64 protein-coding genes and 1 pseudogene (1 of these 65 running past the window's edge) are annotated in these 57,671 nt (G+C 39.7%); 13 read left to right on the top strand and 52 right to left on the bottom strand.

Going from position 1 to position 57,671, the window contains the following annotated elements; translation table 11 throughout:
• Positions 1-284: 284 nt before the first annotated feature.
• The 9 genes from AB5062_RS14405 to AB5062_RS14445 all read right to left on the bottom strand — a co-directional run bounded on the left by AB5062_RS14405 (position 285) and on the right by AB5062_RS14445 (position 17,368).
• Positions 285-1,829: a DUF4091 domain-containing protein gene (locus AB5062_RS14405; RefSeq protein ID WP_032952815.1), complete on the bottom strand. Its 1,545-nt coding sequence runs from the start codon at positions 1,827-1,829 to the stop codon at positions 285-287.
• Between the two features lie 2 nt (positions 1,830-1,831).
• Entirely contained in the window at positions 1,832-3,250 is a 1,419-nt protein-coding gene (locus tag AB5062_RS14410; RefSeq protein ID WP_005844963.1) for an endonuclease/exonuclease/phosphatase family protein, read from the bottom strand.
• A gap of 31 nt (positions 3,251-3,281) precedes the next feature.
• Positions 3,282-4,907 (bottom strand): beta-N-acetylhexosaminidase, encoded by a 1,626-nt coding sequence (locus AB5062_RS14415; protein WP_050484649.1) that lies wholly within the window; start codon positions 4,905-4,907, stop codon positions 3,282-3,284.
• A gap of 7 nt (positions 4,908-4,914) precedes the next feature.
• Positions 4,915-7,233, bottom strand: coding sequence for an alpha-L-rhamnosidase C-terminal domain-containing protein (locus AB5062_RS14420; protein WP_368326908.1), 2,319 nt, complete (start codon positions 7,231-7,233; stop codon positions 4,915-4,917).
• 113 nt (positions 7,234-7,346) lie between these two features.
• The gene (locus AB5062_RS14425; protein WP_050505370.1) at positions 7,347-9,137 is read right to left on the bottom strand and encodes a RagB/SusD family nutrient uptake outer membrane protein; all 1,791 of its coding nucleotides are present in this window, start codon (positions 9,135-9,137) and stop codon (positions 7,347-7,349) included.
• 11 nt (positions 9,138-9,148) lie between these two features.
• Complete coding sequence (locus AB5062_RS14430) at positions 9,149-12,520, bottom strand: TonB-dependent receptor (protein WP_162093996.1); 3,372 nt, start codon at positions 12,518-12,520, stop codon at positions 9,149-9,151.
• Between the two features lie 207 nt (positions 12,521-12,727).
• Positions 12,728-13,657 carry a FecR family protein gene (locus AB5062_RS14435; RefSeq protein WP_008781416.1) on the bottom strand — a complete coding sequence of 310 codons (930 nt, stop codon included), beginning with the start codon at positions 13,655-13,657 and terminating at the stop codon, positions 12,728-12,730.
• A 106-nt stretch (positions 13,658-13,763) separates the two neighbouring features.
• Complete coding sequence (locus AB5062_RS14440; RefSeq protein WP_005844952.1) at positions 13,764-14,327, bottom strand: RNA polymerase sigma-70 factor; 564 nt, start codon at positions 14,325-14,327, stop codon at positions 13,764-13,766.
• 884 nt (positions 14,328-15,211) lie between these two features.
• Positions 15,212-17,368 (bottom strand): alpha-galactosidase, encoded by a 2,157-nt coding sequence (locus tag AB5062_RS14445; protein WP_032946255.1) that lies wholly within the window; start codon positions 17,366-17,368, stop codon positions 15,212-15,214.
• Between the two features lie 251 nt (positions 17,369-17,619).
• Here AB5062_RS14445 and AB5062_RS14450 point away from each other — a divergent pair, with 251 nt between their 5' ends.
• Complete coding sequence (locus tag AB5062_RS14450; protein ID WP_032946156.1) at positions 17,620-21,087, top strand: AAA domain-containing protein; 3,468 nt, start codon at positions 17,620-17,622, stop codon at positions 21,085-21,087.
• Between the two features lie 148 nt (positions 21,088-21,235).
• Here AB5062_RS14450 and AB5062_RS14455 read toward each other — a convergent pair whose 3' ends face one another.
• The 4 genes and pseudogenes from AB5062_RS14455 to AB5062_RS14470 all read right to left on the bottom strand — a co-directional run bounded on the left by AB5062_RS14455 (position 21,236) and on the right by AB5062_RS14470 (position 23,601).
• Complete coding sequence (locus AB5062_RS14455; protein WP_005850669.1) at positions 21,236-22,417, bottom strand: DUF418 domain-containing protein; 1,182 nt, start codon at positions 22,415-22,417, stop codon at positions 21,236-21,238.
• Positions 22,418-22,427: 10 nt separating this feature from the next.
• Positions 22,428-22,598, bottom strand: a pseudogene (locus AB5062_RS14460) (acyltransferase); the annotation flags it as partial.
• Positions 22,599-22,741: 143 nt separating this feature from the next.
• Entirely contained in the window at positions 22,742-23,119 is a 378-nt protein-coding gene (locus tag AB5062_RS14465; RefSeq protein WP_050505371.1) for an ATP-binding protein, read from the bottom strand.
• Between the two features lie 62 nt (positions 23,120-23,181).
• Positions 23,182-23,601, bottom strand: a complete 420-nt coding sequence (locus AB5062_RS14470; protein WP_228680507.1) for a hypothetical protein — start codon at positions 23,599-23,601, stop codon at positions 23,182-23,184.
• A 226-nt stretch (positions 23,602-23,827) separates the two neighbouring features.
• Here AB5062_RS14470 and AB5062_RS14475 point away from each other — a divergent pair, with 226 nt between their 5' ends.
• The 5 genes from AB5062_RS14475 to AB5062_RS14495 all read left to right on the top strand — a co-directional run bounded on the left by AB5062_RS14475 (position 23,828) and on the right by AB5062_RS14495 (position 28,225).
• The gene (locus tag AB5062_RS14475; protein ID WP_005844938.1) at positions 23,828-25,000 is read left to right on the top strand and encodes an iron-containing alcohol dehydrogenase; all 1,173 of its coding nucleotides are present in this window, start codon (positions 23,828-23,830) and stop codon (positions 24,998-25,000) included.
• Positions 25,000-25,755: a creatininase family protein gene (locus AB5062_RS14480; RefSeq protein WP_005850667.1), complete on the top strand. Its 756-nt coding sequence runs from the start codon at positions 25,000-25,002 to the stop codon at positions 25,753-25,755. The genes AB5062_RS14475 and AB5062_RS14480 overlap by 1 nt, the downstream gene beginning before the upstream one ends.
• Positions 25,756-25,963: 208 nt before the next feature.
• Positions 25,964-26,230, top strand: a complete 267-nt coding sequence (locus AB5062_RS14485; protein ID WP_007838891.1) for a hypothetical protein — start codon at positions 25,964-25,966, stop codon at positions 26,228-26,230.
• A 115-nt stretch (positions 26,231-26,345) separates the two neighbouring features.
• Positions 26,346-27,500, top strand: coding sequence for a DUF4221 domain-containing protein (locus tag AB5062_RS14490; RefSeq protein ID WP_007838893.1), 1,155 nt, complete (start codon positions 26,346-26,348; stop codon positions 27,498-27,500).
• On the top strand, positions 27,497-28,225 hold the full coding sequence (locus tag AB5062_RS14495) for a DUF1573 domain-containing protein (protein WP_368326907.1): 729 nt from the start codon (positions 27,497-27,499) through the stop codon (positions 28,223-28,225). Before AB5062_RS14490 ends, AB5062_RS14495 begins: the two co-directional genes overlap by 4 nt.
• A 64-nt stretch (positions 28,226-28,289) precedes the next feature.
• Here the strand turns inward: AB5062_RS14495 and AB5062_RS14500 are convergent, their stop codons facing one another.
• Positions 28,290-28,733, bottom strand: coding sequence for a thioesterase family protein (locus AB5062_RS14500; RefSeq protein WP_032952818.1), 444 nt, complete (start codon positions 28,731-28,733; stop codon positions 28,290-28,292).
• Positions 28,734-28,855: 122 nt separating this feature from the next.
• On the opposite strand from AB5062_RS14500, the gene AB5062_RS14505 reads away from it, so the two are divergent.
• The 6 genes from AB5062_RS14505 (at position 28,856) to AB5062_RS14530 (ending at position 33,165) form a co-directional block, all read left to right on the top strand.
• On the top strand, positions 28,856-30,133 hold the full coding sequence (locus tag AB5062_RS14505; RefSeq protein WP_032946159.1) for an O-acetylhomoserine aminocarboxypropyltransferase/cysteine synthase family protein: 1,278 nt from the start codon (positions 28,856-28,858) through the stop codon (positions 30,131-30,133).
• Positions 30,134-30,143: 10 nt separating this feature from the next.
• A complete protein-coding gene (locus AB5062_RS14510) occupies positions 30,144-30,872 on the top strand; it encodes an SDR family NAD(P)-dependent oxidoreductase (protein ID WP_032946160.1) in 729 nt (242 codons plus the stop codon).
• A 336-nt stretch (positions 30,873-31,208) separates the two neighbouring features.
• Positions 31,209-31,694 (top strand): DUF4252 domain-containing protein, encoded by a 486-nt coding sequence (locus tag AB5062_RS14515; protein WP_032946162.1) that lies wholly within the window; start codon positions 31,209-31,211, stop codon positions 31,692-31,694.
• Positions 31,681-32,193: an RNA polymerase sigma factor gene (locus tag AB5062_RS14520; RefSeq protein WP_032952819.1), complete on the top strand. Its 513-nt coding sequence runs from the start codon at positions 31,681-31,683 to the stop codon at positions 32,191-32,193. Before AB5062_RS14515 ends, AB5062_RS14520 begins: the two co-directional genes overlap by 14 nt.
• Positions 32,180-32,710 carry a hypothetical protein gene (locus AB5062_RS14525; RefSeq protein ID WP_016271688.1) on the top strand — a complete coding sequence of 177 codons (531 nt, stop codon included), beginning with the start codon at positions 32,180-32,182 and terminating at the stop codon, positions 32,708-32,710. The genes AB5062_RS14520 and AB5062_RS14525 overlap by 14 nt, the downstream gene beginning before the upstream one ends.
• Positions 32,707-33,165, top strand: a complete 459-nt coding sequence (locus tag AB5062_RS14530; RefSeq protein ID WP_005844914.1) for a DUF4252 domain-containing protein — start codon at positions 32,707-32,709, stop codon at positions 33,163-33,165. Before AB5062_RS14525 ends, AB5062_RS14530 begins: the two co-directional genes overlap by 4 nt.
• A 254-nt stretch (positions 33,166-33,419) precedes the next feature.
• On the opposite strand, the gene AB5062_RS14535 is transcribed toward AB5062_RS14530, so the two are convergent.
• Positions 33,420-34,091, bottom strand: coding sequence for a hypothetical protein (locus tag AB5062_RS14535; RefSeq protein WP_005844912.1), 672 nt, complete (start codon positions 34,089-34,091; stop codon positions 33,420-33,422).
• Between the two features lie 329 nt (positions 34,092-34,420).
• Between AB5062_RS14535 and AB5062_RS14540 the strand changes: the two genes are divergently transcribed.
• Complete coding sequence (locus tag AB5062_RS14540) at positions 34,421-36,220, top strand: MutS family DNA mismatch repair protein (RefSeq protein WP_016271690.1); 1,800 nt, start codon at positions 34,421-34,423, stop codon at positions 36,218-36,220.
• 94 nt (positions 36,221-36,314) lie between these two features.
• On the opposite strand, the gene AB5062_RS14545 is transcribed toward AB5062_RS14540, so the two are convergent.
• The 37 genes from AB5062_RS14545 to rpoC form a co-directional block, all read right to left on the bottom strand.
• A complete protein-coding gene (locus AB5062_RS14545) occupies positions 36,315-36,854 on the bottom strand; it encodes a hypothetical protein (RefSeq protein ID WP_032952821.1) in 540 nt (179 codons plus the stop codon).
• A 118-nt stretch (positions 36,855-36,972) separates the two neighbouring features.
• Entirely contained in the window at positions 36,973-37,398 is a 426-nt protein-coding gene (locus tag AB5062_RS14550) for a hypothetical protein (protein ID WP_005844906.1), read from the bottom strand.
• A gap of 410 nt (positions 37,399-37,808) precedes the next feature.
• Entirely contained in the window at positions 37,809-38,297 is a 489-nt protein-coding gene (rplQ, locus tag AB5062_RS14555; RefSeq protein ID WP_005844904.1) for a 50S ribosomal protein L17, read from the bottom strand.
• 3 nt (positions 38,298-38,300) lie between these two features.
• Positions 38,301-39,293 carry a DNA-directed RNA polymerase subunit alpha gene (locus tag AB5062_RS14560; RefSeq protein WP_005844902.1) on the bottom strand — a complete coding sequence of 331 codons (993 nt, stop codon included), beginning with the start codon at positions 39,291-39,293 and terminating at the stop codon, positions 38,301-38,303.
• 11 nt (positions 39,294-39,304) lie between these two features.
• Positions 39,305-39,910: a 30S ribosomal protein S4 gene (gene rpsD / locus AB5062_RS14565; RefSeq protein WP_005844899.1), complete on the bottom strand. Its 606-nt coding sequence runs from the start codon at positions 39,908-39,910 to the stop codon at positions 39,305-39,307.
• A gap of 116 nt (positions 39,911-40,026) precedes the next feature.
• Positions 40,027-40,416 carry a 30S ribosomal protein S11 gene (gene rpsK / locus AB5062_RS14570; RefSeq protein WP_005844897.1) on the bottom strand — a complete coding sequence of 130 codons (390 nt, stop codon included), beginning with the start codon at positions 40,414-40,416 and terminating at the stop codon, positions 40,027-40,029.
• 11 nt (positions 40,417-40,427) lie between these two features.
• The gene (gene rpsM, locus AB5062_RS14575; RefSeq protein WP_005844895.1) at positions 40,428-40,808 is read right to left on the bottom strand and encodes a 30S ribosomal protein S13; all 381 of its coding nucleotides are present in this window, start codon (positions 40,806-40,808) and stop codon (positions 40,428-40,430) included.
• A gap of 33 nt (positions 40,809-40,841) precedes the next feature.
• Positions 40,842-40,958, bottom strand: a complete 117-nt coding sequence (ykgO, locus tag AB5062_RS14580) for a type B 50S ribosomal protein L36 (protein WP_002558051.1) — start codon at positions 40,956-40,958, stop codon at positions 40,842-40,844.
• A 14-nt stretch (positions 40,959-40,972) separates the two neighbouring features.
• Positions 40,973-41,191, bottom strand: coding sequence for a translation initiation factor IF-1 (gene infA, locus AB5062_RS14585; protein ID WP_002558052.1), 219 nt, complete (start codon positions 41,189-41,191; stop codon positions 40,973-40,975).
• A gap of 1 nt (position 41,192) precedes the next feature.
• Complete coding sequence (map, locus tag AB5062_RS14590; protein WP_005844893.1) at positions 41,193-41,990, bottom strand: type I methionyl aminopeptidase; 798 nt, start codon at positions 41,988-41,990, stop codon at positions 41,193-41,195.
• A 10-nt stretch (positions 41,991-42,000) separates the two neighbouring features.
• On the bottom strand, positions 42,001-43,347 hold the full coding sequence (gene secY, locus AB5062_RS14595; RefSeq protein ID WP_005844891.1) for a preprotein translocase subunit SecY: 1,347 nt from the start codon (positions 43,345-43,347) through the stop codon (positions 42,001-42,003).
• Positions 43,348-43,351: 4 nt separating this feature from the next.
• On the bottom strand, positions 43,352-43,798 hold the full coding sequence (gene rplO / locus AB5062_RS14600; protein ID WP_005844889.1) for a 50S ribosomal protein L15: 447 nt from the start codon (positions 43,796-43,798) through the stop codon (positions 43,352-43,354).
• Positions 43,799-43,828: 30 nt separating this feature from the next.
• Positions 43,829-44,005, bottom strand: coding sequence for a 50S ribosomal protein L30 (rpmD, locus tag AB5062_RS14605; protein ID WP_005844887.1), 177 nt, complete (start codon positions 44,003-44,005; stop codon positions 43,829-43,831).
• Positions 44,006-44,014: 9 nt separating this feature from the next.
• Positions 44,015-44,530, bottom strand: a complete 516-nt coding sequence (gene rpsE / locus AB5062_RS14610) for a 30S ribosomal protein S5 (RefSeq protein ID WP_005844884.1) — start codon at positions 44,528-44,530, stop codon at positions 44,015-44,017.
• A 6-nt stretch (positions 44,531-44,536) separates the two neighbouring features.
• Positions 44,537-44,878: a 50S ribosomal protein L18 gene (gene rplR / locus AB5062_RS14615; protein WP_005844882.1), complete on the bottom strand. Its 342-nt coding sequence runs from the start codon at positions 44,876-44,878 to the stop codon at positions 44,537-44,539.
• Positions 44,879-44,899: 21 nt separating this feature from the next.
• Complete coding sequence (rplF, locus tag AB5062_RS14620) at positions 44,900-45,469, bottom strand: 50S ribosomal protein L6 (protein WP_005844876.1); 570 nt, start codon at positions 45,467-45,469, stop codon at positions 44,900-44,902.
• 14 nt (positions 45,470-45,483) lie between these two features.
• The gene (gene rpsH, locus AB5062_RS14625; protein ID WP_005844874.1) at positions 45,484-45,879 is read right to left on the bottom strand and encodes a 30S ribosomal protein S8; all 396 of its coding nucleotides are present in this window, start codon (positions 45,877-45,879) and stop codon (positions 45,484-45,486) included.
• Between the two features lie 57 nt (positions 45,880-45,936).
• On the bottom strand, positions 45,937-46,236 hold the full coding sequence (gene rpsN, locus AB5062_RS14630) for a 30S ribosomal protein S14 (protein ID WP_005844872.1): 300 nt from the start codon (positions 46,234-46,236) through the stop codon (positions 45,937-45,939).
• A 6-nt stretch (positions 46,237-46,242) separates the two neighbouring features.
• Entirely contained in the window at positions 46,243-46,800 is a 558-nt protein-coding gene (rplE, locus tag AB5062_RS14635; protein WP_005844870.1) for a 50S ribosomal protein L5, read from the bottom strand.
• Positions 46,800-47,123, bottom strand: coding sequence for a 50S ribosomal protein L24 (gene rplX, locus AB5062_RS14640; protein WP_005844868.1), 324 nt, complete (start codon positions 47,121-47,123; stop codon positions 46,800-46,802). The genes rplE and rplX overlap by 1 nt, the downstream gene beginning before the upstream one ends.
• A 20-nt stretch (positions 47,124-47,143) precedes the next feature.
• On the bottom strand, positions 47,144-47,509 hold the full coding sequence (rplN, locus tag AB5062_RS14645; protein ID WP_005844866.1) for a 50S ribosomal protein L14: 366 nt from the start codon (positions 47,507-47,509) through the stop codon (positions 47,144-47,146).
• Between the two features lie 2 nt (positions 47,510-47,511).
• Positions 47,512-47,769: a 30S ribosomal protein S17 gene (rpsQ, locus tag AB5062_RS14650; RefSeq protein WP_005844864.1), complete on the bottom strand. Its 258-nt coding sequence runs from the start codon at positions 47,767-47,769 to the stop codon at positions 47,512-47,514.
• Positions 47,770-47,780: 11 nt separating this feature from the next.
• The gene (gene rpmC, locus AB5062_RS14655) at positions 47,781-47,975 is read right to left on the bottom strand and encodes a 50S ribosomal protein L29 (RefSeq protein ID WP_005844862.1); all 195 of its coding nucleotides are present in this window, start codon (positions 47,973-47,975) and stop codon (positions 47,781-47,783) included.
• Between the two features lie 6 nt (positions 47,976-47,981).
• The gene (gene rplP / locus AB5062_RS14660) at positions 47,982-48,416 is read right to left on the bottom strand and encodes a 50S ribosomal protein L16 (protein ID WP_005844860.1); all 435 of its coding nucleotides are present in this window, start codon (positions 48,414-48,416) and stop codon (positions 47,982-47,984) included.
• Positions 48,417-48,437: 21 nt separating this feature from the next.
• Positions 48,438-49,169: a 30S ribosomal protein S3 gene (rpsC, locus tag AB5062_RS14665; RefSeq protein WP_005844858.1), complete on the bottom strand. Its 732-nt coding sequence runs from the start codon at positions 49,167-49,169 to the stop codon at positions 48,438-48,440.
• Positions 49,170-49,175: 6 nt separating this feature from the next.
• On the bottom strand, positions 49,176-49,586 hold the full coding sequence (gene rplV, locus AB5062_RS14670; protein ID WP_005844856.1) for a 50S ribosomal protein L22: 411 nt from the start codon (positions 49,584-49,586) through the stop codon (positions 49,176-49,178).
• Positions 49,587-49,622: 36 nt separating this feature from the next.
• Positions 49,623-49,892 carry a 30S ribosomal protein S19 gene (gene rpsS / locus AB5062_RS14675; RefSeq protein WP_002558070.1) on the bottom strand — a complete coding sequence of 90 codons (270 nt, stop codon included), beginning with the start codon at positions 49,890-49,892 and terminating at the stop codon, positions 49,623-49,625.
• A 22-nt stretch (positions 49,893-49,914) separates the two neighbouring features.
• Complete coding sequence (gene rplB, locus AB5062_RS14680) at positions 49,915-50,736, bottom strand: 50S ribosomal protein L2 (protein ID WP_005850640.1); 822 nt, start codon at positions 50,734-50,736, stop codon at positions 49,915-49,917.
• 5 nt (positions 50,737-50,741) lie between these two features.
• Positions 50,742-51,032, bottom strand: a complete 291-nt coding sequence (gene rplW / locus AB5062_RS14685; RefSeq protein WP_005844851.1) for a 50S ribosomal protein L23 — start codon at positions 51,030-51,032, stop codon at positions 50,742-50,744.
• Between the two features lie 21 nt (positions 51,033-51,053).
• Positions 51,054-51,680: a 50S ribosomal protein L4 gene (rplD, locus tag AB5062_RS14690; RefSeq protein ID WP_005844849.1), complete on the bottom strand. Its 627-nt coding sequence runs from the start codon at positions 51,678-51,680 to the stop codon at positions 51,054-51,056.
• Positions 51,680-52,297, bottom strand: coding sequence for a 50S ribosomal protein L3 (gene rplC, locus AB5062_RS14695; RefSeq protein ID WP_005844847.1), 618 nt, complete (start codon positions 52,295-52,297; stop codon positions 51,680-51,682). The genes rplD and rplC overlap by 1 nt, the downstream gene beginning before the upstream one ends.
• Positions 52,298-52,318: 21 nt before the next feature.
• Positions 52,319-52,624, bottom strand: coding sequence for a 30S ribosomal protein S10 (rpsJ, locus tag AB5062_RS14700; RefSeq protein WP_002558075.1), 306 nt, complete (start codon positions 52,622-52,624; stop codon positions 52,319-52,321).
• Positions 52,625-52,708: 84 nt separating this feature from the next.
• Complete coding sequence (gene fusA, locus AB5062_RS14705; protein WP_005844844.1) at positions 52,709-54,826, bottom strand: elongation factor G; 2,118 nt, start codon at positions 54,824-54,826, stop codon at positions 52,709-52,711.
• A gap of 31 nt (positions 54,827-54,857) precedes the next feature.
• Positions 54,858-55,334, bottom strand: a complete 477-nt coding sequence (gene rpsG / locus AB5062_RS14710) for a 30S ribosomal protein S7 (RefSeq protein ID WP_005844842.1) — start codon at positions 55,332-55,334, stop codon at positions 54,858-54,860.
• A 148-nt stretch (positions 55,335-55,482) separates the two neighbouring features.
• Positions 55,483-55,896 (bottom strand): 30S ribosomal protein S12, encoded by a 414-nt coding sequence (gene rpsL / locus AB5062_RS14715; RefSeq protein WP_005844840.1) that lies wholly within the window; start codon positions 55,894-55,896, stop codon positions 55,483-55,485.
• A gap of 188 nt (positions 55,897-56,084) precedes the next feature.
• Positions 56,085-56,426: a DUF3467 domain-containing protein gene (locus AB5062_RS14720; RefSeq protein WP_005844838.1), complete on the bottom strand. Its 342-nt coding sequence runs from the start codon at positions 56,424-56,426 to the stop codon at positions 56,085-56,087.
• Between the two features lie 208 nt (positions 56,427-56,634).
• Positions 56,635-57,671, bottom strand: partial view of a DNA-directed RNA polymerase subunit beta' gene (gene rpoC, locus AB5062_RS14725; RefSeq protein ID WP_005844836.1) — the 3' end only. The gene runs 3,250 nt beyond the window's last position; 1,037 of the gene's 4,287 nt are visible here — the last part of the coding sequence; its start codon lies beyond the right edge, outside the window; the stop codon is at positions 56,635-56,637.

Raw genomic sequence — 57,671 nt, forward strand, 5'->3', positions numbered from 1 at the left:
TCATCAGACTTCTTCCGGAACGTCATGTCCTGTCGGATAGAAGTATGTGAGAAAGCACGGAAAAATGACAATAAGAAGGGCATATGAAATGGTCATGCCCTATCATCTTCATATGCCATCTTATTTTTTAGAGACATTTACTGAATATCCCTAAAAAATATCTCTTCCTTCTCACTATAAGAAGAGAGTGAATCATAAATATTACATTATGACGCATCCTCAAAATCGTTCATCTACCCAATCCCATAAATTAACGATTCTATTTCACATATATAGAGTAAAAGTCAGATAAAATCTGTGATTCTTAATTTATAATCAATGGGAATTGTTTTATCTAGTTGGTCCAACAATTCTTTTCTAAAGAAAGGAATATTATGAGCTTTTTCTATAAATGACAAAGGTGAACTATAAACTATGTTTAATAAGGTATCTGCCTTTTCTTTTGAATAGTTTTTCTCCACCAATCGCAATAATTCCATTTCTTCGGCTCCATCACGCCAACGCTCTAATCTGGCAGAGGCTATAGGACCTTTACATCCCAAGATATCACCAGGATAAATGAGTATACCATCACCATGTGGCATATCAGTGATATAAGTAAATGGATTTCGTTTGTGATAAATATTACAGTTCCAATAGAGAAAACCTTGGCTACCGTTTTTCCAAGTACGCCACATGACAGCTCTTTGCTGTATCCCCTTCATCTGTAATAAAAAGTTTGGTTCATTTCCACCTGGTTGCCAACAAACATAACTCCACCAGTCTATACCTTCAGGCACTTTATAGCGTATATGTTGCACTTCTTCTTCATTGCCTTTACAAGGAGCTAAACTTATAGTAGCAACATGAATATGATGTTTCAAATAGTCGAACACTGCATACAAATCTCCTTTACGTGGACCGTTTCGGGGACCACAAAAGAATGTGGTTAAAATCCGAGCATCTGAAGCATATTTCCGAATAATATTGACTTTTCGTTTGATTTGCTCATAATCCTCCATATAGGCAGGTTCATCCCAAATATAGAAAAGTGATTCTTTTAATTTTCCTTTCTTTTGGATATTACATAATAAAGACGCAAGTTCATTCTCCGACAATGTAAAAAACGGAAGCATGTAACAACTATATCTTCTATCGTTTAATAATCGGATGCTTCGTTTGTCATTCCATGCCCAAGGTGAGAACGAATGTTCGTATTGCCAACGTTCCGGAGTAATCTGTGTACCAAATACAGGAGTCATTCTATAGCTTAATACAAAGTCTACCCATCGTTGCCGTTCTTTATCGGCTTCTTTATCATTAAGACCTTCAGTCATACAACGATTCTCAACTCCAACAGTGATAGGGATAGATGACTTTAAAGGAATGGTAGTATGATGTACGTTATAATCCAGCTGTATCGTAAAATGTTTACTTCCTTCTATCTTTATCGTCTGATGATACTTTCCGACTGGAACCCTTGACGGACACTGTACAGTAATCCATACAGCAGTCAATGTATCCGTACATTTCAACTGATTTTTAAAAGGGACTAACGCGTCATAATAACCATTCATTTTTTTAAGTTCTCTAGCCGATATTTGAATACCTTTCAAATATCGGTCGAAAGTGAAACGATATTCCTCATTAACTTTGCTAGGAAAGACTAATTGAATATGTTCTACTTCACCTCTAGCCATTTCCAAGTGAACCTTTGAGGTTTGAGCGTAATTTCTGTATACTTGTGGGGATTCTACAGAAGGAATTATCCAAATATTTGCTTTTGGATAACTGGCACATATAGACAGGAATCCAACCCATAGTTGAATAAGCGTTAAAAAATACTTCATATTTATTTCAGATTAAATGTAGTCACTACAGCCGCATGGTCAGAGGGGTAGCGAACAGGATGTTTGTCTATCATCTCCGATTGGATAGCTTTGATATCCTTCCCTTTATAATAAATAAAATCTATACGGTATTGCAATTCATTCTTCGCCATAGTAGACCATGTAAGACATGGATATTTTTTCACGTCAGGATGAATCTCACGATAAGAGTCAATAAAATGAGCTTTTTCCATCAACTTGCTGGTGGGCCATTCTATAACATACCCGTTGTGTCCATTCATGTTTTTTGTATCATCTTTCCAATCCAGATGCGAATCACTGTTAAAATCACCGGAAACTATGAGAGGTGTTTCCATGGTATTCCATTGGGATGGAAAAGCTTTCAAGATACTTTGCAATTGTGCAGCTCTCCTACTCCACTCCCCCGCTATGATATTTTCTATGGATTCACAGGCGTTTATTTGGTCATTAGTGATAGGACGATAATCCAGCCAAAGGTTAATGTAATTTATTTGTTGTGACGGACTAATTTGCAATGTCGCCGCACTGCAATTGAAGGAATCATACAAATCATAGGTATCTGTGATAGGATACCGGCTCATGATGGATAAATTGGAACTACGTAAATAGAAATAGTAGCCTAATGCATCTGCAATAATAGCACCTGAACCGTAGGTTTCTACCATACCGATCACATCTGGATTTTCTGCTTTTATAACCTCTACGACCCTATTCACTCCTACCTCTTGCCCCAATTCATGACCACCATGAAAGATATTGAAAGCCATCACCTTCAGTTGTGACAAACGTTGGGTGTCCGTAACTGAAATTTTGGGTAGTTCCACATGGCTTATAAATGTAAATTCTTTGATATAACCATTGAATGCATTCCACTGACCATCATCTACAGAGCCTATTCTAAGTGTATTGTTGGTGGCTAAATTGACATTTCCGTTGGTACAGTAAATAGCCACATTCAACTGATCGTAATACATGCGCATCTCCTGTTTACCGGCATCATGTGTCACTGTCAAGGTATGCCACTTATCATCATTTATGGGTTGGCGCAAGGCAGTAGGTCTATATTCCCATGGAGTGTTTTTCCCATCGCAAAAGTGCACTATCCATGATCCGTTGTCTTGGGTGCCTATCCAAATGCCTGCTTCGTTTGGTATATTGTTCTTTTTATTGGTAATCAAGGCTTTTTCACCTAATTCACGGGCATGACTACGCACCTTTATAGAAAAGGTAAAAGAACCGCTCATGCTTACGGAATCTATTTCAGATACTTTTATTCCATGGCGCTCAAAGGCATTTTCACTTAAATCAAGTATTTCTCCGGGTTGTACAAAATATCTTATCTCTTTGGCCGTCAAAAAAGCAGGCAGGAAGAGCAGTATAAATAATAGTTGCTTTTTCATACTGAATTTATTGTTTATTCAAAATATTGTTTTATTGATGTTGCTTTATCCCAATATTATGGCTGTTGATATAATTTTTATCTATCCAACGAGTAAGAAAATAATCCATAGACCGAACAAAACGATTGTAGTTTTTACGCTTGTTGTCTGTCCATCCTGTTTCGGCATGGGCCGCCCAATATGGATATATCATTCTATACATATCCTCCACTTGTGGTATCCATTCTCCCCACATCTGACACCCTATACCTATAATCTGTTTTTGTTCCTGCATGGTAAGCCCTTCGGGTATTGGATTGAACGCATATGCTTTTTCCAAAGGGATAGGTTCGAAATCATATTCCAACCCAGGCGTTATACGGTCATGGTTAAAGTTCAGATAAGTATATTTAAAATAACTGTTAACTATCTTATAACCTCGTTTGGCTGCCTTCCGTAAAAGGTCATGATTGCCAGTCCAGAACTGTACCACCGCGTCCTCTGAAAGCTGGTTTCCTGCTTCAATTGTAACTTCACTTTGGTATCCATGCAATTTGTCACCAGTTATATCATTCCAACCCATCATTATTCTTCCTTTCGATTTCAGATAAGAGGCTATATGGTTAGTGAACCACATCTGAAGTTCGGCAGCTGAGTTTATCCCTTTTTCTTTCATGAATGTTCGTACCTCGGATGAGTTATTCCATTGCTCTTGTCGCACTTCATCGCCACCAATGTGAATGATTCTCGAAGGAAACAGTTCCATCACTTCATCGAGTACATCCTTCAAAAAAGTACGTGTGCGTGGATCGGCTACATTGAAGGCACTGTTTTTGACTCCAAAGGTACAAGGCACTTTGATTTTTTCATCTGTACTGCCTAACCAAGGATACGCGGCAATGGCGGCTGAAGCATGTCCCGGCATCTCTATTTCAGGAACAACTGTAATGTGAAGATTCCGGGCATAGGAAACAATTTCTTTTATTTCACGCTGTGTATAGTATCCATCGAACGGCTTACCATCGAACACTTTGCTTTCATACCAGTTGAGCTGAGTAGAATCTCTATGCGCGCCTATTTCTGTGAGCAGCGGATATTTCTTTATTTCTATACGCCATCCCTGGTCTTCGGTAAGATGCCAATGGAAAGTGTTCATTTTTAAAATAGCCATTTCATCCAACAATTGTTTTACCTCTTTCATGCCCTTAAAGGCTCTTCCATCATCAAGCATGAATGAGCGCCATTTAAAAGCCGGAGCATCATCAATGACTACATAAGGTATTCTTATTTGTCCTTGATGAGTGGTAATAAGCTGACGGAAAGTCTGCAGACCATAAAACACACCTTGAGGTGTGGAACCTTCAATACGGATACCTTGTTCGTTTACAGTAAGACGATATCCTTCAGGATGGGGAATCCACTTAGATAAAGTCAATTGCATATTTCCCTGCTTGGTGTGTTGTACGATGAGTCCATGTTCCTCTAACAACAGTTGTTTTAAGTAATCGGCTTCATTTTTCAAGGCATTGGGATAAACAAGCTGACAGGACATAAAAGGATAATGTCCCGGATGAACCTTTACCTCATTGGGATAAGGAAGTATTTCTAAAGGTGCAGTTTGCGCTACAAGCATACCTGCCAAGTATAAATATATTATTGATAATAAAAATCGTTTCATATTCGAACTATTTGTTTATATTGAATGTCCAATTTCCACCTTCTTTCATAGTGATAAAGATACTTTCATCCTTATCTTGATGAATGCATTTGACTATGCTGCTTTTATGTGATATGTCTTTCCCGTTTTTCCAAATTAGCTTGTTATTCAACGTGATGCTTTTGCATTGGAAAGGCAGGCAGATGGTAGCACGTGGACCTTGTGGTGAATTTACCTGAAGTTGAAACGTCCTTTCATCATCTTTAAAGGAAACTTTAATGTTTCCTTTAACTGTGGGAACTAAAGTTTCAGCCTCTTTCACTCCTGTAGGTTGCGGAGCTATACGATAAGCCTTATATCCGGCTTCCGTAGGAGTTATACCGCACACATATTGCGACAGGATAGTAAGACCTCCGCCACTCCAGGCATGATTGGTAGTACCACCGGGGAATCCATTAGGACCAATCCCCCATCCTTCATAAAGGGTCGTGTGTTCAGAATCGTTCACCATTTCAGCAAAACGCCGTTTCATACGCTCCATCCCATAATAATTTTCCCCCATTCTAAAAAGAGCTTCTATGACATACTTTTCCATATAAGGACTGGCATGTTCATTCTGCTTCAATACTTTAATCAATGCAGGATATTTTTCTTTATCTGCTAAGCCAGACACGATGGCTAAAGCTTGTACCCGGTCATCTGTCTTTAGCCTATAATCAGGATGACGGTAAGCTTTTCCATTCCAAAATGCGGCGTTAAATGCCTTTTTCAGTGCTTTCATCTCTTGGAGTATAGCATCTGCTTCTGCATTCATTCCCAAAGCGGTAGCCATGTGTTGCTGCCCTTTTAGAGCAATATAGTACCAAGCATTAAAGAGCGCTTTGATATCAATATTTTTTCCCCAATCACCCCAAGTCCATTCTCCGGCTCTGAAGGTGATGGTACCATCGTTATTCTTCTGCCAAATATCCAAGTATTTTTGTATTTTGGGATATAGATCTCTAATGGTTTTAAGGTCTCCTGTATTCAAATAATAATTCCAAAAACCAAAGTAACCGATAGACGCCAACATTTGACCGGGAAGTTCAGTGTGATAGTTGGACGAAGGGATAGGAGCGAAGATTTCTCCTGTAGGACGCTGCCACCCCATGAGTTCATACATCCCTTTTTTCATGAGCAGATGGCTGCTCACCGACAATGCATAGAAGGCTTCTCCTGATTCGTTCACTTCATCACCCCACCATTGAGCCCGCTCTCTGTCAGGACAATCCATATAAGTATCACGCATGGTAATATAAAGTGTGCGTTGTGATTTCTCCCACATTTTATTCAAGAAAGGATCGTTACAGCGAAAGTATCCTTCGAATTCTGTGTTATATCCTGTCTCTCTGAACTGTACTTTGGTAAGGTTTATTCCTTTGGGATAAATGTAATATACTTTCTCACCGTTCATCCAACCTTTATTTTCATACGACTGCTTTCCTTTTTTGGTCAGATATTCTGCTCTGACATCATATGCGCTTCCTCCTTGATAGTGGCTTGTAAATATAGTAACGACTGAATGGGCTTTCTCTGCTTCCAACTCCATGTAAGGCATAATTTGAGCATTGTAAGGAAGCTGACAAACTAAAGTATCATTTATTGTACCGCTGTGAACAGTTTGTGAGACGTAATTCTTCAAACCAAAATCTTTCCAAAGCGGAATGATACGATGATGCAGTTTATTCCATGGTGCATCGCCTTCCTTTCCAACCACACGTGCTTTGGCCCAATATTGGCATGCTGCGTTTTCACCTTTTTCCCAATTGTCCATAGCGAGTTCTGCATTAAATCCGATACTTGATTCAGGTAAACGGAAATTAGGATACGGCGCCAATGGGGTATAATAAGCAGGGTGCATGGCGGCTTTCCACGAGTCATCACTCTGCAAGGTGAGCTCAGCAGTTTGGCAATCGAACAAGAAAGCGCCTTGACCACTGGGATTATATGAAAATCCTTCTTTGCCAAAATACCATACTAACGCAGATATAAGATTATGTCCTTGCTTGAGGTGTGGGGCTATATCCACTTCATCATAATAGGTGTCATTGGGATTAGGACCACGTTTTACGGCACCTTCCAAGACAACTAGTTTGCCGTTAATCCAAAGCCAATATTTGCTGTCTGCTGCAATACGAGTTAAAGCTTTGGCAGGAACAGCATTTATATTAAATTCCTTTTGAAAGCATATCCAAGAATTTGTCGCATTTTGATTCTCAAAAGCAGTAATCCATTGTGGAACAGACACCGCAGACAACTGTAGGGAAACAACACATAGGATGACTAGAGTTAAGAAATATTTTTTCATGATATAGAAATGAGCTATACGGTTTATAGAAGACATGAACTATCTATCTTCTATTTATTATTCTATTTTTTATTATAGGGCTAGGGAGCTATCCCCAGCCTATAATTGTGTAATTACCAAAATTTAGTTTGGCTAAGGTTTTCATTTAGTATAAGCTGTTGCTTTGGTATCGGAAAATAATAATATTTAGGTTCTTCAAATTTACGTGTGTTCGAATTTACTTCAGTAGACGACATGATGTAACCATGATCTTTTTCTGACAGACAAATCGCAGTTTGGGCTCCTGAACTTTCTTTCATATAATAGAATACATAATTGTTTCGTTCCGATTCAGGTATTGTATTAGCTGCTTCACTTTCAAAAATACCTACATCAGGAATTCCGTCACCTGTAAAGTCGTGTAGTCCAAATTGGTCAATATATACACCTTGCTGAATCTCTTCAAATAATCTCCCTGATTTCCATCGAAGCAAATCATCATATCTAAAGCATTCGCAAGCAAATTCAATTCTTCGCTCACGACGAATTTCGAGAATAACTTCCTTTTGGGAACCTGTTACATTAGGATATTGTTTTTCCAAATTTGCATTCAAGCTCAAAGAAGCTAATAATATGGCAGGCATACCCACTCTATCTCTTACTACATTGATGGTTGCATCCAAATCCGCCTGCTTCAAAATACCCAACTCCGCTTTAGCTTCAGCGTAAATATATAAAATTTCAGCATAACGCATTACCGGGATGTCATTGTAAGAACGAAACCAATCCATTTGGTCAGCTGTTTGAGCTACAAATTTAGTTTGAGGATATCCTCCTAAGTATAAGTTAGGAACAAAAGGCCTGTTTTCTCCCGGACGAATATATCCTGGATACATAAAAGTTTGTTTATAACGGGGATCCCGATTCTTGAACGTCTCGGGCATAGACATCTTATCATAATCAGGAACTGAGGTGAATGGAATAGCTTTACCATTTTTGATGTATTCATAATTTTCCATTAAGCTACGGCTTAAACTGCTCACATAACTGAAAACTCTTCTTGCTGCATCATGTTTAATGTTTTGCTTGTCATCAAAATCCTTAAACAAGAGAATTTCCGGACTATCTCCTAAATTATTACTTATGAACAGATTTTCATAAGCATTATCTATTCCTCCTCTTTTATCAATAGAAAACAAATGGGTTTCCATTATTTTTTCACAAGCGTTTATAGCTATCTTATAGAAATGTTCGGCACTGACCTGTAACCCCAATTCATCATGATATTTACGGAAAGAGGCTTCATGCAGCGCTATACGAGCCATCATGCCATAAGCATACCATTTATTGATGACACTTCTATTCTTCATATCTGCCGAGATATGGTTGACCGCAAATTCCAAATCTTTAAAGATAGAATCGACAACTAACTCACGACTGTCTTTCCCTTTGTAAAGAAGATCTGTACTCGTATCTTTAAGTGAAGTGGAATACCAGGGTACTTCATTGAAACGTTTTATCATCTCATAATACCACTGAGCACGCATCAAACGTGTAATTCCAATATAGTGATTGATGACCGTAGGTGATCCTTTTGTCTTATGGACATTCTCCAGAAGAATATTATACTTTCTCAAAGTACCCCAATTATCCCAACCTCCTACTGACTGTTCGGTGATTCCTCCATGCATCATGTTGACTATTTCTGTAGGTTCAGAATAGATAGAAGCATTGTCTGTCGCGTAATCGTGATAATAATAGATTAACTCATTATAGAAAGTATTAGTATAAAGTTCCAAATCTTTTTCGGAAGTAAAGTATGTTTTATCCGACAAATCGGTATCAGGATACCTTTCCAGAAAGGAATCATTACAACTGACCAGTAATAGTCCACATAAAATATATGCTATTTTTTTTATTTTCATAATTAGTATTTTTAGAATGATAAGTTTAATCCAAAGGTGAACAATCGTTGCATAGGATGGCTGGTTCCTAATATTTCAGGGTCATAATTCTTTGAAAGCTTGGTAAACTCAAAAATATTATCGCCTGTAAGATATAATCTTACTCGTTCTAATTTAGCTTTCATCGTAAACTTTTTAGGTAATGTATAACCGATAGTGATATTCTTTATGCGGAGATAGGCTGCATTTTGCAAATATCGCGTCTGATTAATTGCCAAGTCCTTTCCACCTTCTGCAATATAAGATTTTAATCTTGGGAAATAAGCATCAGTATTTTCTGGAGTCCAATGGTCTAAATTATTTTCAAGCACATTTCCCCAAGGAGCTCTATATATGCCAAAGAAATAATGACTTTCCGGATACCAATCCTTTTTGCCTACTCCTTGCAACAGAACACGGAAATCAAGTCCATTCCATTCGGCTGTAAAATCAGCACCATAATTATATCGTGACGCATTGTTACCAATTACTTTATAGTCACCAGGATCATTTACAGTCCAAGAACCATTGTTAATCTTTCCATTGTTATCCAAGTCCTTATATTTCAAATCTCCCGGTTCAATAGGACGGTCACCAGGATAGGAAGTTACATCCCATTGATCAGCATGGTTATCAATATCTGCTTGATCTTTGAAAAATCCTTCTGTCACTAATCCCCATATTTCTCCTATCTCACAGCCTTCATACCAATCGTCCAAATTACCAGTAGGATTATCAAACCGAGTAATAAAAGAACGATTGTCTGACAGGATAAATTTGACATTATAGCTAAAAGGCTTATTCCCCAAATTAAACAAGTCTCTCCATCCCAAGGATATTTCCCAACCTTCAGTTTTCATATCTGCCGCATTAATGCGTGGCTCTAAAGCTCCCAACACACTAGGAAGAGTCTTACCTTTCGTAAGCATATCTTTCGTATCTCTGCGATATATATCTCCCGAAAAGGTAAGCCGGTTATTAAAGAAATTCAAATCCAATCCTATGTTTTTGGTATATACTTTTTCCCAAGTCAACGAATTTGAAACTAGGCCACTGGGGGTAACGCCCATAGGTTTTATACCATTAATCAACAATTGTTGTTCGCTAGATCCCATACTTGCAATATATTCATAGTAGCTTACATCCTGATTGCCTAGAGCTCCATACGAAATTCTCAATTTCGCGTAATTCAACCAATTTTGGGTGGCATGCATAAATTTCTCTTGTGAAATAATCCAAGCAGCTGATATAGAAGGAAAGAAACCGAAACGATCATTTTTGGGGAAGCGAGAAGACCCATCATAACGTCCATTTGCTTCAAAAATATATTTATTGTTATAAATATAATTCAGACGGAAAAAACCACCACGCGTGGCCCATTCATAATTATCCTCGCGCACACGTGCACTTCCGGTAGCTAATTCTACGCTGGGTAATGATGAACTAATTAATTCTTCACGCTCACCTCGCATATATCGGTGTGAGTTATATTCTTGATTAAATCCAGCCAATGCACTTACCTGGTGTTTACCAAATGACTTAGTAAAGTCTATATAAGCATTTACACTAGTATAGTAATCTCTTTCCTTGGCAAGTTGAGCCATATCTACCCAACCTAAATATTCATCGGCAAGATTAGGCCCCTGTTTATAAGGTATGTTCATATCACTATCCCATTGTTCTGTTTCTCTATTTCCCAATCGGGCCGTTGCATCGGCTTTGATAGATAATACATTCTTAATCAAAGCCAGTGTCATAGTAAATTGCGATTGCAGACTGAGTTCCGTCGTTTGGGCTTCTCCTTCAGAAAGTGATCCAATCAATTCTGCTCCTTCTTTTGTCCATGACCCATCAGGATTCTTCACGGTCATTAAAGTATTGGTATCATTAATCCTATTAAATAACCATGAATAGAAGGAACTAGGTCGCTTGTATGTATAGTACAGAGCAGACGTATTATTGCCAAAAGTCAACCAATCGGCTACTTTGAAATCTACTTTTGAGCGGAAATTATAACGATCCATAATGTCCTTATTAATTTTTAAGAGCCCTCTTTCCTGCATATATTCCATACCTATATAATAAGAAGCCTTTTCGGAAGCGCCTGACAAACTTAAATTATGAGAGTGAGTTATACCTGTGTTATCATATATTTCCGAAAACCAGTCTGTATTCCCTAAATAGGTATAATATTCTGGATTACTGAAACTTGGAATCACATTAGGTAAGGTTGGGTCTTCTTTCATCTTTTCAATGTATTTTAAATCCTCGTCTGAATAAAGATCGTACCAAGGCTTACCCATAATTTTTTTATAGCTAGCCTGTATATAAGGATCTTTTACGATTTTAGGCATGCGCCCCAATTTACGCACTGTAATGGAGTTGTCAAAATCAACATTGATCTTTTCCCCTTTTTCTCCTTTTTTAGTAGTTACTAAAATAACCCCATAAGCGGCTTTTGCACCATAGATAGCCGCTGATGATGCATCCTTAAGAACAGATATACTTTCTATATCCGAGCTGTTCATTCGGCTAAAGAATGCAGTTTCGGTTGGAATACCATCAATCACAATTAAAGGAGAACCACCATTAATAGAAGTCTCACCTCGAATATTGAAGGTTGGAACAGAATTAGCTTGGCCATCACCAATACTTATATTAAGGTTAGGTACGATACCCTGTAACATCGTTCCTATGCTATTGGTTGCTCTATTGGCTAAAGTTTTTCCTCCTACACTTTCTACAGCACCACTCAAATTAACTTTTTTTTGTGTACCGTATCCCACGACTATCACTTCATCCAGCATCTCATTATCTGAAGTCATGGTGATATTGATGCGTGTACGGTTTCCCACAGTTATTTCTTGTTTTTTCATTCCGATATAAGTTACTTCCAGCACTGATTTATCGGTAATATCACCACTTAACGTATAATCACCGTCTATATTGGTGATAGTACCGTTTGAAGTACCTTTAAGCATGACGCTTACACCTATTAAAGGTTCACCATTCTCATCTAAGATACGTCCCGTTATTTTACGTGTTTGTTGCAAAATGGCAGGTTGGGGCTTGTTTGAAAGGACTATATGACTTCCTTCCATAGTATAATGTATTTCAGTATCATGAAAAAGTTCGTCCAAAACTTTAGATACAGGAGTGTCATCTGCTCTTACCGACACTTTTTGATGAGTATCGATATTCGAATTGATAATAAACAAGTAATCTGTTTGGTTTTCAATTTCATTTAAAACAGACTCAAGAGTAGCATTGTTCTTGGTGAATGTAATGCGTGCGTTTTGCGAGTGTATATTACCCGCAAACATACTGAAAATTGACACAAATACCAGAGTCAGGGTAATTTTCATAATCTTATAAATTCGATTTGTCCGTAATTTTTGGGGGTATAAAATTTCCCACAAAGAAATATTATTCATATCTTTGTTACACTTTAATGATTAATACAGTTATTAGAATTGTGTTAATAGTGAGTGCTGACATGCGGCCAAACTTGTCGGCACTCTTTTTTTCAATTGAAAGGAATGTGTTTTCTTAGTATTGTTTCATAGGCAAATTTATTTTATGTAAATAATATGGTTTTCTTCATCGCGTACAAACTGAAAATCCACATCTTTTTGTAGCACTCGTAAAGCATATCGCACACCATCAGAATGACGGAACTTACCTGTACAACGATAATTCATCACAGCTTTATTTTCTATACGGATTTCCACACCGTAGTATTTTTCAAATTTATGAATGATATAAGGGAAAGTTGCATCCTTGAAACTGATAATCCCCTCTCGCCAACGATAAGGATTATAATCTTCAATAGGAGCCACTTTTATTTCTCCATCTTTAAGATAAGCCATCTGGTTAGGTTTGAGTTGGCACTGATAATTGCCTGCGGTTATCTTTACAGCCCCTTCCATCAACGCTGTCGCAAAGGTACTGTCATCCGAATAAGATTCCACATTAAATTGGGTACCAAGCACTTCTACATTTCCTTTTGGAGTTTGTACAATAAAAGGTTTATGAATATTTTGAGCAACCTGAAAGTAGGCTTCACCGTCAAGTTTAATCCGGCGTTCTTTATCTGCGAAAACTGCAGGATATTCAATTTTAGTACGAGAATTCAGCCAAACTTTGGTTCCATCAGACAATTCCAAATTGATACGTTGACCAGCTGGAACACTGATTTTTTGAGCAGTGAGCCAATATTCTTGTCGCTCTTGGTTCTTGTAAAATAGTGTGATGACCAGAGTAATCGCTGCAACTGCTGCAATTTCTATAAATTTCCTAAATTTAAACTTCTTTTTTGAAGACTGTGAAACAGTTTCTTTTTTCGTGTCTTTACTCAGAAGCAATGTCATATCATACATCTTTCTTTCTTTAAAATAAGTACGACGGTTTTCAGTTGATGCTTCCATCCACTTACGAACTTTCATCTCTTCGTCCGTAGTAGCCTGACCTTCAAAAAAACGTATTAACAAATTTTTATCCATACTCTGTTATATTGTATAATAAAAGATAATATAAATTTATTTATCTTCTTACTATACATATAAGCAAGTGATGCTTTCATATCCCTAATGAAAAAAGGTGTTTTTTTTATTTTAAAAGGAAATAAATAAAAAAAGGTAGATAATCTTTTAGTTGTATCCGTAGTTCTCTTAAAGCTTTTGTGATATGAAATTCTACCGATTTATAGCTGATATTCAGCTTTTCGGCAATTTCTTTATGCGGAAGGTTCTGAATACGGCTCATTATAAAAATTTCTCGGGTACGTTCTGGCAGAAGATCCAAAGTGTCATTGACTATTTTTTGTGCTTCAGCCGCAAAAATTTCATAAGGTTCACAAGCTTCCAAGGTGGCAATACGGGTATTCAGTTCCCATTGGGCATGTTCGTACAATTGTTCAGATACTTCTTTAATAACTGTTTTGTGTTGAAGATAATTCAAACATTTATGTTTGATAACCGTAAGCACATATGCAGGTATATTAGACTCTTTATTAAGTTCGGTTCTATGTTCCCAATAGTAAATAAGGGAATCTATCACAATGTCTTCAGCTATAGTAGCATCACGGGTAAAGGTTTGTGCGAACCGGACGAAACGACCTTTGTATATTGTAAAAAGTTCATTGAATAATGATAAATCTGAAACTTGTTCCATTATATTATACTAGCCTGTTGGTGTGATAAAAAATATTTTATAAATTATACATAATATATGCAATATTCGCAAAAGTCCTTGACTTTTGCAAGTAAATAGAAACTAAATTACACGGTGATTTCTAAAATATATCACACATAAAGACATCAATTCAACATCTATAAACAAAGTATATACAAAGAATATCATTACCATGATGGAACGCAATCGTGACCAGCCTTTGATTTCGTCGAAAGAAACAAACCCATCTCATATGCTTTGGTTTCCGTCCTATTTACGAGGAATTCTTTATCGGTACGGCTACATTCGTTAATCATCGTCCAATAACGGTAAAAAGCGGGCTACCATGATCCAGAGTTAAAACTTCAGTATTTTCCTTTTTCATTTTATTTATGAACACGAAGATACGACAGACTGTTCAAGAAAAAGTTGATTATTGTAGATGTGCGCAGGTTAATGTGATTCAGAAGGTCAGATCTGTCTTCAGAGTAAAAAATATTCTGGTACGGAAGGGAAATTGGATGTGAAGGAGCCTATATATAAATATACACTTCCCCCAAGATATAAAACCCGCCCCCCTGCAACAGCCCTACTTGAACAAACTTGTTAGTCCCCTGTTCCAACCTCCGGAGGCTATGAATGTTTTTTCTTAACAAGTAACAGTCCGCTCTGATATAGAACCTAAACCCGAAAGATTATATATCTTACAAGTGTAACATATATAACGATGACACCTGAAGATCTATCATGTGTCACGGCATCTTCTATGATTCATAATCAAACCGATCAAGTATCATTCATCTATAGAAAAGAAAATTGCCTTCATCATTCATAAAAACAAATAATGAAGGCAATACACTAAATTATATACAATCAATCCCTAATCATTCAGCTACTACTTCAACTACACGACTGTTGAGTTGCTGTGTAGTAAATAGATTCAATCCTACATTCATCAAGAATTCTCCAGAGAAAACCTCACCATTGCCTGATAAAGAAGAATTGGCTCCGGGCATCAAGTTGATTTCTTTCACACGATACATTTTGTCTGCATCAAGCCCCTGCAAACGCACCGGCAATGTTTTTTCCGCATAACGGGGATGAATATCGAAAGCAAATACAACTGCTTTATCCTTATCTTTGCCCACATACATAGTAGAGGTATGATTACTGCCATAAGGAGATACCAAACGGTACATATCGCCTTCCAGAACGACCGGTTTCAAACGGTTATAATTCTGTACAGCAGTACGGCAATAAGTTTCATCATCCTTACTCATATCCGCTAATTTTATATCAAAACCGAGTTTGCACATCATAGCCACATCCGTACGGAATTTCACACTGCTATTCTTATTCCATGTGGTAACATGAGCGCACATTGTCTTGGCTGGGAACACCTGTGAAAATCCCCACTGAATAAATAAACGTTCAATAGGATCGGTATTATCACTAGGCCAGAATTCTGTAAAATAGCTCAAAGCCTCATAATCCGAACGCCCACCGCCACCGGAACAAAGCATCATCGGCAGATCAGGATATTTTGCTTTCACACGTTCCAATACATTATATAAGCCACGCACATAATCAATATATAAATGTGACTGCTTGTCTTTCAAATAAACAGAGTAAATATTTGTAATAGGGCTATTGCAATCCCATTTGAAGAAAGCGATATCAGGATATTTCGTCATCAAATTGTCCACAACTCCGAACACATAATCCTGTACTTTCGGATTACTCAAATCCAGAACCAACTGGTTACGGAAATAATACTCGTCACGGTTCGGAAGATGAATCACCCAGTCTTTATGCTTTTCATACAACTCACTCTTAGGATTCACCATTTCCGGTTCAATCCAGATACCGAACTTTATACCTTTTTTCTTAGCGGCTTCCGTCAGATAACCAATGCCATGAGGAAGCTTGTCAGCCGTTTCATCCCAGTCACCTAACCCTTGATGATCACCACTGCGCGGATACTTGTTGGCAAACCAACCATCATCCAACAAAAACATATCCACACCCAGTTCTACTGCATCATCCATCAACTTCACCAATTTCGCTTCATCAAAATCAAAATAGGTGGCTTCCCAATTATTCAACAAAGTCATACGAGTCTGGTTCCCATCCTTTACCTGATACTTACGGGCCCAATCATGGAAATTACGGCTAGCCTGTCCTTTACCTGTAAAACTGTAAGTAAAATAAAAATCGGGAGTACGGAAGATTTCATTCGGTTTCAGACTATATTCCGAAGCATACGGATTAATACCCGAAATAACACGCAGTTCGTTCTTATTATCTACTTCGAATACAAAACTGAAATTACCTGTCCATCCTAATGTTCCGACCAACACTTCACCTTGGTTCTCTTCTGACTTTCCGTCCAATGCAAGTTGGAAGAAAGGAGAGCAGAACATATTGGCACGTGCTCCCAACTTGGTATCAATCGTTTTTTTACCAAATTCCAAAGGCTGTTCCTTCACATGCGCCTCACTGGCCCAGTCTCCCGAGAATTCAGTCAGGAAATAGTTGGCACGATTCAAGTGCAACATGGAAGACGCATACTTATGAAGCTGCACAGGTTTCTTTTCCCGATGACTGATTTCAGTGAAAGTCTTTATTAGATTTTCTTTCTGGTAAGCCACATAATGAAGTTTTACAGTTACAGGATATTTATCATCCTGCATAGTAATCACTACTTCATCTACCCCCGGCGACACTTGATTCCGAGTATGAGATACATATTTTAACAAAGTAGAAGGATTGCCGTCATTATGCACTATATGAATAGCCGGTTCAAAATAATCTTCCATGCCATGAGTCAGATATGCTTCGCTGCCCTGCGGCAAGTGGGCAATATCTGTAGCATGATTCAACCTCTTTCCCAAATAACTTTGATATAGACGTCCATTATTACCAACCCGGTAAATAAGGTCTACATTTTCTGTACTAATTTTAATTACTGGCTTATCCGCCGCCTTTAACATAAATGATATGCATAAAAAACATATCAAGAAGAGCAATCTTTCTTTCATGGTATTATTCATCGATTAAAATTATAGTGCAAAAAGCCCAATTTTAAAATTCACTCTTCAAATATACCATAAAAACACTAATACTCAATTTCTTTTTTAAATGAATTTTTATCCTTATGATTATCCCGACATCTCCAATCCCTCTTAATGTAAAAAAATCATAAATTCAGGAATGTTACTCCAATTACCGTATTCTTTTCACCTATTTTCTTATATTTGTAAATTATTCCATCACACAAACGTAAAAACAAATGGACCAGACCTTACTAAAATACTGGAAAACTTGTCTTCAAGATGCAGAGCGCAAAGCTATTGCTCTCAAAGGACCACGAATCACCCTAAACATTGGTGACAAGATACTTAAATTCATTCCTCTCAAAAGTATTCCTGTTATTTTCCCTGATTGGAAAGCAGAAGACAGCAATGAAAAACAAAAAGTGATGATTGCTCCTTGTATTCTTTTGCCCGAATTTGAAAACGGCTGGACTTCCCAATCAGAAAGACCGGAATATCCCTTCTTGATTACTGCCACCATGTTGCCTGACGGCAAACTAACCGTATGCGAGAACGAATCAGACAGAATCCCAATATTTATTCGTAAATTTTTGGAGCCTAATGCAGCCAATGACCGCACTATAGCTTCTCTTTCAAAAGTAGATCAACTACTATCCAATTTTAACACTGAAGAAACAAAATGGGAGGCCTATTGGCAAGCATGCGAGCAGCTTTTCAAGAAAGCAACCGGCAAAACTTTCAGCACAATGAATTACTATGATAATCCAGAAATCATTATCATAAAAGCCTCCGAGCGCAATATGGCACAGCCCATAATCACACTATATGACAAACTCTTAAAAGATGACAATACCACTCCACATCCCCTGTTGAATTTATTAATACAAACAAAATCTGCTAACGCTCTTCCTATTCCAACTAACCGGAAAGTATATTGCAACCAAGAACACTGGGCACAAATGAGCAGCGACTTTCCTTTGTCCATATCTCAACGCGAAACACTAGCAATGTACACAACACCGGAATGTGCTGATATTTTTGTCGTCAACGGTCCTCCGGGAACAGGAAAAACCACTTTTCTGCAAACTGTCATCGCAAACAGACTTGCTCATAATATTCTAAACAATCCGGAAGAGCCGGAAATTATAGTTGCAAGTTCAGCTAATAATCAGGCAATCACCAATATCCTGAAGGATTTCAAAGCGGAAACAACCAATGACACAACACATCCCCGGTTGTCCAACCGCTGGCTACCCGAACTGGATACATTAGGCTTATATCTGTCAGGGAAAAAAGAGCTGCAACAACAGTACAAAATGATGTTCAATCCCAAAGGGGATGGATTTCCGGCAGCATACGATACACCTGAACGTCAAGAAGAGTACAAACAATTCTATCTGCAATGCTTCAATCACTTTTTCAAGAAAAACTATCAAGACGAAACAAAATGCCGGCAATTTCTCCGTAAAGAAATGCAAGCCCTCCAAAAAAAGATTATTCTCTGTATCCAAGCTGCCGAAACAACAGAATATGGAAACCGGAAGGAAAACAATATATTACAGAAGTTTATCCGCAAATTCCATGAGCCATTACCCTCCTACGACAAAGTAATAGAACAGTGGACTTTGACAGAAGAATTCAAAGAACGTTACGAAAAAATAAGTTCCAACCCTGAGTATGGCAACTTACCTTATACAGAAGACATGGCAGTAAGGCTGGATATCAGCTATCGGTATCAAATGTTCTGGTATGCCATACATTATCGGGAAGCCGAGTTTATTCACCGGTTAAGCAGGTGCGATGAAGGCAAACAGCGCACACAAGAAGCCTATACCCAAAGATTAAAACGTTTGGCTTGCGTAATGCCTGTTTTCATCTCTACTTTCCATTCTCTACCCAAGTATATGACCTATGCGGAGAACGGAAAATGGGATATTCCTTTATACAATGGAATAGATCTGTTGATTGTAGATGAATCCGGACAAGTTTCACCCGAACTTGCCGTTCCCTCCTTCAGTTTGGCCAAGCAAGCGATTTTAGTAGGTGATATTCAACAAATAGAGCCTGTATGGTCCATTTCTGATGAATATTCATTCATTAATTTAAAGAATCTGGGCATTGTTTCCAACCAGTCCTCGGAAAAATACCGTTTTTTAGAAAACAATGGTTTCCTTTCTTCTTCCGGAAGTATAATGAAACTGGCACGTAAAAGCTGTAATTTTACAGTAAAAGGTGAAAAAGGAGCTTTTCTGACCGAACACAGACGATGCGTAGATTCCATTATTGCCTATTGCAATGATTATGTTTACCACGGCAGGTTACTTCCTAAAAAAGGTAACGAAGTAAAATACAAGTCCCTCCCTTCCAAAGGATATGTACACATCAACAGTTACAGCAGCCCTGGAAAAACAGGAAGTCGCCTCAACCGGGCTGAAGCGGAAGCCATTGTCTGTTGGCTGGAACTGGAAAAAGATAATCTGGAAAAGACCTATAAAAAGCCTATTCATGAAATTGTAGCCGTAGTAACTCCTTTTAAAGCCCAAGAAGCCGAAATACGGCATCAAATACAAAAAATATCAGGAAATGAGAAATATAAAGATATGATCATCGGCACAGTACATTCCCTGCAAGGTGCCCAATGTCCGATTGTTCTTTTTTCAACAGTCAACTCTCCCGAAGACCATTCTCTTTTTATGGAGCGTGATGGAAAATACAATATGCTCAATGTAGCGATATCGCGCGCTCAGCATCATTTCATTGTTTTTGGCAACATGAATATTTTCCATCCGGAAGAAAACACCCCGGTAGGAAATATGGCTAAATGGCTTTTCGATGATCCATCCAACGAGATTTCCAACAACTTTATTTACCAACAGGAAGTTCCGCTGTGCACCTACCACCCCACCCTTCGTCTGTCCACCACAGAAGAGCATATCCAGGTTCTGCACCAAGCTTTTGAAAAAGCAAGACACCGCCTGCTGATTGTATCTCCATTCATATCTATCCACGCCATAGAAAACGACCAGTTGGTTCCGCTGATACGCCACACGGTACAACGAGGAGTGGATGTCACAGTCTACACCGATTCGTCTCTAGATTATGATACGAAAACCAATCAGTTGCTCAGCCGTGCCGAAGAGGGACGGAACATATTAATAGAAAATGGCGCAACCCTCATTGAAGTAAAAGGTATCCACAATAAATCATTGGCCATTGATAACCATACACTTATAGAGGGTTCTTTCAACTGGTTATCCGCCAACCGCCATAAAGAATACTCCCGCCACGAATGTTCCATAGTTGTATCATCTGTTCAAGCCGATGAGTACATCAACAATCTGATAAAGGAACTAGAAAGCAGAGAAAAAACCTTTCAATCCCTATCTAAGCCTACAATCAATCTTGACATTGACCAAAAATATCCGGGGTTCTTTACAAAAGAATCTTTTAATGATTGTACAGAAGAAGATATTTGCCGTATAAAACAAAAAGTCCAAGAGTTAGGCATTCAGAAAACAGTCCTTCCACCTTATATCCATAAACAACGTGAAACTTTCCCACGTGCTTATGAACCTTGGTGCACAGAAGAAAAGGAAATTATATGTGAGTTGATGCAAAAGACCAATCATCTTTCTATTTTTATAGAATGTCTGCAACGTACAGGACAAGCAATTCAAATTCAGATAGAAGGCAAAAACAATTGATTATAATCCTGAACTGATATCCTTTTTATGATATTCGGGAAACTTGGGAAACAAGAATCAGTCCCTATACGGAAGAGAGGAAAAGACAAATTACTTTTTGCCTTTTCCTCTCTTCCGTATAGCATATGCAACTCCTGCCCAGAGTTCCTTATTTTTTGGAATACATCCAGGTCCATTTATGCCAAAGACTCTCTAACGGTCCCTGCTTATGTCCTTTCAACCACCACTTGCAGAACTGTACTTGCAACAAAAAGAGTACAAAACCAACCAACAAACTCAACGTATATCCACAGTACGGAGCCAGATAAAGTCCGAAAGGGAAATAAATAATAGCTCCGGCAATAGATTGGGTGATATAATTAGTCAGACTCATCCTACCATAATAACGAAGATTTGATACAAAATTCTTGAACCTATCCCGTTGATAAAGCAATACAAAAGAAGCAACCAGTACAAATGTAAAAGCGAACTTTTGCCACATATCAAAAGCAGTTCCGGCAGTCTGGCGAATGAGTTCACTGTCACTAGCCATAATCAACTCTTTCAGTTGGAAAAGCGGAGCAAAAGAGATAGCGGAAATGATAAGAGCCTTCACCCAAAAACGAGTATGTTTTTCGGAAGTAACAAACAATTGTTTGCGTCCGATATATAATCCCATCAAAAACAAGCCGGCAGTCTGCCAAAAACGCCCTGCTCCCAGAGCCCAATATAGACTGGCTTTCTGACCAAAGGTCATATTCTTACCCAAAAACTCCCACAAATTCCCCTCTTTGGTATATTCCGCCACTTCTTTATACATCGCGCCCACTCCCCAATCGGGCAAAGTATGAGAAGGATCAAACAGACCTACTATATAATGATACCACTCAACGGGCTGCAATAAAAACAAAATAGCCGTAACTAGTATGGCACAGTCACTCCACTTGCGCACCACGAACAATACGATTCCCACTACCGAGAACAGCAACAACACATCTCCTGCCGGAAAAAAAGCTGCATTCAGCGTAGCAAAAGCTACCAATAACAGCAAACGCCACAGAAAACGATAACCAAAATCTTTTCCTTTACGCTGTTGGTTAGCCGACTGAATATAAAATGTAAATCCAAACAGCAAAGCAAAAATGGCATACGATTTTCCAGCCAATAAAGTAAATGTAACATTGAATACCCCGTCATTCAGTATATTCAACCATGCAGGCTGGTCTACCGGATAAACCGGAAAGATGAAATGCTCCAAACTATGCACTAAAAGAATTGCCATGACTGCAAATCCCCGTAAAGCATCCACCACCTCAACGCGTGGCAGTTTTTCTGATAATTGTTTTTCCATGAACTAGTTATTATTGTTTATTTAAAATTCGTTTTACCCAGCGGTTGGCCGGTTTCTCAAAATAATAATAAGAAAGCAGACTCAGCCCGATAGCGACTGCAAAGATAAGCGGAATACTGATATACAGACTGATATGCCAATCGTATGTTTGCGCCAACTGCACATAAGCAAATAATATCCACTATACTCTCCTCTTCGGTGCTATTCCTGCTCTACATATCCGGGGGAGCGGTGAGCAACATTGGATAATAGACTACAGACAATATCATCAGAGTTTTGACAACTCTTACCAAAAACTGTATATTAAAAAGAGAAACTGATTTCCTACAATATTTCCTTTAAATTCCAAGCCTGTATATGCCTGACCCCTTCATTGGAAGGGAATTGTACCTCATCCATGGAAACGACATATTTTTCATAATTATCACCTATCGTCAGCAAAGGAGCATATTCCCGTTCCATGGTTTGTGCCGTTTCCAACATGTAAGTTGCTTGAAGATAAATCACTCTATCGTCCTTCATAGCAACAAAATCAACTTCTTTATCCCGAAAAGAACCTGTATATACAATATAGCCTAAACGACGAAGTTCCAAATATACTGCATTCTCCAACAAATACCCGACTCCATAAGCAAAGCCCGGATAAAGAAAATTCTTAAAGGACAAGTCATTCAGATAATACTTGCAATTACCTGCCACCACATCCTTTCCTTTTATATTGTAACGTTCTGTTTTATAAGCAAGAAAAGCTTCTTCTATATAACCTAAATAATTAGATAAGGTATCATACTCACCTTCCGGTTCTTGGATTTAAAGAAATTAACAATATGCTGAACGGAAAACAGATTGGACGCATTATTCACCAAATAAATAAAAATATCATCCAATAACCTTACATCACGAACGGGTTTACGCTTCACTATATCACGCAACAAAATCGTATCTTTCACAGAAGCGACGTACTGTTTTTCTGACTCGACAGTGGGCAGGTTGTACAATTCGGGCAAACCGCCTTTCTGTAAATAGGCCAAATAAGAAGCCCGACCGGCAGGTTGCTGCATCAACTGTAAATATTCAGCATAACTATAGGGGAATATATGAAATTCTACATAACGACCCCACAAAATTGCCAATCTTGTCGGTATAAGATTTCCGTTCCAGTCCCAATTGATACGTATTTCCACCCCAAAGGTTATACTTTTCTAAAGCTTTCCATTTATCGTCCATACTCGAATCTTTTCCCACAAAGATAGTTTTTTTCGAGTATAATCGAAAAAACGTATCTATCTCAAACTGAATTAAAGAAAACGAATACAATCCGGCAGTATGTAAAATTTAACAAATTACTTAAACAAGCAAACTATTATTTTCCTACATTTGTTACCAGTGAAACTTTAAATACGAAAGAACATGAAAGCAAATCCTGTATTTAGTTTATACATCCCTACCAAATTAGTATTTGGTTGCGGAGAAATCAAGAAATTATCCAGTGAAAAATTACCGGGAAAAAAGGCACTGGTCGTCATCTCATCCGGAACTTCCATGCGGAAATATGGATATTTGGAGAGAGTACTTGCCCAATTAAGACTGAATAATGTAGAAACACTGGTTTACGATAAAATCCTTCCCAACCCCATCAAAGAACACGTCATGGAAGCAGCCGCCATCTGCCGGGAGGAAAAGTGCGACTTTGTAGTAGGACTGGGAGGCGGAAGTTCCATCGACTCAGCCAAAAGTATAGCTGTTATGGCCTGCAACGACGGTGACTACTGGGATTATGTATCAGGGGGTAGTGGCAAAGGACGCCCTGTTACCAAAGCACTTCCCATTATCGCCATCCCTACTACCGCCGGAACCGGAACAGAAATGGATCCATGGACAGTGATTACCCACGAAACAGCTCAAGAAAAGATAGGCTTCGGTTGTCAGCTGACTTTCCCTACCTTATCTATTGTAGACCCGGAACTGATGGTTTCCATTCCTCCGCACCTCACCGCCTATCAAGGGTTCGATGCATTCTTCCATGCCGCAGAGGGTTTTATCGCCAATTGTGCAACACCCATCAGTGATCTTTACGCCTTAGAAGCCATCCGTCTGATCTACAAATATCTGCCAGTAGCCGTAGCCGACGGAAAGAATTTGAAAGCGCGTGCCAAAATTGCTTGGGCCAGCACCTTGGCAGGCATGGTAGAAGCCACTTCAAGCTGCACTTCCGAACATTCATTAGAACATGCCATGAGTGCTTATTATCCACAACTTCCTCATGGAGCAGGACTCATTGCCTTGTCTGAGGCATACTTCGAAACTTTCCGGCATGACTGTACAAAACGTTACATGAAAATGGCTGAAATGATGACCCAGAAAAAGAGCAACCGTCCGTCCGATTTCATTGATGCATTGATTACACTGCAAAAAGAATGTAAAGTACATTCTATCAAACTGAGCGAATTTGGTATCCAATCCGAAGATTTCCCCAAATTCCTGCAAAATGCAAGAGATACGATGGGAGGACTGTTCACTCTCGACCCACGCCCGATTACAGACGAAGAAATCCTGCATATCTTTAAAAATTCTTATAAATAATGGATAAAGAACTAGACCTTGCCGTAACCTGTTACGGCAAGGTAAAACCATTGAAATATGATTTGGTCCTCCTCCCTTGGGGAGCTACCGAACCGCATAATCTGCACCTGCCTTATCTGACAGACTGTATTCTAAGCCACGACATCGCACTAGATGCTGCAAAACTGGCAAAAACACATTACGGTATTCGTTGCATGGTCATGCCTTACGTCACTGCCGGTTCACAGAATCCGGGACAACGCGAGCTGGATTTCTGCATCCATTATCGCTATGAAACGCAAAAAGCGATTTTAAGCGACCTAGTTGCCTCTCTATACGCCCAGGGATACCGCAAAATGGTCATTATCAACGGACATGGCGGCAATACATTCAAAAGTATGATACGTGACTTGTCACTGGACTATCCCGACTTCCTGATAGCCAGCAGCGAATGGTTTGCCTTTATCCCTGCTAAAGAGTACTTTGATGAACCGGGTGACCATGCAGATGAATTGGAAACTTCTGTTATGATGCATTATCATCCGGAATTGGTAAACCTGGATGAAGCCGGAGATGGAAATTATAAGAAGTTCGCTTCGCAAATGCTGAATGAAAAAGTGGCATGGATTCCGAGAAACTGGCAAAACGTTTCGCAAGATACCGGTATAGGCAATCCTAAAAAAGCAAGTGCCGGAAAAGGGAAGAAATACGCCGAAGCAGTCGTCGCAAAATATGCATTACTGTTTGAAGAGTTGGTACATAAAGAACTTTATTAATAGTTTTAGAACTAAATAGGTTTATTTTCTTCATAATAAAAAGCATAAATTTAGCACATTATATAAGTCACATTCAATTATATCACTGCATATAAACCAGTTACCCAACAATATATTCTGAAAAATATTCCAAAATATATTTGATATAATAAAATTCTAATGTACATTTGTGAAGTTAACTATATACTAACCTTTAAAAGCAGATCTTATGAAAAACAAATCACTTTTTTTAGTCCTAGTCATTCTTTGTTTGACTAGCGTAGAGATCTATTCTTCCCGACAAGAATTAAAGTTTGATGCACCTCTTCCGAGCAACACAGAAAACGGAAATGCTCGCAGTGATTACGGACCTCCCGGTGAAGGAGATAAATGCTGGTATTTCGATGGAGCGTCTTCTTGTGTAAATTTTTCATTCAATAATTGTTATGAAGACCCAAACCAAAGGTGCGGAAGAGATGAAGGAGCTCCCAATTAATTTAACCGACTAGCAAATCATTCCATAGGGTATTTAAGATCTTTCCTATTCATAATTAGTTGATCCAATCTACAAACTGAAGATAATTAAATACCCTATATTTAATCTATAGTGTATGAAATATTTTTTGTATATCTTCACTTATCTGCTTCTAGGAGCATCGTGTTCATCTCCTTCTCGTCCAATAGACTATGGTACAGAATTAACAGCTACAGACTCCATCTGCCTGTCTATAGATGAACATACACATTATGAAAGCAAATCTATATTCCAATTTGAAGAAAACGGACATGAGTATCTTTCCTTTTTGAATGAAAAAGCAAGCTATAAAGTTCATATCTATGATTTGGATACCAAACAAGTTATTAAAACAATTCATCTACAAAAAGAGGGGAGAAATGCAATGCCATCAACTAATGGCTGTTTTCCACTTAGCTCAAAGCATTTTTTAATTACAACTTGGAATGGAGTTTTTGGAATTATCAATGAAAAAGGAGAAGTGGAAAATAAGAATAGTTTTTGGAAAGACAGCGTAAACTTTCATGCTTTCGACCACATTTGTTGCATGAGTTATACATATCGACCTGCCATAATTAAGGATTCTATTTTATATTTCAGTCAATCATTATTAAAATATCCCCGTAAAAAAGATGAATGGGATAAAATACCCATATTTGCTTATGCAGACCTTCATAAAAAAAAACTAGGGTGGACAGAACTACGATACCCATCTATTTTTAACAAAGATGAGATAGACTACATTCTGTATGACCCTGAAATCAGTTACACATATACAGGTAAAGAAGTTGTTGTTTCACTGGGACAATATGACAGCATATTTGTATCTTCTGATTTCAAACATAAAAAAGCGTATAATGCTAAAAGCCATTATCTGCCCCACGTGCGTCCAGTCTCCCAAAATTTACAAATTGATTTATTCAAAACCATACATGACAGAGGATTACAGCCCCATTACCACCACTTGATGTATGATAAATACCGAAAAGTATTCTATCGGTTTGCCTTAATGCCGGATGATAATATAAAACCATTCTCCAACAATCCGCATCAAAGTTTCTCCATCATCATTCTAAACAAAGACTATGAAATTATTGGTGAAACAAAATTTCCCGGCAACACCTATGCCCATCACTTGTGCTTCGTAGGTAAAAAAGGCCTGTATATTTCAGAGAATAATGAAAACAATCCTCAGTTTGACGAAAACAAACTGGTATTCAGGTGTTTCACACTTCAAGGCCGGAAAAAATGAAGAAAAAGAACTACTCAATCATTCTATGTGGAGGACTGTTCCTGGCAAGCTGTATGTCCAATAATGACAAATGCCTTCAAAAACTGTTTGATGAAGTCGGAGTTGAGAAATCACAAATCCACAATGCCACCCACCTTGTTACCATATTGGGTAATGGTTGCAAAGGATGCATACACAAAGCTCTGTCAGATATACATAACTCGACCGATACTATTTATATAATTGCATGTAAAAGTAAAAAGACTTTCAATTTAATTGCCAATAAAAATATAGATGACTACTCCAATGTATATCTAGACACTAAATCCATATTAGTGGAATTGGATATGGCTAAAAACACACCTAGAGTCTACCTTTTAAATAATGGTAAATATGTGTCGCACTCTTTTTATGGAAATGAATCTCCCAGCGAAGAAGCGAACACCACCATTACATTCAACACAAATGAGATAGATTTAGGCAAAATCAGCCGCACGGAAAAGGCAAGAATCAAATTCACAATATGGAATACAGGGAAGAACATAGTAAGAATCAGTCATATAGATCTTTCATGCGAATGTTTGAATATTGAAAATGAAATTACTGAAATAAATCCGGGAGACAGCACTTGTCTGAATATCATTTTCCATCCCGATGACATAGGAAAGTTTCAAAGAGAAATTTTATTATATGGTAATTTTGACTCATCTCCCAAACTTTTAACCATTACAGGAGAATACTTTTAATAAAATAATACAATCTTGCTATAAATAATTTTTTAGCTATTTATAGCGAGTATACCATCCATTTCTACCCTTTTGAAAGTTCCTCCAATGTTTTTTCCTCGTACCTGCAAATTGCCTCCTTATAATCCTCGGAAATCAATTTCGGTTCTTTGGTAGCCAGGTCATAACCTACCATCACCGTGCGGCACTCACACTTCACCTCATGGGTATCCGTAGTCACGGCACGCTGCAACAAAGTAAAACTCTTATGCCCCAAATGTACCACAGCCGTTTCTATCACCAGATGATCCGAGAAAAATACCGGCATAAAGAAGTTTGCATTGATATTGGCCACCACAATAGCCAGCTTACTCCAGTCGGCACTGCCAAACACATCTTTTATATAAGTAGTCTTTGCCAAATCATACAAAGAAAAGTAAACCGAATTGTTCATATGACCAAACTGGTCCACATCGCTGAATCGTATCTGCACCGGCATAGTATGCCTGAATTTTATATCCTCTGCCATAGTTAAGCTTATTAAAATCGTTCAAATATAACACTTTTCCCAGTAATTGAACCCTAAATGACAGATTATTCTTAATTTTGCTGCGAAATAAATGAATATGTAATTTTAATAACAATATAAACATGGATAAGAAGTATAGCAGGGAGACCTTATGCGTACAGGCAGGCTGGACTCCGAAAAAAGGCGAACCGCGCGTTTTGCCTATTTATCAAAGTACCACATTCAAGTATGACACCAGCGAACAGATGGCGCGTCTGTTCGATCTGGAAGATTCGGGATATTTCTATACACGCTTGCAAAACCCCACCAATGACGCCGTCGCCGCAAAAATCGCAGCATTGGAAGGTGGTGTGGGTGCTATGCTGACCTCGTCCGGCCAGGCTGCCAACTTCTATGCCATTTTCAATATCTGTCAGGCAGGCGACCACTTCGTATGCTCGTCTACCATCTACGGAGGTACATTCAATCTGTTTGGCGTCACGCTGAAAAAACTGGGCATCGAGTGTACCTTCATTGACGCCAATGCATCCGAAGAGGAAATAGACCAAGCTTTCCGCCCGAATACCAAAGCGTTGTTCGGCGAAACCATCTCCAATCCGAGCATCGATGTGCTGGACATCGAAAAGTTCGCACGCATCGCACACAAGCACGGTGTGCCTTTGATTGTGGACAACACCTTCGCCACTCCCATCAACTGCCGCCCGTTTGAATGGGGAGCGGATATCGTCACCCATTCTACAACCAAATACATGGACGGTCATGCCACCAGTGTAGGAGGCGCCATTGTGGACAGCGGCAACTTTGACTGGGAAGCCCATGCGGACAAATTCCCCGGTCTGACCCAGCCCGACGAGTCTTATCACGGACTGACTTATACCAAAGCGTTCGGCAAAATGGCTTACATGACGAAAGCAACCGCCCAACTGATGCGTGACCTCGGCTCCATCCAGTCTCCGCAAAATGCGTTCCTGCTGAATCTGGGATTGGAAACATTACACCTGCGCGTGCCCCGTCATTGCGAAAACGCACAGAAAGTGGCCGAATGGCTGGAAGCCAACCCGAAAGTGAAATGGGTGAACTATTGCGGACTGAAAAGCAGCAAATACTATGATCTGGCACAGAAATATATGCCAAACGGCTCGTGCGGTGTCATCGCTTTCGGCTTGAACGGAACCCGTGAGGAAGCGATAGAATTTATGGACAGGCTGAAATTCATCTGCATCGTAACCCATGTGGCCGACGCACGGACCTGCGTACTGCATCCCGCCAGCCATACTCACCGCCAGCTCACCGACGAACAGTTGCGCGAAGCGGGAGTAGCTCCGGACTTGATTCGTCTTTCAGTGGGCATCGAGAATGTAAACGACATCATAGCCGACATTGAGCAAGCTTTACAATAAGACGAAGCGGATGAAAAAAATCATTATCATTGGCGCCACTTCCGGCATCGGACTGGAAGTGGCGCGATGCTATCTGAAAGACGGCTGGCAAGTAGGCGTGGCAGGACGTAGAGAAGAAGAACTGGAAAAAATCCGGTTATCCGCGCCCGGACAGGTATGTACTCAGACAATAGATGTCACCCGTGAGGACGCCCCTTTCTCATTGGAGCAACTGATTACTAAAATGGGAGGTATGGATGTGTTCTTGCTCAGCTCGGGCATAGGCAAACAAAATCTTTCACTTCAACCCGATATAGAATTACAAACCGCCGCCACCAATGTTTCGGGATTCATACGGATGGTCAATGCCGCCTATCACTATTTTGAGCAACGCGGGAAAGGGCATATAGCCGTAATCAGCTCCATAGCAGGCACCAAAGGGCTGGGATCCGCCCCAGCTTATTCAGCTACCAAGCGGTTTCAGAACACGTACATAAATGCATTGGAGCAATTGGCACACATGAAGAAACTAAACATCTCCTTCACCGATATCCGTCCCGGATTTGTCGCCACTCCTTTGCTGAAAGATGATAAATATCCGCTGCTGATGCATACTTCCCAAGTAGCATCTCAAATTGTAAAAGCCATTTCCCGAAGGAAAAGAGTAGCCATCATAGACTGGCGCTATCAGTTTATCGTATTCTTCTGGAAATTGATTCCCGGATGGTTATGGGTGAGGTTGCCTGTGCGGAACCAATAATCCCCAGCCAATATCATTTCATAAGAAAAACCCCTTGTTCTCATCCTGAACTTGCGAAAGATTTGTAAACAAGGCGAGGGTTTCTTCATTCTACTCCCCGAAATTACCTGAATGAAAGGAATTGGTTAAAGGGACCGGCAAAGCCTGTGATCATGCTGATGAAAGATCAAACAGGCTATTGAATGATGCTTTCTTTGTAAAGCTGAACCTCTTTACAAACATAGAAACTTAAAAAAATTCTTTTCCCTTTGTAACAACTTTCCCACTTCCCCCGTCTATCTGATTGAAAGCGCTTTCAAAAAACAATTTCAGTATGAACAAAAACCAAATAGAACCATGAAAAAGTTTGTATTTACTCTATTGCTAGTCTTCGTCTGCCATCTGGGCTACGCCCAAGGCATCAACGGTCTTTTCAATGAATTCGGCAGCGAAAAAAATGCCGATTGTGTCAAAGTATCTTCTTTCATGATGTCTCTTGGAAAAATGTTTGCCGGACACGATGAAGACGCTGAGATAATAAGAAAAATAAAGTCAATAAAAGTACTGGACCTGGAATCTTGTACGGCAAGCGTAAAAGAACGGTTCAACAAAAAAGTGAACAAACTGAATCTGAAAGGATATGATGAGCTGATGCGTGTAAACGATGAAGGCGAGAAAGTCCGCGTGCTGATGAAAACAAAAAAGGAAACTATCCGTGAACTGCTGTTTGTATGCACCGGAAAAGAAGACTGTACACTGGTACAGATAAACGGAAAATTCACAAAGGATGATATAAACAAATTAGTAAATCAGGAAACAGGGAAGAAGCATGGACACCGCTGAGTTTAAGCAACAATTTCTACCTTACCACCGGAAACTCTACCGGGTAGCCTTCCGGCTGACGGGCAACCCTCAGGAGGCGGAAGATATGGTGCAGGAGGCGTATCTGAAATTGTGGAACAAGCGCGATGAGCTGGCGGGCGTGCTGAACACCGAAGCCTACTGCGTCACCCTTGTCAAGAACCTGTGCTACGACGCCCTCCGCAGGAGCCGGCCCGATGAAGACGGACATGCACCCGAAGAGCTGAACCTCCCTACGGACACCAACATAGCGCGGGAAGTGGAACAACGGGATGAGGTGAACCAGGTACGCCGGCTCATCGGCAGACTGCCAGAGCAACAAAAGCGGGTGATTCTGCTCCGTGATGTCAATGACTGCTCCTTTGAGGAGATAGAGCAAGCCACAGGACTGAATGCCATCAACATACGTGTGTTGCTGAGCCGCGCCCGCAAAAAGATACGTGAACAATATAATGCAATAATGAACTATGAAAGTAAATGAAATAGAAAGACTATTGACCCGGTATTACGATGGAGAAACCAGCGAAACCGAAGAAAAGGAACTGAAACGCTTTTTTACCGAAGAGGACGTTCCGGCTCATTTACTTGCCGAGAAGGAAATCTTCATGCAACTGGCAGCACAGCCCGCTCCCGAAATACCGGAAGGACTGGAAAGCAGGCTGAGCCGCAAGATAGACCAATGGGACACAGGCGAAAGACGCACGCTGAAAATAAAAAAACATACACGGGTCCTCCGCTTGCAATGGATAGGGAGCATAGCCGCCAGCCTGCTCATCCTGCTCTCCGTAGGACTGTACCTATACAAGCCCTATCCGGCACCGCAAGATACCTGCGCCACCCCCGAAGAAGCATACGTACAGGCCCAGAAGGCACTTATCATGCTTTCCAGCAGCCTGAATAAAGGAATAGAAAAAGTGGAATCGGTGCAGGAAGCCACCGGAAAAATTCAAGAGAACGTAAACGAACAATTAAACCGATTAAATAACATAAAACAATGAAACGTACATATATCATTACCTTATTGCTCTCTCTGTGCTCACTGTTCACCTACGCACAGGACAGTTTTTTCGACAAGTTCGCTGATATGGACGGGGTAACCTCTGTCTATATCTCAAAAGCCATGCTCAGCCTGATGCCCGACATGAAAACGGAAGGGGTAAATATAGGCGAAGTAGCCTCCAAACTGGATAACATCCAGATTCTAAGTTGTGAAAAACCCGACATTATCGCCAAGCTGAAAAAAGAGACAGCTTTCATCAGTCCCAAGAACGGCTACGAGGAACTGATGCGCATAAACGATGAAGGCGAAAAGACCATCATTTATCTGAAACGGAACAAAAACAAAGAAAAGGAATTTGTATTGATGAGTCAGGAAAAAAATGAATTTACCATCATCGCCATCACAGGAAATCTGACCCTGCAAGAGATACAAGGCATCATCAACAAGGAGTAACTCCACACATCCCCCACCATAAGGCCTTTTCTCCCGCCTGCTAAGGTCTGAAGAAAGGATATATACTATCTCCATAGCACTATGGAGTTATCTCCAAAGCTTGCGGAGTTAACTCCAAAGGCTATGGAGATAACTCCGCAGGCTTTGGAGATAGTAACCGGACGGTCGGAAAGGCTTAACAATAGGGCTGCGAATGCTTACGTTATCTCCGGAAAAGGGTTATCCGCCCGTAGAAGCCCCGCCAATGAAGGAACTTATTTCTTTATCCGTTTTTGGGTAGGCAAAGTAAACTCATGCGCTTCGGTCACCGCCCCGTTGCTCTCTGTTGCAAAAACACGGAATTGCGCCTGGCCTGTTTTCAACTTCCTGCCTCCACGAATGGTGGCCGTGTACCTTATCTGATTCCCGACAGGCATATAGGCAATCTGAGCCGAAGGTGAAATCAAAATATGTTTCATGCCGCTCATTTCCTCTATTACCGGAGTAACATTGTAAGCGGGCACATCACCATCATTCACCACATCGAACACCAGTTTGCTGTCTTCTTCCGCATCAATAACATGGTTACGGTTATCATCGATAAAACGCAGGTTGATAATCCTCAATCCCGATGAAGGCTCATAAGAGGAAGTGTGCTCATACTGCGAAGAAGAAGGATAAGTCTTTACGTAATACTCCTCCACCTGATAAGTTTCCTCCCGAGGTGTAGTTATGGCATTTCCCACAGCAGCCCCCGTTACAGTTCCCAGCAGGGCGCCGAATTGCGAACCGTTGTATCCGCCGGCCCTGTCACCCACAATAGCGCCTAATACTCCGCCGATGGCCGCACCGGCTTGTACTGCCGCCGGATTGCCTTGCATTCCGGATGGTGAGCAAGCCGAAAGCAAAGCGGTCGGAATGCATAAAATGAATATCATTTTTCTCATACCCCAAGTAGTTTATAATCTTTATCAGACAGACAAATATACTTTTTCCTATTGACAATGGGTTCATCGGCTATGTTAAAATTTCATTTCCTGTCATGCATCCTCATCGGTCTAACCGCCATCATTCTGGATGGAAGGCTCTTCTTCCTAAAATGAAAAGATAAGTCTAAATAACACAAGAAACAGAAGGAGACGTTTTTTTTTCTATATATTTGCCGGAAAACAAATGAAAAGTTCTTCGCCATACCCTTGCATCGCCGCAGAAGGCTTCCCCTCTCCGCTGCAAAACCGCGCCCGGTATGGCAAGGAAATATTTATAACCTATCATTATGGAATTGAAAGCAAAATACGAACAGCGCATTGAACAGGCTGAGGCAGAACTCCGCCAGGTAAAAAATAAGATTCTCCGCATCAGCACGCTGAGGGTCTTGTTATTTGCAGCAGGGATTATAGGAACAATCTACTTCTATCAGGCAGGGACACCCACTATATGTCTAACCATAGCGGTCACTTTCGTTCCTTTTCTGGCATTGGTGAAGTATCACAACCGGTTGTTTTTCCGCAAAGACTGGCTGGAAACCTGCATACGGGTGAATAGTGACGAGCTTTCCGCACTGGCGGACAACTATGAGCCATTTGAGGACGGAAAGGAATTCACAAACCCGGCCCACAGGTATTCTTTTGACCTGGACTTGTTCGGAAGGCACTCCTTGTTCCAGGCCTTGAACCGTACCTGCACTTCATTCGGAAAGGAAAAACTGGCAGAATGGTTGCAAAATCATCTGGAGATAAAGGAAGAGATAATCCAACGGCAGGAGGCGACAAAGGAACTGGCTGCTTATTCCGATTTCCGGGAAACATTCCGGATCACCGGCCTGCTCTACAAAGGGGCGACAAGCGACCGCGAAGAAATTAAAGAGTGGACGGAAGCACCTGCCTATTTCAGCAAGAAATGGTGGAGCCGCCCGTTATTGGGAATCGTTCCCGGAGTCAACATCGTACTGGCTATGCTGGGAGTGGCGGGGGTCATTCCGATGACATGGTTCGGACTGGCCTTCGGACTGTTCGTGATAGGTAGTTTCGGACTGATAAAGCCTGTCAGCAACCTGCAAAGAGTGTATGACAAGAAATTACGTATTCTGTCTATCTACGCCGAACTGATCAGCCTGATAGAAAACCGGGAAATGAACGCTCCGCTACTCAGACACCTGAAAGCTGAATTCGGCATGAACGGGAAATCCACCACCCATATCTTGAAAGAGCTTTCACGGGAACTGGACAAACTGGACTTGCGCAACAACCAACTGCTATATGTCTTGCTGGAAGGTTCCATGTTCTGGCAACTCCGGCAGGTAATGCGCATTGAGCAATGGAGGCACAAATATGGAAAATATCTGCTCCACTGGCTGGACGTATTGGGTGACATTGATGCTCTTTGTTCTCTGGCGACATTTGCCGGCAACCATCCCGCATACACCTATCCGACCATTGCCGGCAAGCCTTTTGTATTCCTTGCAAAGGATATGGGACATCCCCTGATGCCTGCACGGCAATGTGTGACCAATGATGCCGATATCCCCTCAAGACCGTTCTTTGTCATCATCACAGGAGCCAACATGGCAGGAAAAAGTACTTATCTGCGTACAATCGGAGTGAATTATGTATTGGCATGTACCGGCTGCCCCGTATGCTGTTCCTCCCTTGAAATATATCCTGCCAAACTAGTGACAAGCTTGCGGACTTCCGATTCGTTGACAGACAACGAATCTTACTTCTTTGCCGAACTAAAACGATTGAAACAAATTATAGACCGCCTGAATAAGGGAGAGGAGTTGTTCATCATTCTGGATGAGATTTTAAAAGGAACCAACTCGATGGACAAGCAGAAAGGCTCATTCGCCCTGGTACGCCAACTGATGGAACTGAAGACGAATGGCATCATTGCCACACACGACCTGCTATTAGGGAAACTAATAGAATATTTCCCCAAAGAGATACGGAATTATTGCTTTGAAGCTGATATTACCAACGATGAACTGACTTTTTCATACAAACTCCGTGAAGGTATCGCACAAAATATGAATGCCTGCTTCCTGATGAAAAAGATGGGGCTAATCATCAACGACTAACCCCACCCGACAATTTATCACATTAACGTCTTAAGCAAATAAAGCAGACCTTCACAGGCACACCTTATTTCATAACATAAAGAGTCATAGAAAATCAAAATTCACTTGTTTCCAAGCAATGTACAAACGCACTTGCATCATCTCCCGTGAAATAAAACACAGAAGATGCAGGTTCGTATGTATAGGGGATGAAACGGAACAGCTGGGCCGCAACGAATTTCTTGTCCTGAGAAATCATATAGTCCATACGTACGTTTCCGTTTGTCTTTACTTTCACGTCATTCCTGGTTTCAAAACCTTTTTTCTCCAACGCATCCGTCAAAGCCTGTAAATTGCATACATCAAAGAAGCAGGTCCCTTCTTTAGCTACGCTGCCGGTAGGTGCATATACCCATTCCTTGCCTCGCCAGAAAAAGCGGAATACGGCCCACAGAAACAAAATGGTTCCACCGGCCATAAGCACCATGCTCATGGTGGATGAGGAATCCCCCATCTTTAAAGAGGTTGCAAATGCACCCGCACCTATCACACAAAGGATAGCGGATATGATAATAGAAGAAACACTAGTACGTTTTACGACATCAGGGTGTGTTGTTGAAAACAAGGTTGCTTCAGTAGAAACTGTATTACTCATAATAATTTAAATTTTATTCTTTACTAATTAAAAATACAATAATTCATACCAAGGTCACATCTCGCCAATCACCCGACAAGACAGAACCATGAAAAACAAATTGGTAAAAGAATAAAAGCTAAATAAGAATGCGCCTCATACCAAAGATATAGTGCTCGCAAGCACTATCCCAGGGAAGGGAATAGGAAGAGGCATACACATGGGTATGACAGCTTGCAAGACTGGCCATCCGGGCGGCCATCTTACGCAACAAAATTTTGATAAATTGGGTAGTCTCCATGGAGGAAAAACGGTACATACGCTCTGCAGAGGCACTGACGCGATGTGCTAAAGTATGAGCGTCCCCAAACTCCATATCTGCTATTCCCTTATTGCTATCCAAGGGAATGACACGATCTTCATTGATGGAGTGCTGCGGAGTAGTATCCGTATGCTGTACAGTACATACCGTCATTGATGCAGCTGGAACTGCATCTACATATTCTGTTCCGGCAAAAGCCAAGGCAAACAGAAAAAATAATATGACTGTAACAAATCCTTTCATTGCTTACTGTTTGGTTTACAAAGATAACATAAATAGCGTTTTAGGTTTCATTTCATACAATAATTAACACATATCAAAGGTATTTTGTTTTAAGGGAGCTATGAAGGATTATCCAAAATTATGAAGGATCGGTTCTCAATTCCTTCATGGTTTCTTCCTGAAAAGCAACAGGTTACCTATCTATGACGGTTTTGAAGGAATTATTCGATGTTTCTAATTCCGACTTTAAATTAAAAGCTGTTCTTGTTCTGCATGCCTCGTCCGTATCAAAACTTTTGTAAACAGAACAAGTAATATGCATGTGGACAGAAGCCTCACAGCTTGTTTTCTCATTACTGCCGGTCAGGGCATAAAATAAAAAAAGCCACAGCTTTTATAGCTATGGCTTTTATATATATGATGATTACAGATTATTCAGCTTTAGGGGCTTCCTCTGTAGTTTCAGCTGCCGGTGCTGCAGGAGCTTCTGTAGCGGCTGCACTCTTCTTAGAACGACGAGTACGAGTTGCTTTCTTAGCAGTTGCAGTCTTAGCCATGTTTTCATCGTAATCTACCAATTCGATAAAGCACATTTCAGCATTATCACCCAAACGATGACCTGTTTTGATGATACGAGTATAACCACCCGGACGATCTGCTACTTTTACAGAGATTTCTTTGAACAACTCCGTTACAGCAAACTTATCTTGCAAGTTGCTAAATACAACACGACGTGAATTAGTTGTGTCGTCTTTAGATTTTGTAATTAAAGGCTCAACGAATTTCTTCAAAGCTTTAGCCTTTGCAACAGTCGTAGTGATTCTTTTGTGCTTGATCAAAGAACAAGCCATGTTAGATAACATAGCACTTCTATGAGAAGCAGTACGACCTAAATGATTGAATTTCTTATTATGTCTCATTTTTTATTCTTTATCTAATTTATATTTAGAGATATCGGTTCCAAACGACAGATTCAGACCCTCGAGCAAATCATCAAGCTCCGTGAGCGATTTCTTACCGAAGTTTCTGAACTTCAACAGATCTGTCTTGTTGAACTGTACCAAGTCACCCAATGTTTCCACATCGGCAGCTTTCAAGCAGTTCAAGGCACGAACTGAGAGGTCCATATCAACAAGCTTAGTCTTAAGCAGCTGGCGCATGTGCAATACTTCTTCATCAAATTCTTCATTGCCGTCCACATCGGATGTTTCAAGAGTAATCTTTTCATCAGAGAACAACATGAAATGATAAATCAATATTTTAGCGGCTTCTTTCAAAGCTTCCTTCGGGTGAATGGAACCATCGGTAGTAATTTCCAATACCAGCTTTTCGTAGTCAGTCTTCTGTTCAACACGGAAGTTTTCCACCTGATATTTTACATTACGTATCGGTGTGTAAATAGAATCGATAGGAATTACATTAACATCGGTACAATATTCGCGGTTTTCGTCGGCCGGAACATACCCTCTACCTTTATTAATGGTAATGTCCATCTGCATTGTTGCTTTTGAATCTAAATGGCAAATAACCAATTCAGGATTTAACACTTCAAATCCAGTCAAATACTTACTTATATCACCTGCCTTAAATTCACTAGAATTCTCAACGGTAATGCTTACCTTTTCATTTTCGAACTCTTCTACTACTTGCTTAAATCTGACTTGCTTCAGATTTAAGATAATGTTGGTCACGTCTTCTTTAACACCGGGTACAGATGCGAACTCATGTTCTACACCTTCGATCTTAATCGTGTTGATTGCAAATCCTTCCAATGAAGAAAGAAGAATACGGCGTAAAGCATTACCTACGGTAATACCGAAACCGGGTTCGAGTGGACGGAACTCAAATTTTCCAAATCTGGAGTCCGCTTCCAACATTAATACTTTATCAGGTTTTTGAAATGCTAATATCGCCATGAAATTAATTATTATTTAGAGTACAATTCAACGATCAAGTGTTCTTTAATGTTTTCAGGAATGTCTGCTCTTTCAGGTATATGTAACAACTTACCTACCTTAGAACTTTCATCCCACTCCAACCAAGGATATTTGCTGTGATTGAATCCTGCAAGTGAATTAGCAATCACTTCCAAAGATTTAGATCTTTCGCGTACACCCACAATCTGACCGGGTTTTACAGAGAATGAAGGAATATTAACTACCTTTCCATCTACTGTAATGTGCTTGTGACTTACTAACTGACGGGCAGCAGCACGAGTCGGAGCAATACCCAAACGGAACACCACGTTGTCAAGACGAGCCTCTAAACTCTGCAACAAGATTTCACCGGTAATACCGTTAGCACTTGCAGCCTTTTCAAACAGGTTACGGAATTGTTTTTCCAATACACCGTAAGTATATTTAGCTTTTTGTTTTTCTGCCAACATGACACCATACTCAGAAGTCTTTCTTCTTCTGTTGTTACCATGTTGTCCGGGAGGATAATTCTTCTTAGATAAAACTTTATCTGCTCCAAAGATTCCTTCACCGAATTTACGGGCAATTCTTGATTTTGGTCCAGTATATCTAGCCATTTCTTTTTCTAATTTAATTGTTACTAATGAACTTAATTTGTTGCAGCCGCGATTACAGAAAGGAAGTGCAATCCATTATTAACAAAATCAAGTTACATATAAAAATAGGTTATCTATTAAACTCTTCTTCTTTTCGGAGGACGACAACCGTTGTGCGGAAGCGGAGTTACATCAATAATTTCAGTAACCTCGATACCAGCTCCGTGAACAGTTCTGATAGCAGACTCACGTCCGTTTCCAGGACCCTTTACATAAGCTTTCACCTTTCTCAGGCCAAGATCAAACGCTACCTTAGCGCAATCTTGTGCAGCCATCTGTGCTGCATAAGGAGTGTTCTTCTTAGAACCTCTAAATCCCATCTTACCTGCAGAAGACCATGAGATAATCTGACCTTCACTATTTGCCAGAGATACAATGATGTTGTTGAATGAAGAATGAACATGCAACTGTCCATTAGCGTCAACCTTCACATTTCTCTTCTTAGCTGCGACTGTTTTTTTTGCCATATCAACAATTATTATTTAGTAGCTTTTTTCTTATTTGCAACTGTTTTCTTTCTTCCCTTACGTGTACGAGCGTTGTTCTTAGTGCTCTGACCACGAACCGGCAGACCAATACGGTGACGTACACCACGATAGCAACCAATATCCATTAATCGCTTAATGTTTAATTGCACTTCTGAACGAAGATCACCTTCTACTTTGTATTCAGCACCAATGATTTCACGAATTTTAGCAGCCTGGTCATCTGTCCAGTCTTTTACTTTCACATCTCTGTCAACACCAGCCTTATCCAAGATTTTTGCTGAACTACTGCGTCCAATACCATATACATAGGTTAACGCAATCTCGCCTCTCTTATTCTGAGGCAAATCTACACCAACTATTCTTATAGCCATATACTAAATTATTTTTTTTGCAAAAATAATAAATTATCCTTGACGTTGTTTATACTTAGGATTTTTCTTGTTAATAACATACAAACGGCCATTTCGTCTAACGATTTTGCATTCCGGCGTACGTTTCTTTAATGATGCTCTTACTTTCATATCTTATTTCTTTTTTATTTATATCTAAAAACGATTCTTCCTTTAGATAAGTCATAAGGAGACATCTCTACTCTGACCTTATCCCCGGGTAATATTTTAATGTAATGCATTCTCATCTTGCCAGAGATATGAGCAGTAATCTCATGCCCGTTTTCTAGCTCAACACGAAACATTGCATTAGACAATGCTTCAACTATAACTCCATCTTGTTCTATTGCGGATTGCTTTGCCATATTAAATTGCTTTATCTCCTAATACTTGTTCGACATATTCAAATGAGGACAAAATATCTGCCTTCCCAACTCCTATTGCAACTGTATGCTCAAAGTGAGCGGCACATTTCCTATCGCGTGTACGCACTGTCCATCCATCTCTTTCCATTACTATCTGGCGGGAACCCAATGTTATCATCGGTTCGATGGCAATGCACATACCCTTTTTCAACTGAGTGCCGTATCCTCTTTTTCCATAATTGGGTACCTGCGGATCTTCATGCATATCTTTTCCAATACCATGACCTACGAATTCTCTTACCACACCATAGGAATTAGCCTCGCAATGTTGCTGGACAGCAAAACCTATATCACCCAAACGCTTTCCATGAATGGCATTCTCTATACCTAAATATAAAGCTTCTTTTGTTGTCTTCAAAAGTTTCAAGACCTCAGGATCAACTTCTCCTACACAGAAGGTATAAGCTGAATCCCCACAAAACCCATTCATATAAGTACCACAATCAACAGAAACAATATCACCTTCTTTCAAAGGGATATCATTGGGAATACCGTGTACAACCTGATCATTTACCGAAGTACACAAGGTACTGGGAAACGGATCACCATACTGATTGGGAAAACCTTTAAAAGTAGGAACAGCTCCATTATCTCTAATAAACTCTTCAGCCACCTTGTCAAGTTCCTTAGTTGTCACACCGGGTTTTATCAATTTAGCAACTTCAGCCAGAGTCCTACCTACAAGTAGGTTACTCTGACGAAGCAGCTCTATCTCATCATCTGTCTTAAGAAATATCATCTCAGACTAATTAATATGCAGCAACATTACCAGCACGCCCCTTGATTCTTCCGGAATTTAACAATCCGTCGTAATGGCGCATCAGCAAATGACTTTCTACCTGTTGGAGTGTATCCAATACAACACCTACAAGAATCAATAAGGATGTACCACCGAAGAACTGGGCGAACTCAGCTTTTACTCCAAAAATACCGGCAAATGCAGGCATGATGGCTACAAGAGCCAAGAATATAGAACCCGGCAGAGTAATACGAGACATGATCGCATCTATATACTCAGCTGTATTCTTACCTGGTTTTATTCCCGGAATAAAACCATTATTTCTCTTCATATCTTCTGCCATCTGGTTAGGATTAATTGTTATTGCAGTATAGAAGTATGTAAACACAATAATCAATATTGCAAAAACAAAATTATACCAGAAGCTAGTATGATCTACAAATGCACGTACAATACCACTTGCTGTTGCAGCATTTGAGAAACCTACCAATGTAATAGGGATAAACATGATTGCCTGGGCAAAGATGATAGGCATTACATTCGCAGCATTCACCTTTAAAGGAATATATTGTCTTGCACCACCATATTGTTTGTTTCCTACAATACGTTTCGCATACTGTACGGGAACTTTGCGGACGCCTTGAACCAGCAAAATTGCTGCTGCAATAACAAACAACAAAAATACTATTTCCAACAAAAACATGATGATACCACCTGCACCCGGAGAAGCCAGACGAGAAACAAACTCCTGGAATAAAGATTGTGGCAGACGGGCAATAATACCAATCAAAATGATGAATGATATACCATTACCTATCCCCTTATCTGTTATTCTTTCTCCAAGCCACAGAATAAACATACTTCCAGCTGCCAAAATGATGGTAGAAGTAATTATAAAGAATGTCCAATCTAATGAAGCATTAAGTGATGGTCCGGCTTGCATCTTAAGGTTAAGCAAGTATGAGGGAGCTTGGAAAACCAAAATTGCAATTGTCAATATACGAGTATACTGATTGATTTTTCTTCTACCACTTTCACCTTCACGCTGGATTTTCTGAAAGTAGGGAACAGCAATCGCCAAAAGCTGAATTACAATTGATGCCGAGATATATGGCATGATTCCCAATGCAAAAATAGATGCATTGGAAAACGCTCCTCCAGAGAACATGTTTAACAAGGCTAACAAACCTTCACTCGTTTGTTTATGCAACTGAGTTAACATAGCAGGGTTAATACCTGGCAGAACCACGTAAGAACCAAACCTGTAAATTGCAACAAATAATATAGTAATGAGGATCCTTTGTCTCAGATCCTCAATTTTCCATATATTCTTTAATGTTTCAATAGATTTTCTCATTGAATCAGAGTTTTACTGCATTACCACCAACAGCTTCGATTGCAGCTACCGCACTCTTTGAAAAAGCATTAGCTTCCACATCAAGCTTAGTAGTCAAACTACCGTTACCTAGTACTTTTACCAATTGATTAGAAGAAATGAAACCAGCTTCAATAAAGTCATTCATACCTACCTTAGTCAGATTCTTAGCTTCAGCCAATTTCTGAATAGTTTCAAGGTTAATAGCTTTATATTCTACACGGTTAATATTCTTAAAACCAAACTTCGGAACACGACGTTGAAGAGGCATCTGTCCACCTTCAAAACCAATCTTCTTTGAATAACCTGATCTTGATTTAGCACCTTTATGACCTCTTGTAGAAGTACCACCCAAACCAGATCCCGGGCCACGGCCAATTCTTTTTCTAGTCTTTGTAGATCCTTCTGCAGGTTTTAAATTACTTAAATTCATATCGTAATTAGTTTTTTTATTAACAATGAATTACTTAACGATGGCAACCAGGTGTTTTACCTTTTCAACCATTCCCAGAATAGAAGGAGTTGCTTCGTGCTCAACCACACGATTCATCTTGCGAAGTCCCAGCGCATCGAGTACTCTCTTTTGATCAGCAGGAGCACCAATTCTACTTTTTACTTGTTTAATCTTAATAGTTGACATAATTCCTCCTTATCCTCTAAATACTTTTTCCATACTTACGCCTCTGTTCTGAGCAACCATACGGGCATCTCTCATCTCGCCCAAAGCTAAAATAGTAGCTTTTACCAAGTTGTGCGGATTAGAAGAACCTTTTGACTTAGCCAAAACGTCTGTAACACCCACACTTTCCAAAACAGCACGCATCGCACCACCTGCTACCACACCAGTACCGGTAGAAGCCGGCTTGATGAATACTTCAGCACCACCAAATTTAGCCGACTGTTCATGAGGAACTGTACCTTTCAATACAGGAACACGAGTCAAGTTCTTTTTAGCTGCTTCAACACCTTTAGCAATAGCAGCTGTTACTTCACCTGCTTTACCAAGGCCCCAACCAATAATACCGTCTTCGTTTCCAACAACGACAATTGCAGAGAAGCTGAATGTTCTACCACCCTTTGTTACCTTTGTAACACGGTTGATAGCAACCAATCTGTCTTTTAACTCTATATCGTTAGTTATCTTAACTCTATTATTAACTGCCATAATTGATTAAAATTTAAGTCCACCGTTACGAGCAGCGTCAGCTACTTCTTTTATTCTCCCATGATACAAGTAACCATTACGGTCGAATACGACAGTCGTAATACCAGCTTCCTGAGCCTTCTTGGCAATCAGTTCACCAACTTTAGCAGCCTGTTCTTTCTTAGGCATAGCTTCCATTCCCAAAGATGAAGCTGCAGCCAAAGTTCTACCAGACAAGTCATCGATAACTTGAACGTAAATCTGCTTGTTACTTCTAAACACACTCATACGCGGACGTTCAGTAGTACCTGAAATCTTATTGCGTACTCTATATTTGATCTTGATTCGTCTTTCTAATTTTGTTGTCATGATAATACAATTTTATGTAAATTATTTAGCACCGGCTGACTTACCAGACTTTCTACGAATTTCTTCGCCAACAAACTTAATACCTTTACCTTTATAAGGTTCCGGCTTACGGAAAGAACGTATTTTTGAACAAACCTGACCCAGCAGTTGTTTGTCACAAGATTCCAATATAATAAGAGGGTTCTTATTTCTTTCTGACTTAGTTTCTACCTTGATTTCAGGAGGTAACTGCATAAAGATATTATGAGTATAACCCAAAGCGAAATCAATAATATTACCATTGTTTGAAGCACGGTAACCTACACCGACAAGTTCCAGTTCTTTCTTATAACCTTCAGAAACACCAATAACCATGTTGTTAACCAAAGAACGATACAAGCCATGAAAAGCATGTCTTTGTTTTACGTTATCCAACATCGCGTTTTCGTTTTCTGTCAACATCACATGTCCATCTTCAATTGCAACATTGATAGAAGGATCAACAAATTGGCTAAGTTCGCCTTTAGGACCTTTTACAGTAACTACATTATCCTTCAGAGTAACTGTTACTCCAGTGGGAATACTAATGGGTAATTTTCCTATTCTTGACATTGCTTATCCTCCTATTAATATACGTAACAAAGAACTTCACCACCGATTTTCAGTTCAGCAGCTTCTTTGTTAGTCATTACACCTTTGGAAGTAGATATTATAGCAATACCTAAACCATTAATAACTCTCGGCATGTCTTTGTAACCCGTATACTTACGTAAACCCGGAGTAGAAACTCTAATAAGCTTCTTAATAGCATTTACTTTGTTTACTGAGTCGTACTTCAAAGCCACTTTGATAGTTCCTTGAGGACCATCTTCTACAAACTTGTAGTTCAGAATGTAGCCTTTGTCGAAAAGGATCTTAGTGATTTCCTTTTTCAAATTTGAGGCAGGCACTTCTACTACTCTGTGCTTTGCACTAATTGCATTTCTCAATCTGGTGAGATAATCTGCGATTGGATCTGTCATATAATAATAAATTAAATTAATCAGGACTACCCTGACAATATTTAAAAATAAAAAGAATTACCAGCTTGCTTTCTTTACGCCCGGAATCAAACCATTAGAAGCCATTTCGCGGAACTGAATTCTTGAAATTCCGAACTGACGAATATAGCCTTTAGGACGACCGGTCAATTTACAACGGTTGTGCAAACGAATAGGATTAGCATTCTTAGGAATAGCCTGTAATTTCTGAGCAGCTTCAAAAGCTTCAGCAGGATCACCTGAGTTGACAATCTTTTTCAACGCAGCACGTTTTTCAGCATATTTGGCTACAAGTTTGGCTCTTTTTACTTCACGAGCCTTCATTGATTCTTTTGCCATAATATATTAATCTTTTTTTGAGTTTTTAAACGGTAAACCAAATTCCTTCAACAAAGCATAACCTTCTTCATCTGTCGGAGCAGAAGTTACAAAGGTAATATTCATTCCGAGAATTTTAGTAATACTATCGATATTTATTTCAGGGAAAATGATTTGTTCCTGAATACCCAATGTATAATTACCTCTTCCATCGAACTTGCTTTCGATACCTTTGAAGTCACGAATACGTGGCAAAGCAACACGAACAAGTTTTTCAAGGAACTCATACATTCTTTCACGACGCAAAGTCACCATTACGCCAATCGGCATTTTCTTACGTAACTTAAAGTTAGCGATATCTTTACGTGAAACTGTTGCAACAGCTTTCTGACCAGTAATTGCTGTTAACTCATTAATAGCAACTTCAATAATCTTCTTATCAGCAACAGCCATACCCAATCCTTGATTGATAACAATCTTCTTAAGTACGGGGATCTGCATTGTTGAAGAATATTGGAACTGATTCTTCAATGCAGGCGCAATGCGCTCTGCATATTCTTTCTTAAGGCTAGCAGTATTACTCATTATTTAATCTCCTCTCCTGATTTTTTAGCATAACGAACAAATGTTCTACCATCAGAACTTTCTCTTCTTCCCACACGTGTTGGCTTGCCTGTTTTAGGATCAACCAAATTCAAGTTTGAGATATGTATAGCAGCTTCCTGCTTTACGATACCACCCTGAGGGTTCTTTGCATTAGGTTTGGTACTTTTCGATACCATATTGATACCTTCTACAAGTGCACGTCCTTCTTTAACAAGAACTTTCAGCACACGGCCAGTTTTACCTTTATCTTCACCAGAGTTTACGTAAACTGTATCGCCTTTTTTTATATGTAATTTACTCATTACTTAAATCTTTTACAAAATTAAAGTACTTCAGGTGCAAGTGATACCACTTTCATGTTTGCAGCACGCAACTCTCTTGCAACAGGGCCAAAAATACGACTTCCTCTAATTTCACCTGCATTATTCAACAATACGCAAGCATTATCATCAAAACGAATATAAGAACCATCAGCACGACGGATTTCTTTCTTAGTACGTACAATTAAAGCCTTTGATACTGCACCTTTTTTAACATCACTAGAGGGGATTACACTCTTGATAGAAACTACAATGACATCCCCTACAGAAGCGTAACGTCTCTTCGTACCGCCTAATACGCGGATACAAAGAGCTTCTTTAGCGCCACTGTTGTCACACACTGTAAGTCTGGATTCTACTTGTATCATAATTACTTAGCTCTTTCAATTATTTCAACCAATCTCCATCTCTTAGTTTTGCTCAAAGGACGAGTTTCCATGATGTGTACTGTATCACCTACATTACATTCATTCTTTTCATCATGAGCATGGTATTTTTTCGTTTTAGAAACGAACTTACCATAAATAGGGTGTTTTTCTTTAAACTTAGCAGCAACAGTAATGGTCTTATCCATCTTATTGCTTACTACAACACCTGTTCTTTCTTTTCTTAAATTTCTAGCTTCCATGAGGACCATTATTATTTGTTAAGTTCTCTCTGATGCAATTCTGCCTTCATACGCGCAATCGTTCTGCGTAACTTTTTAATCTGTGCAGGATTATCCAGCGGAGAGATAGAATGATTTAAAACCATCTGATTGTAATTGGCTACTTCAGCTTCAATTCTTTCTGCCAATTCATTGGTAGCTATTTCTCTAATTTCTGCAATCTTCATAATAAATTAAGCATTTTGATTTTGAGCATCGTAATCACGTCTAACTATAAACTTAGTAGTAACAGGAAGCTTCTGTGCTGCAAGACGCAAAGCTTCTTTAGCTACCTCATAAGGAACACCTTCTGCCTCGATGATAATACGACCCGGAGTAACCGGAGCAACGAAACCTTCAGGAGCACCTTTACCTTTACCCATACGCACATCAGCAGGCTTGCGAGTAATAGGTTTGTCCGGGAAAATACGGATCCAAATCTGTCCTTGACGTTGCATATATCTTGTTACCGCAATACGTGCAGCTTCAATTTGTCTACCTGTAATCCATTTAGTCTCCAAAGATTTAATACCAAATGAGCCGAAAGCCAATTGGTTTCCTCTTTGAGCATTTCCTTTCTGACTGCCCTTCTGCTGTCTTCTGAATTTTGTCTTTTTCGGTTGTAACATAATTCCTAAAATTCAAATCCGTTAGCGATTGTTTTTCTTTCTTTTGAAGTTCTTACCACCGTTATTGTTGCCATTACCACCACGACCACTCTCTTTAGTCTGAGTAAAGTTGGGCGCTAATTCTCTCTTACCATACACTTCACCACGGCAAATCCATACTTTAATACCCAGCAAACCAACTTTAGTCAAAGCTTCTGCATGACAGTAGTCAATATCTGCACGGAAAGTATGCAACGGAGTTCTTCCTTCTTTATACATTTCAGAACGGGCCATTTCTGCTCCATTCAAACGTCCTGAAATCAACACTTTGATACCTTCAGCGCCCATACGCATTGTGTTAGCGATAGCCATCTTGATGGCACGGCGATAGGCAATCTTACCTTCTACCTGACGAGCGATATTATTAGCTACAATAACAGCATCCAACTCAGGTCTCTTCACTTCAAAGATATTGATCTGAATATCTTTGTCCGTGATCTTCTTCAACTCTTCTTTCAGCTTGTCAACTTCCTGACCACCTTTACCAATGATAATACCCGGACGTGCTGTACAAACCGTAATTGTCACCAATTTCAGTGTACGTTCAATAACAATTCTTGAAACGCTGGCTTTTGCAAGTCTGGCATTCAAATATTTACGGATTTTGCTGTCTTCCAACAAAGCATCACCATAATCATTGCCACCGTACCAATTAGAATCCCATCCTCTGATAATTCCTAAACGGTTGCTTATCGGATTAACTTTCTGTCCCATCTAGTCTTAATTTTGATTATCATTAGTACTCTTAGAATCAACGAACAAAGTCACGTGATTTGAACGTTTACGAATTCTGTAACCTCTTCCCTGCGGAGCCGGACGCATTCTTTTCAGCGTTGCACCACCATCAACATAAATCTTTGTTACAAACAATTCGCCACTTTCTGCCTTACGTTCGTTTTTCTGTTCCCAGTTAGCAATAGCAGAGCGCAACAGTTTTTCCACTCTTGCAGAAGCTTCTTTAGAAGAAAACTTCAAGACACCCAGTGCACGGTTCACTTCCATACCACGGATCATGTCAGCCACGAGACGCATTTTTCGCGGAGAAGTAGGAACATTTTGCAACTTTGCAAAATACATGGTCTTAAGGGCTTCTTTTCTTTTTTCAGCCGATATTTTTTTTCTTGCTCCCATTATTTATTACTTTATTATTTCTTCAGATTATCCTGCTTATTTTTTCTTATTACCTGCATGGCCGCGGAATGTACGTGTCGGTGCAAATTCACCTAATTTGTGTCCTACCATGTTTTCTGTAACGTAAACAGGAATAAATTTATTTCCGTTATGAACTGCAACTGTGTGCCCTACAAAATCAGGCGAGATCATCGAAGCTCTAGCCCAAGTCTTAACGACAACCTTCTTGCCGCTTTCATTCATAGCAAGCACTTTCTTTTCAAGTTTAACGTTAATATATGGACCTTTTTTTAATGAACGACTCATAATTTACTCAATTAATCAGTTATTACTTTCTTCTCTCAATAATATACTTAGAAGACTGTTTTTTCGGAGCTCTTGTCTTCAAGCCCTTAGCATACAAGCCTGTACGTGATCTTGGATGACCTCCTGAAGCGCGTCCTTCACCACCACCCATCGGGTGATCAACAGGATTCATAACAACACCACGGTTGCGAGGACGACGACCCATCCAACGAGTACGACCTGCCTTACCGGAAGATTCCAATCCATGATCAGAGTTACCAACGCTACCAATAGTAGCCTTACAAGCACTAAGTATTTGTCTTACCTCACCTGAAGGCAATTTAATCACACAATACTTGCCTTCTCTTGAAGTTAACTGAGCAAAATTACCAGCTGATCTTACCAAAGCTGCACCTTGGCCCGGACGTAATTCTATATTGTGAATTACAGTACCAACGGGGATGTTTTCAAGCGGAAGTGCGTTACCAATCTCAGGCGCTGCATTCGCTCCAGACACCAATGTGCTACCAACTTGCAATCCATTAGGAGCAATAATATATCTCTTTTCACCATCAGCATAAAACAGCAAAGCAATACGAGCCGAACGATTCGGATCGTATTCTATAGTTTTAACAACTGCGGGTACACCGTCTTTGTTTCTCTTGAAATCAATAAGTCTGTATTTTCTCTTGTGACCACCGCCCATATAGCGCATTGTCATTTTACCAACGTTGTTGCGACCACCTGTTGAGCGCTTTCCAAATACAAGAGACTTTTCTGGTACCGATGCAGTAATCTCTTCAAAAGTACCAATAATTTTATGTCTTTGCCCCGGTGTTGTGGGCTTAAATTTACGTACTGCCATCTTTATTAAATATTGCTATAAAAATCAATAGTATCGCCTTCTTTCAATGTTACGATAGCTTTCTTATAAGCATTCGTACGACCATTGATGATTCCAGACTTAGTGTAACGGCTTTTACTCTTTCCCGAGTATTTTAGCGTATTTACATCTACTACTGTAACATTATACAAAGCTTCAATCTCACTCTTAATTTCCAACTTGTTAGCTTCAGGACGTACAATAAAGCCGAATCGATTTAACTTCTCGGTAATTGCAGTCATTTTCTCAGTAACCAACGGTTTAATAATAATTCCCATTATCTAAGCCTCCTTTTTAAATTAAGATAAGATATTCTCGATAGCCTTGAGCGAGTTTTCTGTAACAACAAGAGTTTCAGCATTCAATACATTGTAAGTATTTAATGCAGAAGCAATTGCTACATTAGCACGTTCGATGTTACGAGCTGACAAATATACATTTTTATTAGCTTCCGGCAAAACAAGAAGCAACTTTTTGTCAGCAATTTTAAGATTATTTACCATAGAAACGAAATCCTTAGTCTTTGGAGCCTCAAATGTGAAGTCTTCAACAATAATGATTGCGTTTTCTTGAGCTTTATAAGACAATGCCGACTTGCGAGCCAATGTCTTAACTTTTTTATTCAACTTAAACCAATAGTCACGAGGTTTAGGACCAAACACGCGAGCACCACCCACCAATACCGGAGAGTTGATATCACCACGACGAGCACCGCCACCACCTTTCTGACGACCTAATTTACGAGTAGAACCGCTGATTTCGCTTCTTTCTTTAGATTTATGAGTTCCCTGACGTTGGTTAGCCATAAACTGCTTAACGTCCAAATAGATAGCGTGGTCATTGGGTTCAATTCCGAAGATAGATTCGTTTAACGTAACCTTTCTTCCGGTGTCTTCACCTTTAATATTTAATACGTTAACTTCCATTATTTCTCAATTATTACGATTGAACCTTTGCAACCCGGTACCGAACCTTTAATCAAAAGAAGATTGTGTTCCGGAATCACTTTTAATACCTGTAAGTTATGTGTAGTAACGCGGTCACCACCCATTTGGCCACCCATACGCATTCCTTTGAATACTTTTGCAGGGTAAGAACATGCACCGATAGAACCCGGTTTACGAGCGCGGTTGTGCTGACCGTGAGTAGTCTGACCTACTCCACCAAATCCATGTCTTTTAACTACACCTTGGAAGCCTTTACCTTTAGAAGTACCAACAACGTCAACATAAGCCGCATCATTGAACAACTCCACTGTAATAGTGTCTCCCAAATTCAATTCTGTTTCAAAATCTTTGAACTCGGCCAAGTGTCTCTTCGGAGTTACACCAGCTTTTTTAAAGTGCCCCATCAAAGGTTTGGTAGTATGCTTTTCCTTTTTGTCTTGGAAACCTACCTGAACAGCTGCATAGCCGTCTTTCTCAACACTCTTAATCTGAGTAACTACACAAGGACCAGCTTCGATAACAGTGCATGGTACATTTTTACCATCAGCACTGAAAACGGATGTCATTCCGATTTTCTTTCCTAATAATCCTGGCATTTCAGTTAATTTTTAAATGCATTAAACTTTAATTTCTACTTCAACTCCACTCGGTAATTCCAACTTCATCAGAGCGTCTACTGTCTTAGCTGTTGAGCTATAGATGTCGATTAATCTCTTGTAAGAAGACAATTCAAACTGTTCACGTGACTTCTTGTTAACGAAAGTCGAACGGTTTACCGTAAAAATACGCTTGTGTGTAGGCAATGGGATAGGACCGCTAACAATAGCACCTGTTGCCTTCACTGTTCTAACGATCTTTTCAGCAGACTTGTCTACCAAGTTGTGATCGTAAGATTTCAGTTTAATTCTAATTTTTTGACTCATTAAATTTTAAATTAAAAAATGATTAAATATAAAGTGGGGCCGGATTAAGAGTCATTCGCTAACCCGTCGCCCCTGCTTTTTTTATTATACTAAGTCTACGCGACCTTTCACTTCTTCAAGTACAGCCTTAGCAATAGAGCTGGAAACTTGAGCATGATGATCATAAGTCATAGATGATGTAGCACGGCCCGAAGTAATAGTACGCAAAGCTGTTACGTAACCAAACATTTCTGCCAAAGGTACTTTAGCTTTTACAATACGAGCTCCAGAACGGCTTGATTCCATACCTTCTACTTGACCACGACGCTTATTCAAGTCACCAATAACATCACCCATGTTTTCTTCAGGAGTTACAACCTCCAGTTTCATAATAGGTTCAGTCAATACAGGACCTGCTTTAGCACATGCATTTTTGTAAGCCTGGATAGCACAGATCTCGAATGACAACTGGTCAGAGTCAACCGGATGGAATGAACCATCCTTCAAAACTACTTTCAGTGAATCAAGCGGATACCCTGCCAACACACCATTCTTCATTGCGGTCTGGAAACCTTTCTGAACTGATGGGATAAATTCCTTAGGAACATTACCGCCCTTCACTTCATCAATAAACTGCAAACCACCTTGTGTAAAGTCTTCGTCAACCGGACCGATTGCCACAATGATATCGGCAAACTTACCACGACCACCAGACTGCTTCTTATAAACTTCACGCAATTCAACAGTCTTAGTGATAGCTTCCTTATAGTTAACCTGAGGTTTACCCTGGTTACATTCTACTTTAAACTCACGTTTCAGACGGTCGATAATAATATCCAAATGAAGCTCACCCATACCGGAAATAATAGTCTGACCGGACTGCTCATCAGTCTTAACAGTAAATGTCGGGTCTTCTTCAGCCAGTTTAGCCAAGCCATTAGACAACTTGTCCAAATCTTTCTGAGTCTTAGGTTCAACTGCAATACCAATTACAGGATCAGGGAATTCCATTGATTCCAATACGATCGGTGCATCTTCATCACACAACGTATCACCTGTACGGATATCCTTGAAACCAACACCGGCACCAATATCACCAGCTCCAATCACCTCTACAGGATTCTGTTTGTTTGAGTGCATCTGGAACAAACGTGATACACGTTCTTTTTTACCCGAACGAGTGTTATAGATATATGAACCAGCCTCTACCTTACCAGAGTAAACGCGGAAGAAAGTCAAACGTCCGACATAGGGGTCAGTTGCAATCTTAAATGCCAAAGCTGATGTTTTTTCATCCTCGCTAGGTTTACGGTCTTCCTCTGCTCCTGTAGTCGGATTAGTACCTACAATAGCAGGTGTATCCAACGGAGAAGGCAAGAACGCACAAACATAGTCAAGCAATGTCTGAACTCCCTTATTCTTGAATGAAGAGCCGCAGAACATCGGAACGATATCCATTTTCAATGTACCTGCACGCAAAGCACGCAAGATTTCTTCTTCAGTGATTGTAGAAGGATCATCAAAGAATTTCTCCATTAAAGCATCGTCAAATTCAGCCACTTTTTCGAGCATTTTCTCTCTCCATTCATTAGCTTCATCAACCAAGTTCGCCGGAATTTCTTCTACGCTATAATCTGCACCCATTGTTTCATCGTGCCACAAAATAGCTTTCATTTTGATCAAATCAACAACTCCTTTGAAGCTCTCTTCAGCACCAATAGGAATTACCACAGGGCAAGCATTTGCGCCTAATACATCCTTCATCTGGCGAACAACTTCGAAAAAGTCAGCACCAGAACGGTCCATTTTATTAACGTAACCAATACGAGGCACATTGTATTTATCAGCCTGACGCCATACGGTTTCTGACTGAGGTTCAACACCACCAACCGCACAATAAGCTGCAACAGCTCCATCCAAGACACGTAAAGAACGTTCTACTTCAGCAGTAAAGTCAACGTGTCCCGGAGTGTCAATCAAGTTTATTTTATAAGTATTTCCCGCATATTTCCAACGAGTAGTAGTAGCAGCAGATGTAATAGTAATACCACGTTCCTGCTCCTGCTCCATCCAGTCCATTGTTGCTGCACCATCATGCACCTCACCAATTTTGTGAGTCAAGCCAGTGTAGAACAAAATACGTTCTGAAGTCGTTGTCTTACCAGCATCAATGTGAGCCATGATACCGATATTGCGGGTCAAATGCAAATCATGTTTAGCCATCTTCGTCCTTTACTTATTAATTATTACTTGATTAGAATCTAAAGTGAGCGAATGCACGGTTAGCTTCAGCCATACGGTGCATATCTTCTTTACGCTTATAAGCACCACCCTGTTCGTTGAAAGCGTCAATAATCTCAGCTGCCAGTTTATCTGCCATTGATTTACCACCGCGTTTACGAGCGAAAAGAATCAAGTTTTTCATTGAGATTGACTCTTTACGATCAGGACGAATTTCAGTAGGAACCTGGAAAGTAGCGCCACCTACACGACGAGACTTTACTTCAATCTGCGGAGTTACATTATCCAAAGCTTTCTTCCAGATTTCCAAAGCTGATTTTTCTTCATTAGGAAGTTTTGTTTTCACTGTTTCCAGTGCTGCATAGAAGATCTCATAAGATGTATTCTTTTTTCCATCATACATCAAGTGATTTACGAATTTAGAAACCTTCTGATCATTAAATACCGGATCCGGAAGGATCACACGTTTTTTTGGTTTTGCTTTTCTCATTTTTTCTCAAAATAATGTTTTTGTTTGGGGCTGCACTTTTTCCGTTTACTTCAACGCTTCCTCTGAAGCATTTACTCAACCTTTATAGCTTATTCCAACAAACCAAAACTTAAATTAATATTCTTTGTTTCAGGAATTCAGTTACAATTTACTTCTTTCCTTTTCCTTTTGCAGGAGCTGCAGCTTGTCCTGCTTTAGGACGCTTCGCACCATATTTAGAACGTCTTTGTGTACGACCAGCTACGCCTGCTGTATCCAAAGTACCACGAACGATGTGATAACGTACACCCGGAAGGTCTTTCACACGACCACCACGAACCAACACGATTGAGTGTTCCTGCAAGTTATGACCTTCTCCCGGAATATAAGAGTTTACTTCCTTAGAGTTAGTCAGACGCACACGAGCAACTTTACGCATTGCTGAATTCGGCTTTTTCGGAGTAGTAGTATACACACGAACACAAACGCCACGTCTTTGAGGACATGAATCCAGTGCCGGAGATTTACTCTTCTCAACCAAAACCTCTCTTCCTTTTCTTACTAATTGTTGAATAGTAGGCATTTTGTTTGATTTTTAATTATTATATATTGTTTATTAATTTGCTGTACTAAGTCCAAAACTATACATTTTGGGCTGCAAAGTTACGAATAACATTTTAATAAACAATACTTTCTACTAATAAAAATAGTCTGTTTCTCAAAAAAGTTTTTGAAAAACAGACTACTATGTTATTTTTGCTACAAAAGCCCTTATGCTTCCCCTTTAAATCCGCTTATAGGAGGAATGAATGTTTTTCCATCCGGTCCATTATTTCCCCCATTCATTTCTTCCGGCATTCGAATAGGTCCAAAATTACGTTCGTATTTTGCAACATTCTCCTGTAATGCATACATCAAACGTTTTGCATGTTCAGGAGTCAGTACAATACGTGACTGCACTCCAGCTTTAGGTAATCCCGGCATTACACGCACAAAATCAACAATAAATTCCGAACTGGAATGGGTAATAATGGCAAGATTTGCATACGTTCCTTGAGCTACTTCTTCTTTCAACTCTATCTGCAACTGATTGTTATTTTTTTCGTTTTCCATGATTTTATACTTTAGCATTAAAAAAATATTCTGAATTTCAAGGTCCCCAACTTCTATTCTTTGGTTGGAGTACAAATATAGACATTTATTTGTAATAATACAACATACTGATTATTCTATATAATTTTCCTATAGCATTTACTATAAACCTAAAGAGGCTGATTTCTTAAACAGAAATCAGCCTCTTTTACAGTGTATGTATTAAAAATTACTCTACCTCACTATAATCGAGTACATTCTTACGATTAGCAAGAATGCGATCATATTCTTCCTTCGAACCAACAATAATCTTTTCGAATTCACGCTGACCGGTACCGGCAGGAATCAAGTGACCACAAATCACATTCTCCTTCATACCCTCCAATCTATCAACCTTACCATTGATGGCAGCCTCATTCAAAACTTTCGTTGTTTCCTGGAATGATGCAGCAGACATGAAACTTGAAGTTCCCAAAGCGGCACGGGTAATACCTTGCAGAATCTGAGTAGATGTAGCAGGAATAGCATCACGTACCTCAACAGGCTTCAAATCACGACGTTTCAACATACTGTTCTCATCACGCAACTTACGGGCAGTAACAATCTGACCCGGCTGTAAATTCTGAGAATCACCAGAGTCAACAACTACTTTCTTGCCCCAAATACGATCGTTTTCTTCCATGAACTCTTGCTTATCCACTACCTGCTGTTCCAAGAAGCGAGTATCGCCCGGCTCATCGATTTCTACCTTACGCATCATTTGACGAACAATAATCTCAAAGTGTTTGTCGTTAATCTTCACACCCTGCAAACGGTAAACGTCTTGCACTTCATTTACGATATATTCCTGTACAGCCGTGGGACCTTTAATGGCCAAAATGTCAGCAGGAGTAATCGCACCGTCAGATAACGGAGTTCCGGCACGAACGTAGTCATTCTCCTGAACCAATATTTGTTTAGACAGATTCACCAAATACTTTTTCACTTCACCTGTCTTAGATGTGACAATAATTTCACGGTTACCACGCTTAATCTTACCCATAGTAATTTCACCGTCTATTTCAGAAACGACAGCAGGATTAGATGGGTTACGAGCCTCAAACAGTTCTGTAACACGAGGAAGACCACCAGTGATATCACCAGCCTTGCCTACAGCACGAGGAATCTTCACAATAATGTCACCAGCTTTCACTGCCTGACCGTTTTCAACCACAACATGCCCCCCCACGGGTAAGTTATAAGTACGGATCAAATTACCATCCTCGG

This window comes from Phocaeicola sp. RTP21359st1_B8_RTP21360_211022, from assembly GCF_040911965.1.
Lineage (GTDB): Bacteria > Bacteroidota > Bacteroidia > Bacteroidales > Bacteroidaceae > Phocaeicola > Phocaeicola vulgatus.

What these genes read in the sequence shown, in the direction of transcription:
- AB5062_RS14405 (WP_032952815.1), bottom strand. Translation starts at nt 1,829, where the DNA reads ATGAAGTATTTTTTAACGCTTATTCAACTATGGGTTGGATTCCTGTCT.
- AB5062_RS14410 (WP_005844963.1), bottom strand. Translation starts at nt 3,250, where the DNA reads ATGAAAAAGCAACTATTATTTATACTGCTCTTCCTGCCTGCTTTTTTG.
- AB5062_RS14415 (WP_050484649.1), bottom strand. Translation starts at nt 4,907, where the DNA reads ATGAAACGATTTTTATTATCAATAATATATTTATACTTGGCAGGTATG.
- AB5062_RS14420 (WP_368326908.1), bottom strand. Translation starts at nt 7,233, where the DNA reads ATGAAAAAATATTTCTTAACTCTAGTCATCCTATGTGTTGTTTCCCTA.
- AB5062_RS14425 (WP_050505370.1), bottom strand. Translation starts at nt 9,137, where the DNA reads ATGAAAATAAAAAAAATAGCATATATTTTATGTGGACTATTACTGGTC.
- AB5062_RS14430 (WP_162093996.1), bottom strand. Translation starts at nt 12,520, where the DNA reads ATGAAAATTACCCTGACTCTGGTATTTGTGTCAATTTTCAGTATGTTT.
- AB5062_RS14435 (WP_008781416.1), bottom strand. Translation starts at nt 13,657, where the DNA reads ATGGATAAAAATTTGTTAATACGTTTTTTTGAAGGTCAGGCTACTACG.
- AB5062_RS14440 (WP_005844952.1), bottom strand. Translation starts at nt 14,327, where the DNA reads ATGGAACAAGTTTCAGATTTATCATTATTCAATGAACTTTTTACAATA.
- AB5062_RS14445 (WP_032946255.1), bottom strand. Translation starts at nt 17,368, where the DNA reads ATGAAAGAAAGATTGCTCTTCTTGATATGTTTTTTATGCATATCATTT.
- AB5062_RS14450 (WP_032946156.1), top strand. Translation starts at nt 17,620, where the DNA reads ATGGACCAGACCTTACTAAAATACTGGAAAACTTGTCTTCAAGATGCA.
- AB5062_RS14455 (WP_005850669.1), bottom strand. Translation starts at nt 22,417, where the DNA reads ATGGAAAAACAATTATCAGAAAAACTGCCACGCGTTGAGGTGGTGGAT.
- AB5062_RS14475 (WP_005844938.1), top strand. Translation starts at nt 23,828, where the DNA reads ATGAAAGCAAATCCTGTATTTAGTTTATACATCCCTACCAAATTAGTA.
- AB5062_RS14480 (WP_005850667.1), top strand. Translation starts at nt 25,000, where the DNA reads ATGGATAAAGAACTAGACCTTGCCGTAACCTGTTACGGCAAGGTAAAA.
- AB5062_RS14485 (WP_007838891.1), top strand. Translation starts at nt 25,964, where the DNA reads ATGAAAAACAAATCACTTTTTTTAGTCCTAGTCATTCTTTGTTTGACT.
- AB5062_RS14490 (WP_007838893.1), top strand. Translation starts at nt 26,346, where the DNA reads ATGAAATATTTTTTGTATATCTTCACTTATCTGCTTCTAGGAGCATCG.
- AB5062_RS14495 (WP_368326907.1), top strand. Translation starts at nt 27,497, where the DNA reads ATGAAGAAAAAGAACTACTCAATCATTCTATGTGGAGGACTGTTCCTG.
- AB5062_RS14500 (WP_032952818.1), bottom strand. Translation starts at nt 28,733, where the DNA reads ATGGCAGAGGATATAAAATTCAGGCATACTATGCCGGTGCAGATACGA.
- AB5062_RS14505 (WP_032946159.1), top strand. Translation starts at nt 28,856, where the DNA reads ATGGATAAGAAGTATAGCAGGGAGACCTTATGCGTACAGGCAGGCTGG.
- AB5062_RS14510 (WP_032946160.1), top strand. Translation starts at nt 30,144, where the DNA reads ATGAAAAAAATCATTATCATTGGCGCCACTTCCGGCATCGGACTGGAA.
- AB5062_RS14515 (WP_032946162.1), top strand. Translation starts at nt 31,209, where the DNA reads ATGAAAAAGTTTGTATTTACTCTATTGCTAGTCTTCGTCTGCCATCTG.
- AB5062_RS14520 (WP_032952819.1), top strand. Translation starts at nt 31,681, where the DNA reads ATGGACACCGCTGAGTTTAAGCAACAATTTCTACCTTACCACCGGAAA.
- AB5062_RS14525 (WP_016271688.1), top strand. Translation starts at nt 32,180, where the DNA reads ATGAAAGTAAATGAAATAGAAAGACTATTGACCCGGTATTACGATGGA.
- AB5062_RS14530 (WP_005844914.1), top strand. Translation starts at nt 32,707, where the DNA reads ATGAAACGTACATATATCATTACCTTATTGCTCTCTCTGTGCTCACTG.
- AB5062_RS14535 (WP_005844912.1), bottom strand. Translation starts at nt 34,091, where the DNA reads ATGAGAAAAATGATATTCATTTTATGCATTCCGACCGCTTTGCTTTCG.
- AB5062_RS14540 (WP_016271690.1), top strand. Translation starts at nt 34,421, where the DNA reads ATGGAATTGAAAGCAAAATACGAACAGCGCATTGAACAGGCTGAGGCA.
- AB5062_RS14545 (WP_032952821.1), bottom strand. Translation starts at nt 36,854, where the DNA reads ATGAGTAATACAGTTTCTACTGAAGCAACCTTGTTTTCAACAACACAC.
- AB5062_RS14550 (WP_005844906.1), bottom strand. Translation starts at nt 37,398, where the DNA reads ATGAAAGGATTTGTTACAGTCATATTATTTTTTCTGTTTGCCTTGGCT.
- rplQ (WP_005844904.1), bottom strand. Translation starts at nt 38,297, where the DNA reads ATGAGACATAATAAGAAATTCAATCATTTAGGTCGTACTGCTTCTCAT.
- AB5062_RS14560 (WP_005844902.1), bottom strand. Translation starts at nt 39,293, where the DNA reads ATGGCGATATTAGCATTTCAAAAACCTGATAAAGTATTAATGTTGGAA.
- rpsD (WP_005844899.1), bottom strand. Translation starts at nt 39,910, where the DNA reads ATGGCTAGATATACTGGACCAAAATCAAGAATTGCCCGTAAATTCGGT.
- rpsK (WP_005844897.1), bottom strand. Translation starts at nt 40,416, where the DNA reads ATGGCAAAAAAAACAGTCGCAGCTAAGAAGAGAAATGTGAAGGTTGAC.
- rpsM (WP_005844895.1), bottom strand. Translation starts at nt 40,808, where the DNA reads ATGGCTATAAGAATAGTTGGTGTAGATTTGCCTCAGAATAAGAGAGGC.
- ykgO (WP_002558051.1), bottom strand. Translation starts at nt 40,958, where the DNA reads ATGAAAGTAAGAGCATCATTAAAGAAACGTACGCCGGAATGCAAAATC.
- infA (WP_002558052.1), bottom strand. Translation starts at nt 41,191, where the DNA reads ATGGCAAAGCAATCCGCAATAGAACAAGATGGAGTTATAGTTGAAGCA.
- map (WP_005844893.1), bottom strand. Translation starts at nt 41,990, where the DNA reads ATGATATTTCTTAAGACAGATGATGAGATAGAGCTGCTTCGTCAGAGT.
- secY (WP_005844891.1), bottom strand. Translation starts at nt 43,347, where the DNA reads ATGAGAAAATCTATTGAAACATTAAAGAATATATGGAAAATTGAGGAT.
- rplO (WP_005844889.1), bottom strand. Translation starts at nt 43,798, where the DNA reads ATGAATTTAAGTAATTTAAAACCTGCAGAAGGATCTACAAAGACTAGA.
- rpmD (WP_005844887.1), bottom strand. Translation starts at nt 44,005, where the DNA reads ATGTCAACTATTAAGATTAAACAAGTAAAAAGTAGAATTGGTGCTCCT.
- rpsE (WP_005844884.1), bottom strand. Translation starts at nt 44,530, where the DNA reads ATGGCAGTTAATAATAGAGTTAAGATAACTAACGATATAGAGTTAAAA.
- rplR (WP_005844882.1), bottom strand. Translation starts at nt 44,878, where the DNA reads ATGACAACAAAATTAGAAAGACGAATCAAGATCAAATATAGAGTACGC.
- rplF (WP_005844876.1), bottom strand. Translation starts at nt 45,469, where the DNA reads ATGTCAAGAATAGGAAAATTACCCATTAGTATTCCCACTGGAGTAACA.
- rpsH (WP_005844874.1), bottom strand. Translation starts at nt 45,879, where the DNA reads ATGACAGATCCAATCGCAGATTATCTCACCAGATTGAGAAATGCAATT.
- rpsN (WP_005844872.1), bottom strand. Translation starts at nt 46,236, where the DNA reads ATGGCAAAAGAATCAATGAAGGCTCGTGAAGTAAAAAGAGCCAAACTT.
- rplE (WP_005844870.1), bottom strand. Translation starts at nt 46,800, where the DNA reads ATGAGTAATACTGCTAGCCTTAAGAAAGAATATGCAGAGCGCATTGCG.
- rplX (WP_005844868.1), bottom strand. Translation starts at nt 47,123, where the DNA reads ATGAGTAAATTACATATAAAAAAAGGCGATACAGTTTACGTAAACTCT.
- rplN (WP_005844866.1), bottom strand. Translation starts at nt 47,509, where the DNA reads ATGATACAAGTAGAATCCAGACTTACAGTGTGTGACAACAGTGGCGCT.
- rpsQ (WP_005844864.1), bottom strand. Translation starts at nt 47,769, where the DNA reads ATGGAAGCTAGAAATTTAAGAAAAGAAAGAACAGGTGTTGTAGTAAGC.
- rpmC (WP_005844862.1), bottom strand. Translation starts at nt 47,975, where the DNA reads ATGAAGATTGCAGAAATTAGAGAAATAGCTACCAATGAATTGGCAGAA.
- rplP (WP_005844860.1), bottom strand. Translation starts at nt 48,416, where the DNA reads ATGTTACAACCGAAAAAGACAAAATTCAGAAGACAGCAGAAGGGCAGT.
- rpsC (WP_005844858.1), bottom strand. Translation starts at nt 49,169, where the DNA reads ATGGGACAGAAAGTTAATCCGATAAGCAACCGTTTAGGAATTATCAGA.
- rplV (WP_005844856.1), bottom strand. Translation starts at nt 49,586, where the DNA reads ATGGGAGCAAGAAAAAAAATATCGGCTGAAAAAAGAAAAGAAGCCCTT.
- rpsS (WP_002558070.1), bottom strand. Translation starts at nt 49,892, where the DNA reads ATGAGTCGTTCATTAAAAAAAGGTCCATATATTAACGTTAAACTTGAA.
- rplB (WP_005850640.1), bottom strand. Translation starts at nt 50,736, where the DNA reads ATGGCAGTACGTAAATTTAAGCCCACAACACCGGGGCAAAGACATAAA.
- rplW (WP_005844851.1), bottom strand. Translation starts at nt 51,032, where the DNA reads ATGGGAATTATTATTAAACCGTTGGTTACTGAGAAAATGACTGCAATT.
- rplD (WP_005844849.1), bottom strand. Translation starts at nt 51,680, where the DNA reads ATGGAAGTTAACGTATTAAATATTAAAGGTGAAGACACCGGAAGAAAG.
- rplC (WP_005844847.1), bottom strand. Translation starts at nt 52,297, where the DNA reads ATGCCAGGATTATTAGGAAAGAAAATCGGAATGACATCCGTTTTCAGT.
- rpsJ (WP_002558075.1), bottom strand. Translation starts at nt 52,624, where the DNA reads ATGAGTCAAAAAATTAGAATTAAACTGAAATCTTACGATCACAACTTG.
- fusA (WP_005844844.1), bottom strand. Translation starts at nt 54,826, where the DNA reads ATGGCTAAACATGATTTGCATTTGACCCGCAATATCGGTATCATGGCT.
- rpsG (WP_005844842.1), bottom strand. Translation starts at nt 55,334, where the DNA reads ATGAGAAAAGCAAAACCAAAAAAACGTGTGATCCTTCCGGATCCGGTA.
- rpsL (WP_005844840.1), bottom strand. Translation starts at nt 55,896, where the DNA reads ATGCCTACTATTCAACAATTAGTAAGAAAAGGAAGAGAGGTTTTGGTT.
- AB5062_RS14720 (WP_005844838.1), bottom strand. Translation starts at nt 56,426, where the DNA reads ATGGAAAACGAAAAAAATAACAATCAGTTGCAGATAGAGTTGAAAGAA.